Source organism: Pseudoroseomonas ludipueritiae, assembly GCF_014490445.1.
GTDB lineage: Bacteria > Pseudomonadota > Alphaproteobacteria > Acetobacterales > Acetobacteraceae > Pseudoroseomonas > Pseudoroseomonas ludipueritiae.
The window spans coordinates 1-56,914 of sequence record NZ_JACTUZ010000005.1; the positions used below are offsets into that span (position 1 = coordinate 1).

Annotated in this window: 48 protein-coding genes, 1 tRNA gene, 1 pseudogene and 1 riboswitch; of the genes and pseudogenes, 22 read left to right on the plus strand and 28 right to left on the minus strand. The window is 68.6% G+C overall.

The features are described from left to right. Positions 1–652 (minus strand): hypothetical protein (locus tag IBL25_RS02625; RefSeq protein WP_456315847.1); only part of this gene is annotated, 652 nt, incomplete at its 3' end. Between the two features lie 144 nt (positions 653–796). Then, entirely contained in the window at positions 797–1,840 is a 1,044-nt protein-coding gene (locus tag IBL25_RS02630; RefSeq protein ID WP_187777010.1) for a hypothetical protein, read from the minus strand. A 260-nt stretch (positions 1,841–2,100) separates the two neighbouring features. On the opposite strand from IBL25_RS02630, the gene IBL25_RS02635 reads away from it, so the two are divergent. Then, positions 2,101–3,348, plus strand: coding sequence for a cytochrome P450 (locus IBL25_RS02635; protein WP_187777011.1), 1,248 nt, complete (start codon positions 2,101–2,103; stop codon positions 3,346–3,348). A gap of 71 nt (positions 3,349–3,419) precedes the next feature. On the opposite strand, the gene IBL25_RS02640 is transcribed toward IBL25_RS02635, so the two are convergent. The 5 genes from IBL25_RS02640 to IBL25_RS02660 are packed head-to-tail and all read right to left on the minus strand — an operon-like array spanning position 3,420 to position 9,502. After that, positions 3,420–4,331 carry an HpcH/HpaI aldolase/citrate lyase family protein gene (locus IBL25_RS02640; protein WP_187777012.1) on the minus strand — a complete coding sequence of 304 codons (912 nt, stop codon included), beginning with the start codon at positions 4,329–4,331 and terminating at the stop codon, positions 3,420–3,422. Then, positions 4,328–5,578, minus strand: coding sequence for a CaiB/BaiF CoA transferase family protein (locus tag IBL25_RS02645; RefSeq protein ID WP_238940169.1), 1,251 nt, complete (start codon positions 5,576–5,578; stop codon positions 4,328–4,330). The genes IBL25_RS02640 and IBL25_RS02645 overlap by 4 nt, the downstream gene beginning before the upstream one ends. Next, entirely contained in the window at positions 5,565–6,665 is a 1,101-nt protein-coding gene (locus tag IBL25_RS02650; protein WP_187777013.1) for an ABC transporter ATP-binding protein, read from the minus strand. Before IBL25_RS02650 ends, IBL25_RS02645 begins: the two co-directional genes overlap by 14 nt. Continuing rightward, positions 6,658–8,382: an ABC transporter permease gene (locus IBL25_RS02655; protein ID WP_187777014.1), complete on the minus strand. Its 1,725-nt coding sequence runs from the start codon at positions 8,380–8,382 to the stop codon at positions 6,658–6,660. The genes IBL25_RS02650 and IBL25_RS02655 overlap by 8 nt, the downstream gene beginning before the upstream one ends. A gap of 4 nt (positions 8,383–8,386) precedes the next feature. Further along, on the minus strand, positions 8,387–9,502 hold the full coding sequence (locus IBL25_RS02660) for an ABC transporter substrate-binding protein (RefSeq protein ID WP_187777015.1): 1,116 nt from the start codon (positions 9,500–9,502) through the stop codon (positions 8,387–8,389). Positions 9,503–9,639: 137 nt separating this feature from the next. On the opposite strand from IBL25_RS02660, the gene IBL25_RS02665 reads away from it, so the two are divergent. Together IBL25_RS02665 and IBL25_RS02670 are read left to right on the plus strand one after the other, a co-directional pair. Beyond that, positions 9,640–10,293, plus strand: a complete 654-nt coding sequence (locus tag IBL25_RS02665) for a GntR family transcriptional regulator (RefSeq protein ID WP_187777016.1) — start codon at positions 9,640–9,642, stop codon at positions 10,291–10,293. Between the two features lie 113 nt (positions 10,294–10,406). Continuing rightward, positions 10,407–10,931, plus strand: a complete 525-nt coding sequence (locus IBL25_RS02670) for a hypothetical protein (RefSeq protein ID WP_187777017.1) — start codon at positions 10,407–10,409, stop codon at positions 10,929–10,931. Here the strand turns inward: IBL25_RS02670 and IBL25_RS02675 are convergent. The 3 genes from IBL25_RS02675 to IBL25_RS02685 form a co-directional block, all read right to left on the minus strand. Continuing rightward, complete coding sequence (locus IBL25_RS02675; RefSeq protein ID WP_238940170.1) at positions 10,879–12,408, minus strand: amidase; 1,530 nt, start codon at positions 12,406–12,408, stop codon at positions 10,879–10,881. The two genes, IBL25_RS02670 and IBL25_RS02675, sit on opposite strands and share 53 nt — an antisense overlap. Positions 12,409–12,595: 187 nt before the next feature. Further along, the gene (locus IBL25_RS02680; RefSeq protein ID WP_187777018.1) at positions 12,596–13,432 is read right to left on the minus strand and encodes an IclR family transcriptional regulator; all 837 of its coding nucleotides are present in this window, start codon (positions 13,430–13,432) and stop codon (positions 12,596–12,598) included. A 338-nt stretch (positions 13,433–13,770) separates the two neighbouring features. Continuing rightward, positions 13,771–14,820 carry a S1C family serine protease gene (locus IBL25_RS02685; RefSeq protein WP_187777019.1) on the minus strand — a complete coding sequence of 350 codons (1,050 nt, stop codon included), beginning with the start codon at positions 14,818–14,820 and terminating at the stop codon, positions 13,771–13,773. A gap of 79 nt (positions 14,821–14,899) precedes the next feature. Here IBL25_RS02685 and IBL25_RS02690 point away from each other — a divergent pair, with 79 nt between their 5' ends. From IBL25_RS02690 to IBL25_RS02710, 5 genes are all read left to right on the plus strand, one after another. Beyond that, positions 14,900–17,272 (plus strand): heavy metal translocating P-type ATPase, encoded by a 2,373-nt coding sequence (locus tag IBL25_RS02690; protein WP_367615535.1) that lies wholly within the window; start codon positions 14,900–14,902, stop codon positions 17,270–17,272. After that, on the plus strand, positions 17,269–17,658 hold the full coding sequence (gene cueR / locus IBL25_RS02695; RefSeq protein WP_187777020.1) for a Cu(I)-responsive transcriptional regulator: 390 nt from the start codon (positions 17,269–17,271) through the stop codon (positions 17,656–17,658). Before IBL25_RS02690 ends, cueR begins: the two co-directional genes overlap by 4 nt. Then, positions 17,655–17,858 carry a heavy-metal-associated domain-containing protein gene (locus IBL25_RS02700; RefSeq protein WP_239417002.1) on the plus strand — a complete coding sequence of 68 codons (204 nt, stop codon included), beginning with the start codon at positions 17,655–17,657 and terminating at the stop codon, positions 17,856–17,858. The genes cueR and IBL25_RS02700 overlap by 4 nt, the downstream gene beginning before the upstream one ends. A gap of 86 nt (positions 17,859–17,944) precedes the next feature. Further along, entirely contained in the window at positions 17,945–18,487 is a 543-nt protein-coding gene (locus tag IBL25_RS02705) for a hypothetical protein (RefSeq protein ID WP_187777021.1), read from the plus strand. 99 nt (positions 18,488–18,586) lie between these two features. Further along, positions 18,587–19,759, plus strand: coding sequence for a CaiB/BaiF CoA transferase family protein (locus tag IBL25_RS02710; RefSeq protein ID WP_187777022.1), 1,173 nt, complete (start codon positions 18,587–18,589; stop codon positions 19,757–19,759). Positions 19,760–19,791: 32 nt separating this feature from the next. Here the strand turns inward: IBL25_RS02710 and IBL25_RS02715 are convergent, their stop codons facing one another. After that, positions 19,792–20,973, minus strand: coding sequence for an ROK family protein (locus IBL25_RS02715; RefSeq protein WP_187777023.1), 1,182 nt, complete (start codon positions 20,971–20,973; stop codon positions 19,792–19,794). Between the two features lie 128 nt (positions 20,974–21,101). Here IBL25_RS02715 and IBL25_RS02720 point away from each other — a divergent pair, with 128 nt between their 5' ends. From IBL25_RS02720 to IBL25_RS02735, 4 genes are all read left to right on the plus strand, one after another. Beyond that, positions 21,102–21,845, plus strand: coding sequence for a glucosamine-6-phosphate deaminase (locus IBL25_RS02720; protein WP_187777024.1), 744 nt, complete (start codon positions 21,102–21,104; stop codon positions 21,843–21,845). Between the two features lie 5 nt (positions 21,846–21,850). After that, a complete protein-coding gene (locus IBL25_RS02725; protein ID WP_187777088.1) occupies positions 21,851–22,885 on the plus strand; it encodes an N-acetylglucosamine-6-phosphate deacetylase in 1,035 nt (344 codons plus the stop codon). 28 nt (positions 22,886–22,913) lie between these two features. Then, positions 22,914–24,107 carry an ABC transporter substrate-binding protein gene (locus tag IBL25_RS02730; RefSeq protein WP_187777025.1) on the plus strand — a complete coding sequence of 398 codons (1,194 nt, stop codon included), beginning with the start codon at positions 22,914–22,916 and terminating at the stop codon, positions 24,105–24,107. 79 nt (positions 24,108–24,186) lie between these two features. Then, a complete protein-coding gene (locus tag IBL25_RS02735) occupies positions 24,187–24,729 on the plus strand; it encodes an NUDIX domain-containing protein (RefSeq protein ID WP_187777026.1) in 543 nt (180 codons plus the stop codon). Here IBL25_RS02735 and IBL25_RS02740 read toward each other — a convergent pair. Continuing rightward, positions 24,726–25,643 carry a LysR family transcriptional regulator gene (locus tag IBL25_RS02740; RefSeq protein ID WP_187777027.1) on the minus strand — a complete coding sequence of 306 codons (918 nt, stop codon included), beginning with the start codon at positions 25,641–25,643 and terminating at the stop codon, positions 24,726–24,728. The two genes, IBL25_RS02735 and IBL25_RS02740, sit on opposite strands and share 4 nt — an antisense overlap. Positions 25,644–25,837: 194 nt before the next feature. Between IBL25_RS02740 and IBL25_RS02745 the strand changes: the two genes are divergently transcribed. Both IBL25_RS02745 and IBL25_RS02750 read left to right on the plus strand, forming a co-directional pair. Further along, positions 25,838–26,761, plus strand: a complete 924-nt coding sequence (locus IBL25_RS02745) for a ring-cleaving dioxygenase (protein WP_187777028.1) — start codon at positions 25,838–25,840, stop codon at positions 26,759–26,761. Between the two features lie 18 nt (positions 26,762–26,779). Further along, positions 26,780–27,397: an alpha/beta hydrolase gene (locus tag IBL25_RS02750; RefSeq protein ID WP_187777029.1), complete on the plus strand. Its 618-nt coding sequence runs from the start codon at positions 26,780–26,782 to the stop codon at positions 27,395–27,397. Here IBL25_RS02750 and IBL25_RS02755 read toward each other — a convergent pair. The 6 genes from IBL25_RS02755 to IBL25_RS02780 form a co-directional block, all read right to left on the minus strand. Continuing rightward, on the minus strand, positions 27,394–27,996 hold the full coding sequence (locus tag IBL25_RS02755; protein WP_187777030.1) for a PqiC family protein: 603 nt from the start codon (positions 27,994–27,996) through the stop codon (positions 27,394–27,396). The two genes, IBL25_RS02750 and IBL25_RS02755, sit on opposite strands and share 4 nt — an antisense overlap. Before the next feature lie 22 nt (positions 27,997–28,018). After that, a complete protein-coding gene (locus tag IBL25_RS02760; RefSeq protein ID WP_187777031.1) occupies positions 28,019–29,689 on the minus strand; it encodes a PqiB family protein in 1,671 nt (556 codons plus the stop codon). Further along, on the minus strand, positions 29,686–31,020 hold the full coding sequence (locus tag IBL25_RS02765; RefSeq protein WP_187777032.1) for a paraquat-inducible protein A: 1,335 nt from the start codon (positions 31,018–31,020) through the stop codon (positions 29,686–29,688). Before IBL25_RS02765 ends, IBL25_RS02760 begins: the two co-directional genes overlap by 4 nt. A 266-nt stretch (positions 31,021–31,286) precedes the next feature. Beyond that, positions 31,287–31,985: an alpha/beta hydrolase gene (locus IBL25_RS02770; RefSeq protein WP_187777033.1), complete on the minus strand. Its 699-nt coding sequence runs from the start codon at positions 31,983–31,985 to the stop codon at positions 31,287–31,289. A 39-nt stretch (positions 31,986–32,024) separates the two neighbouring features. Beyond that, positions 32,025–34,295 (minus strand): CDC48 family AAA ATPase, encoded by a 2,271-nt coding sequence (locus tag IBL25_RS02775; RefSeq protein ID WP_187777034.1) that lies wholly within the window; start codon positions 34,293–34,295, stop codon positions 32,025–32,027. 127 nt (positions 34,296–34,422) lie between these two features. Further along, entirely contained in the window at positions 34,423–36,597 is a 2,175-nt protein-coding gene (locus IBL25_RS02780; protein WP_187777035.1) for a histidine kinase dimerization/phosphoacceptor domain -containing protein, read from the minus strand. Positions 36,598–36,756: 159 nt separating this feature from the next. Here IBL25_RS02780 and IBL25_RS02785 point away from each other — a divergent pair, with 159 nt between their 5' ends. The 6 genes from IBL25_RS02785 (at position 36,757) to IBL25_RS02810 (ending at position 43,678) form a co-directional block, all read left to right on the plus strand. After that, positions 36,757–37,938 (plus strand): histidine kinase dimerization/phosphoacceptor domain -containing protein, encoded by a 1,182-nt coding sequence (locus IBL25_RS02785; protein WP_187777036.1) that lies wholly within the window; start codon positions 36,757–36,759, stop codon positions 37,936–37,938. Then, positions 37,935–38,354 carry a response regulator gene (locus IBL25_RS02790; RefSeq protein ID WP_187777037.1) on the plus strand — a complete coding sequence of 140 codons (420 nt, stop codon included), beginning with the start codon at positions 37,935–37,937 and terminating at the stop codon, positions 38,352–38,354. The genes IBL25_RS02785 and IBL25_RS02790 overlap by 4 nt, the downstream gene beginning before the upstream one ends. Positions 38,355–38,538: 184 nt before the next feature. After that, positions 38,539–38,991, plus strand: coding sequence for a (2Fe-2S)-binding protein (locus IBL25_RS02795; protein ID WP_187777089.1), 453 nt, complete (start codon positions 38,539–38,541; stop codon positions 38,989–38,991). Continuing rightward, entirely contained in the window at positions 38,988–41,315 is a 2,328-nt protein-coding gene (locus tag IBL25_RS02800; protein ID WP_238940171.1) for a xanthine dehydrogenase family protein molybdopterin-binding subunit, read from the plus strand. Before IBL25_RS02795 ends, IBL25_RS02800 begins: the two co-directional genes overlap by 4 nt. Positions 41,316–41,322: 7 nt before the next feature. After that, positions 41,323–42,639, plus strand: coding sequence for a c-type cytochrome (locus IBL25_RS02805; RefSeq protein WP_187777038.1), 1,317 nt, complete (start codon positions 41,323–41,325; stop codon positions 42,637–42,639). A gap of 67 nt (positions 42,640–42,706) precedes the next feature. Then, positions 42,707–43,678 (plus strand): pirin family protein, encoded by a 972-nt coding sequence (locus IBL25_RS02810; protein ID WP_187777039.1) that lies wholly within the window; start codon positions 42,707–42,709, stop codon positions 43,676–43,678. Here the strand turns inward: IBL25_RS02810 and IBL25_RS02815 are convergent. From IBL25_RS02815 to cyoA, 8 genes are all read right to left on the minus strand, one after another. Next, positions 43,675–45,705 (minus strand): M3 family metallopeptidase, encoded by a 2,031-nt coding sequence (locus IBL25_RS02815; RefSeq protein WP_187777040.1) that lies wholly within the window; start codon positions 45,703–45,705, stop codon positions 43,675–43,677. The two genes, IBL25_RS02810 and IBL25_RS02815, sit on opposite strands and share 4 nt — an antisense overlap. 105 nt (positions 45,706–45,810) lie before the next feature. Continuing rightward, a complete protein-coding gene (locus tag IBL25_RS02820) occupies positions 45,811–46,341 on the minus strand; it encodes a response regulator transcription factor (protein WP_187777041.1) in 531 nt (176 codons plus the stop codon). Further along, the gene (locus tag IBL25_RS02825) at positions 46,331–47,668 is read right to left on the minus strand and encodes an ATP-binding protein (protein WP_202986655.1); all 1,338 of its coding nucleotides are present in this window, start codon (positions 47,666–47,668) and stop codon (positions 46,331–46,333) included. The genes IBL25_RS02820 and IBL25_RS02825 overlap by 11 nt, the downstream gene beginning before the upstream one ends. A gap of 46 nt (positions 47,669–47,714) precedes the next feature. Then, complete coding sequence (locus IBL25_RS02830) at positions 47,715–48,473, minus strand: SURF1 family protein (protein ID WP_187777042.1); 759 nt, start codon at positions 48,471–48,473, stop codon at positions 47,715–47,717. Between the two features lie 9 nt (positions 48,474–48,482). Next, a complete protein-coding gene (gene cyoD, locus IBL25_RS02835; protein WP_187777043.1) occupies positions 48,483–48,884 on the minus strand; it encodes a cytochrome o ubiquinol oxidase subunit IV in 402 nt (133 codons plus the stop codon). Further along, positions 48,881–49,519: a cytochrome o ubiquinol oxidase subunit III gene (gene cyoC / locus IBL25_RS02840; RefSeq protein WP_187777044.1), complete on the minus strand. Its 639-nt coding sequence runs from the start codon at positions 49,517–49,519 to the stop codon at positions 48,881–48,883. The genes cyoD and cyoC overlap by 4 nt, the downstream gene beginning before the upstream one ends. A 4-nt stretch (positions 49,520–49,523) precedes the next feature. After that, on the minus strand, positions 49,524–51,494 hold the full coding sequence (gene cyoB, locus IBL25_RS02845; protein WP_456315848.1) for a cytochrome o ubiquinol oxidase subunit I: 1,971 nt from the start codon (positions 51,492–51,494) through the stop codon (positions 49,524–49,526). Positions 51,495–51,602: 108 nt separating this feature from the next. After that, the gene (gene cyoA / locus IBL25_RS02850; protein ID WP_187777046.1) at positions 51,603–52,658 is read right to left on the minus strand and encodes a ubiquinol oxidase subunit II; all 1,056 of its coding nucleotides are present in this window, start codon (positions 52,656–52,658) and stop codon (positions 51,603–51,605) included. Positions 52,659–52,831: 173 nt separating this feature from the next. Here cyoA and IBL25_RS02855 point away from each other — a divergent pair, with 173 nt between their 5' ends. Beyond that, a complete protein-coding gene (locus IBL25_RS02855) occupies positions 52,832–54,175 on the plus strand; it encodes an MFS transporter (RefSeq protein ID WP_187777047.1) in 1,344 nt (447 codons plus the stop codon). Positions 54,176–54,559: 384 nt separating this feature from the next. On the opposite strand, the pseudogene metZ reads toward IBL25_RS02855, so the two are convergent. Then, positions 54,560–55,747, minus strand: a pseudogene (gene metZ, locus IBL25_RS02860) (O-succinylhomoserine sulfhydrylase); the annotation flags it as partial. 53 nt (positions 55,748–55,800) lie between these two features. Next, a riboswitch (SAM riboswitch) is annotated at positions 55,801–55,879 on the minus strand. A 65-nt stretch (positions 55,880–55,944) separates the two neighbouring features. On the opposite strand from metZ, the gene IBL25_RS02865 reads away from it, so the two are divergent. After that, a tRNA-Gly gene (locus IBL25_RS02865) sits at positions 55,945–56,019 on the plus strand. Positions 56,020–56,035: 16 nt separating this feature from the next. On the opposite strand, the gene thiM is transcribed toward IBL25_RS02865, so the two are convergent. Then, positions 56,036–56,833, minus strand: coding sequence for a hydroxyethylthiazole kinase (gene thiM / locus IBL25_RS02870; RefSeq protein ID WP_187777049.1), 798 nt, complete (start codon positions 56,831–56,833; stop codon positions 56,036–56,038). Positions 56,834–56,914 lie beyond the last annotated feature (81 nt).

Below are 56,914 nucleotides of genomic sequence, written 5' to 3' on the forward strand. Positions count from 1 at the left end.
CCTGCTGGCGCTGCGCCGGCGGCAGGCGCGCCGCCGTGCTCTTCAGCACGCTGCGCGCGGCGAGGCCGGCGACGATGGGCAGCGCGCGCGTGTCCCGCGCCGCGAGTTCGGCCACGGCTTCGAGCGCGTCCTCGGTGCTGGCACCTTCGGCGCGGAGCTTGCCCAGCACATTGGCGACAGCCGCCGCGCCCTGTGCCGCGGGATGCGGAATGAGCTGAAGGATGGGAGCCGCACCGCGGGCGATCTTGCCGACGATGGGCGCGGCCTTCTTGATCAGCCGTGCCGCGCCGCGCACGAGGCCGCCGAGGAACTCATCCTCGCTTTCGGCACCCAGCATCGAACCGACGGTCTGGCTGACACTCTCCTCAGCCTCCTCGGCGCTCATGCTGCTGCCATCGCTGGCGAAGTCGGCGAAATCCCCGGCATCGGCCATATAGGGATCTGCGGCATCTCCGTATTCGCCAAAGTCACCGGCATCTCCGTAATCGCCGAAGTCGCCAGAGTCCCAGGAATCGCCGAAGTCTCCGGCATCGCCGAAATCGCCGTAATCGCCCTGGTCCTCGCCGGAGGGCCCGGCCTCCAACTGGTCGGCAGGTCCCTCCGATGTGGCGTAGGCGAGATCTTGCAGGGCGTCGTTTTCTGGGCTCGCCATGCTCCGCACTCCTGTCGGTGATCACCGCCCCCGGCTTTTGCCGATTGATGGCGGCTCGGATGCAGGAAGCTAGATCGCGATCGCGTTCTGTAGCAGTCAGCCCGATTCGTTAATGCATTTGCGTTAGGGGCCTGCCGCTGTCGCTTACAGACCTTGCCGTGATATGCGGCGGTAAGCACGCAGGCGCGTATGGAGCCGGTCCGGTGTGGCTGAAGCCAGAGCGGCATCGCCCAGAGCAATGAAGCCTTGGTCAAGCACCTGCATCACGCGGCGGGCCTGCTGCACGAGGGTGGAGCCCAGCGCATGCCCGCTTCCATGACGGCGATCCACATCACGGACGAAATCCAGCTCCGGAGACCCGATCAGCAACACGCAGCCGGGCCGGAGGCTTTCCAAAGCTTCGGCCAGCCACCCGTCCTCGGAGATAACCGGCCAGAGCATCAACACCGCCCGCCCCTTGCTCGCCGGCGAGGCCAAGGCGCAACGTGCGTCGCAACCGCGCAGCACCGGGCCGCAGCGCCCGATCCAGGCTCCACGGCTCTTGTCTGTCGCCAGGGCCTCGATGTCCGCGCGCCCCATGCAACGCGCCCAAAGGCCGATGCCCGCGCCAATCTCGATGATGGGTGCATGGCGCCGGATCAGGACCAGGGCCTCCGCGCCCGGCAAGGCATCCCCAAGCGCGGCAAGGCAGTTCGGCACATCCAGGACCATGCGCCACACTTCGGCCGAGGATAATGGCTCGCCGCGGTCAATAGCTTCGAGAAAACGAGAGCGGTGCGCCGCCGCCGCAGCAGGCAGCCGCAACCCGGGCAACCCCGCCACGCGCGCGGTGAAGCGCCGCGCGAGGAGCAGGCACTCGGCTTTCTCACGCAGCAACCGAACGGATGGCGATTGCCCGTGCGGGCCGAGCGAGGCGAGGAGGCGCAACAGCTCCTCGCCCGAGTGTTGCGCGAGGCCTCTGGCATCGGGCGACGCCACCTCGCAGCGCTCACCTATCCAGTAGAAGCTGGAGAAGCTCGCGAGACAGGCGCCTGTATTGGCCACGACAAAGCTGGAGGTGAGAAAAGACCGCCCCAGACGCAGCGGAGGAAGCCAGGGAACAGGCGCATGGATCAGCGCCGCATCGCCCTTCGGCTTTCCGTCATGGGCCGGCACCGTGGAAGGTATCCAGGACTCGCTTCCGTTCATCGCCCCAGCCTCCAGTTGAGAAGTCAGGGTTCGTGTTGGCCTCAGGCCCGGTAGCAGTCGATCATGGTGTCTAGAAGAACAGGGGTAATGGACGTCAAGCGAATTCAGAAGGCCACATGGCGACGGGCGAGAGCGGCCGTGTTTAACCGGATCTCAGGTGAACGCGGCATCCTGCGGCATGAAGCGCTGCGGTGCTGCGGCGGGTGGCAACCATCGCCGCAGTCATCGGGTTGGAACTGCCAACCTGAAGGAGGGAGCCCATGCCCGCTATCCTGCGCGCCGCTGGCGTGGACAATACCATCCCTTTTCTGCGGGAGGCTTATACCTTCATCTCGCGGCGCTGTGACGGGTTGGGTTCGGACCTCTTCAGCACGCGAATCATGCTAACTCCCGTGGTCTGCATGCGCGGCGCGGATGCCGCGCAATTCTTCTATGACGGTGGCCGCTTCACCCGCCAGGGCGCCATGCCGCAGACCGTGCTGCGCCTGTTGCAGGACAAGGGCAGCATACAGGGGTTGGATGGCGCCGCGCACCGCGCGCGCAAGGCCATGTTCATGTCACTGATGTCGCCTGACCGTATCTCTCATGTTGCCGAACTGCTGGAACGGCACTGGCATGTCGCCGTGGCACAATGGGCTTCCCGGCCAGAGGTCACGCTCCTGCCAGAGATCGGCCATATCCTGAGCCGCACCGCCTGCGATTGGGTCGGGGTGCCGCTGACGGAGCGGCAGGCGCCCGCCATGTCACGCGAGTTGCAGGCCATGATCCGGGGCGCAGGCCAGATCGGCCCCGGAACGCTGCACGCCCTGACGCTCCGCCGCCGCACCGAGCGGCGCATGCGGCGGCTGGTGCGGGATGTGCGGGCCGGCCGCGTGCAGGCAGAGGGGGATAGCCCCCTGGCCACCATCGCCCGTCACAGGGATATCGATGGCGCCGCCCTGACCGATGCCACGGCGGCGGTGGAGATCATCAACCTGCTGCGGCCCATGGTGGCGGTGAACCGCTTCATCACCTTCGCCGCTCTGGCACTGCACCAGCATCCCGCCTGGCGGCGGCGCCTGGCGGGGGATGAAGGTTGGCTGGAACCCTTCGTGCAGGAGGTGCGGCGCTTCTACCCGTTCTTCCCCGTTATCGGCGGCCGGGCGCTCATGGGCTGCGACTGGGGCGGACATCATTTCGCTGCCGGGGACTGGGTCATTCTCGACCTCTATGGCACCAACCATGACCGCCGCCTCTGGGAAGAGCCGGAGCAATTCCAGCCGGAACGCTTCAAGGACTGGCCGGGTCACCCCTATACCTTCATCCCCCAGGGGGCCGGTGACTTCATGACAGGCCACCGCTGCCCTGGCGAATGGATCACCATCGCCCTGATCAAGCGGGCCGTGCGGCTGCTGTGCGGCATGCGTTACGAGGTGCCGCCGCAGGACCTCAGCATCAGCCTCTCGGAGATGCCAGCGGCGCCGCGTAGTGGCCTGGTGATCAGCCAGGTTTGTGCGGCGGAGGCGTGACGGCCGGGCCGCGCTTCCCCATCGCGAAGCAATGGTGCCGGAGGCATGCTCCGAGCCGCGCGGCGCGCCCGCTATGCCGGCTGTTTCTCCGCGGCGACGCGGGCTGCGATCGCGCGGGCGCGCGCCACCAGGGCTTCGGCACGTTGCACGATGGGGATGTCGATCATCTTGCCATCCAGGGCAAAGGAGCCGCGCCCCTGTGCCGCTGCTTCGCGGTCCATGGCAATGATCCGCTCCGCCTTGGCCACCGCCTCGGCGGAAGGGCTGAAGCCCGCGTTCAGTGCCGGCACCTGCGCCGGATGGATGGCGGAGGCGCCGACAAAGCCGAAGCTGGCGGCACGCCGTACCACCTGCGTATAGGCCTCGATGTCGGAATAGTCGGCCACGGTGCCGATGGTGCCGAGCGCCATCAGCCCCGCTGCCTTGGCGGCCTGGAGGATCTGCAGCTTGGGCAGCATCAGCACCTCGGCCGTGGGTTCGCCGCCGATGGCGGTGGCATAGTCCTCCGCACCCAGGGAGAGCGCCACCAGGCGGGGCGTGGAGCGGGCGATGGCATGGGCCTGCGCCAGGGGACCGGGTGCCTCGACCAGTGCCACGAAGCGGATGCCGCCTTCCGGCAGCCCGCGCCGGATCTCCAGGCGGGAGACCAGCTCATCCAGCAGGCGCAGGTGGTCGGGGCCCTCCACCTTGGTGACCATGATGGCATCGACGCCGGGGATCACCGCCGCCTCCAGGTCCCGCACCGCGTCCTCCAGCGGCTGATTGATGCGCACCAGGATGTCGGATTTGCCATGCTGCCGCAGCCGCGTCACGGCCGCCTCCACCTTGCGGCGTGCCTCCGGCTTGTCGGCGGGGGCGATGCTGTCCTCCAGGTCGAGCTGGATGGCGTCGGCGCCACGCTCATGTGCGCGGGCGAGGAAGCGCTCCACATTCACCGGCACGAAAAGGCCGGAGCGCCAGACGGGGTGCGGGCGCGCGCTCATGCCGCCACCACCAGGCCGGAAGCCTGCGCCGCTTCGATCTCCTCGGCTTCGAGCCCCTGCGCTGCCAGAATCTCGCGGCTGTGCTGGCCAAGGCGCGGCGCTGGCGCGCGGATGGCCCCGGGGGTGCCGGAAAGCCGCGCCGGGATCGCGTGCATGGGGAATCGTCCCATATCCTCGTCAGGATATTCCGCCAGCAGGCCGCGCGCGCGGACATGGCGGTCCGCCATGAAGCGGACGATGTCGTTCACCGGGCCGATGGTCACCTCGGCGGCTTCAAAGAAGGCCACGTTTTCCTCCAATGTCTTCTGGGCGACAAAGGCGCCGATGATGGCGTCCAGTTCCTCGCCGTGCTGCACGCGCTGTTCGTTTGTGCGGAAGCGCGGGTCCTCCACCAGTTCGCCACGGCCGATGGAGCGCAGGACCCGTTCCGCCATGCCCTGGGTGGAGGCGGAAAGGCAGACCCAGCCGCCATCCTTGGTGCGGTACACGTTGCGCGGCGCGGCGCCGGTGGAGCGGCTGCCGGTGCGCGGCTTGGTCTTGCCGGTGAGGCGGTAATTCGCCGCCTGCGGTCCCAGCGCGGTAAACAGCGGGTCCAGCAGCGGCAGGTCGATCACCTGTCCCTTTCCGCCGCGCATCTCCACCTCGCGCAGCGCCGCCATGGTGGCGAAGGCGCCCGTCAGTCCGGCGATGGTATCGGCCAGATACATGGGCGGCAGCACCGGCTCGCGGTCGGCGAAGCCGTTCATTTCCGCGAAGCCCGCGAAACCTTCCACCAGCGTGCCGAAGCCAGGGCGGCGGGAATAGGGCCCGTCCTGCCCCCAGCCGGAGATGCGGACAATGATCAGCCGTGGCTCCAGCTTCAGCAACTCCTCCGGCGCCAGACCCATCGCCTCCAGTGTACCGGGGCGGAAGCTTTCCACCAGGACGGCGGCTCCTGGCACGAGGCGGCGGATCAGCGGGATCGCGTCCTTGTGGCGGAAGTCGAGGCAAAGGCTGCGCTTGCCGCGGCCATGCACCTTCCAGGCGGTTTCCACCCCGCGCACACGCCAGCCGCGCAGCGTGTCGCCATCGCGCGGCTCCACCTTGTCCACCGTGGCGCCGAAATCGGCCAGGTGCTGCGTCAGCGTGTTCCCGGCGACGAGGCGGGAAAGGTCCAGCACCCGCACGCCCTGCAATGGCCCGGGCGCGCCAGGGGCATAGTCGGCGCGGGGCAGGCCGCTGGCCCGCGTATCGTCAAGCGGCGACATCGGCGCCTCCCCGGAACAGGATGCCGCCGCTATGGGGCAGCCATAGATGAAGTTGGTCCTCCGCCGGAGGCTGGCGTGCTTCCAGCCGCAGGACGGCGCCGGCCAGTTCCAGCCCCACCTGCCACTGGCCGCCGACATAGGAGCGGCTGGTGACGCGTGTGGCCAGCACCGAGCCGCCCTCCATGCTGGCGCCGCGCGGCGCCACCTGCATCTGCTCCGGCCGGAAGGCGATGGTCACCTTGCTGCCGGCGGCGGCGGGACGCTCGGTGATGGCCTCCAGCCGTTGGCCATCGGAGAGTTCCAGCAGGGTGCGGCCGCCGGCGCCTGCCTCGCCCAGAACGCGGGCGGGCAGGAAGTTGGTGGTACCGATGAAATCCGCCACAAAGGGATCGGCCGGGTGTTCGTAGATTTCCTGCGGCGTGCCGATCTGCGCGATGCGCCCGCCATTCATCACCACGATGCGGTCGGAAAGCGACAGCGCTTCGATCTGGTCATGCGTGACGTAGATGGTGGTGAGGCCCAGGCGCGTGCGCAGCTCGGCCAGCCAGGCGCGGGCGCGGTCCCGCAGCTTGGCATCGAGGTTGGAGAGCGGTTCGTCCAGCAGCAGGATGGCCGGGCGGTAGACCAGCGTCCGTGCCAGCGCCACGCGCTGCTGCTGCCCGCCCGAAAGTTCGTGCGGGTAGCGGCCGGCGAAGCGCTCCATCTCCACCAGCGCCAGCACTTCCTCGATGCGCCGCTTCTGTTCCGCCCCTGGCACTTTGCGGAGCGTGAGGGGAAAGGCCACGTTGTCGGCCACCGTCATATGCGGCCAGAGCGCGTAGCTCTGGAAAACAAGGCCGCAGTTGCGCGCCTCGGGCGGCAGGTAGATGCCCTTCGCAGCGTCGAAATAGACGGTCTTGCCCACCTGGATGCGGCCGCCATCGGCGCGGTCCAGCCCCGCCACGGCGGCGAGGGTGGTGGACTTGCCGCAGCCCGAGGGGCCGAGCAGGGTGACGAATTCACCATCCGCCACATGCAGGTCCACCCCTTCGACGGCGGTGACGCCGCCGAAGCGCTTGGTCAGCCCCTGGATGGTCAGGTCAGCCATGCAGCTTCACTCCGAAGATGCCGCGCACGGCGGCGACGCAGATGGCGATCACCGCCACCTGGATGGTCGCCAGCGCGGCGACGAGACCGACCTCCCCCTGCACCCACAATTGCAGCAGCGCGGTGCCGATCACCTCGCTGCCCGGCGCGAAGAGGAAGATCGCGGTGGTGTATTCCTTGAAGAAGGAGATGAAGAGGATGGTGAAGCATCCCACCAGCGCCGGGCGCATCAGCGGCAGCAGGATGCGGCGGCTGGTGGTCCACCAGTCGGCGCCCTGCACGCGGGCGGCGCGGTCGAGGTCGTGGCTCACCTGCAGCAGCATGGGCGCCACGGCGCCGATGCCGGCCGGGATGAAGCGCATGGTGAAGGCGATCACCAAAATCCAGATGGAATTGCGCAGAAAGCCCAGGCCCGGCAGCAGCGCGAAGGCATAGAAGAAGCCGATGCCCGCCACCACGCCCGGCACCGCGCGCGGAAACAGCGCGAGGTATTGCAGGGCGCCCCGGAAACGGAATTCCGAGCGGTGCACGATGATGGCGATGAGCCCGATCAGCGCCGTGGCGATGGCGCCGCCCACCAGGCTGACCACGAAGGAATTCCACACTGCGCGGGAATAGACCGGGTAATCGAAGATCTGTGCGAAGTTGCCGGTGGTCAGCACTTCGCTCAGTGGGATCATCGGCGACAGGAAGGCCGTGAAGGCCCGCAGCACCAGCACGCCGATCGGCGCGATGACGGTGGCCATGATGTAGAGCGCGGCCAGGATGAACAGCGGCCAGCGCAGCCCGCCGAGGCGGAAGGGGCGTGGCCTTGTCGCCTTGCCACCGAGCGTGATGAAGCGTCGCGTATTGCCCAGCATCCGCCCTTGCAGCCAGACCAGGAAGCACACCACCGCCAGCATCAGCGCCGCCGCCGTCGCCACCAGACCATGGTCCGGCTTGGGCGAGGAAATACCATTGTTGAACAGGAAGGTTGTAAGGACCGTGATGCCCGCAGGGTCGCCGAAGATCAGCGGAATGGAGAGCAGTTCCAGCCCCACTGTGAAGTTCAGCACGGCGCTATAGGCGATGGCCGGCTTCATCAGCGGCAGCGTGATGCGCCACAGCGTGCGGAAGGTGCCGGCGCCGGAAACGCGCGCCGCTTCCTCCAGCGAGGGATCGGTGATGCTGGCGGAGGAGAGGCAGTAGATATAGGCCAGCGGTGCCTGCGACACCCCGGCGATGACCGCCATGCCGGTGAGGGAATAGAGCGTCCATGGCGCCTCCCCCAGCACGGATTGCCAGAGCAGCGTGAGGTAGCCGGAGGGGCCATAGACGGCATACCAGCCGAAGGACAGCACCAGCGCCGAGAGATAGAGCGGCCAGAGAAAGAACTCGCTCATCAGCCGCGCCAGCGGCAGGTCCGTGCGGCCGAACAGGATGGCGGCCAGCGTGCCCACCACCTGGGCCACCAGCGTGGTCAGCGCCGCCAGGATGGCCGTGTTCAGCAGCACCAGGCCGAAGCCTTCGGTGCGGGCCAGACGGGCGAAGTTCGCCAGGGTCAGGTTGTACTCGGCGTCGTAGAGCGCGCCGTCGAGCACCGATTGCAGCAGCACCGGCAGCAGCGGCCCCGCCACCAGCACGAGCACCAGCAGCGCGGTGCCGTACTGTATCGGCACAGCGCGCGGGATGGCCGGGGGCGCGGGTGGCGCCTCCGGCCGGGACATGGCCAGGCTCATGGGCTCAGCTCACGCCATAGGCCTGCTTCCAGCGGTCGATGAACGGCTGGTACTGCTCCAGGATCGCGGGGTTGTAGTCGATGAAAGCGATGTTCTTCTCGCCGCCCACTGCCTCGCTGATCGAGCTGAAGGTGTGGCGGATGCCCTCGCCGGGCCGGATATCGGGCCGTGCCGGGGTCAGCCCGCCACGGCCGAAAGCCGTCTGACCCTCAGGCGAGGCGATATAATCCAGCATCAGCTTCGCCGCATTGACGTTGCGCGCGCCCTTCGGGATGGCCATGCCGCGCAGGATGACGAGCTGCCCGTCCTCGATGAAGTTCCAGCCCAGCACGCGGGCGCGCGCCGGGTCATTGAGCCGGGGCCAGAAGGTGATGGCCGAGACGAACCAGCCGGCGGCATATTCACCCGAGGTCACCTTCTCCGTCATCGGGCCGCCGGAACGCTCCCACCGCGGCTGGGTGGGAGCGATCTGCTTGAACCATTCCCAGGCCTGGTCGCCATGCTTCTGCGCGAAGCCGAAATTGGCCGAGTAGCCGAAGCCGCCGAAATGCGCGCCATAGCTCGTCAGCTTGTTGCGCCAGCGGCTGCGATTCTCCTGCGCCAGCGCCGCGAATTGCGCGAAGCTCTTGGGCTGCTGTGCCTCCGGCACCAGCATCTTGTTGAAGATGAAGACCAGCGGATCGGCCGAAACGGTATAGACCCCCGGCCAGGGTTTCGACCACGCCGGCCAGGATGCCGCCTCGGGCGACTCATAGGGCATCACCTCGCCGCGCTGCTGGAATTCGATCCAGCCCGAAGGGTCGGCGGTGGCCAGCAGGTCGGCGGTGCGGCTGTTGGTGCCGCGCTCGGCCAGGTAGCGCTCGAAGACCTCGCGCGAATTCGGCAGGTCCAGCGTCTCCACCTTCACCTTGGGATAGCGGCGGTTGAAGCCTTCCAGCACAGGCCGCCAGTTCTCGGCCGACATGATGGAATAGATGAGCAGGCTTCCTTCCCGCTCCGCACCCGTGACCACATCGCTGTAGCCCTGCGGGTAGCTCGCGGGGGCGCCCTGCGCTCGCGCGTGGTTCGCCAGGATCAGGGCAGGCAGAGCCAAGGCGGTGCGGCGACCGATCCGGATCATTCCGTGTTTCCTTCCCTCATGGGCCGTCCCTGCATCGTGGCTCGACCCGTTCTATTTTTGGCGCAATAATTGGCGCCAATAGGCTAAGCGGGCCTGCGAGCCCGCCGCAATCTTTTTCGCCAGGACACCACCAGGAAATGCCACGCTCAACTCAGCCCAAGCGCCATCTCGCCGCCGAGATCGCGGCGGCCATCCGCTCCGGCGCCTATCGTTCCGGCGAATGGTTGCGGCAGGTGGACCTGGAGGAGAGCCTGGGTGCCACGCGCTTCGACATCCGTGCCGCCCTGGCGGAACTCGCGCTCCGGCAGACGGTGGAGCATGTGCCGAACCGGGGCTTCCGGGTCGCGAAGCCGGACCGGCAGCGCCTGAGGGACATGCTGGCCGTGCGGGCGCTGCTGGAATGCGAGGCGGCCCTCTGCGCCCTGCCGCACCTGGACGAAGCCGCGCTACGTCTGCTGGGGGAGAAGGCCGATGCCTTCGACAACGCGGTGGCGGAGGGCACCACCACCAGCCAGAGTGCCACGAACCTCGACTTCCACGACACGCTCTACAGCTTCGCGCCGAACCGCGCGCTGGTGGAGGTGGCTGCCGAAACCCGGGACCGCGCCCGTCTTTGGCCCGTGGTGCTCTGGCCCTCCGTGCGTGCCCTACGCCGAAGCGCGGAGGGTCACCGGGAGATTCTGGCCGCGCTGCGGGCCGGAAATGCCGTGCGAGTGGCGGAGAGCGTGCGGGCGCATATCCTTGGCTCCGCGGCCAATGACCCTGATCTCGACGGCGCGGCGCCGGAATAAGCCCATGCTGCGTCTCTTCCCATCGCGCTGGCCAGGGCGAGCGCCCTAGTCCTCCGAGCGATGGAGGCCGGCGAGAATGGCCTGCCGCCAGGCCCTGGCCAGACGCTGACGGATTGCAGATTCTCCAGCATCCAGCGGGCGAGTGTCGTTCTCCGTGCATCCATGTGCTGCCGTACCGTCTTCCGTTGCAGGAGGCGAAGGCGGTATTGCTCCAGCAGGCGGCGCATCGCACTCAGGTTCTCGAAGGCGCAGATCTGGTTCGTGATGGCCTTAGCGTCGGCGGCGCTTTCCTCGAAAGCCTCGACCAGCGGGTGGTCACCGCGCCGCAGGATCTCCACCCCGGCATCCCGCAACTGCCGCAGGATAGCTTCAAAGGCGCAGGCGTCATTGAGCATGGCGTGGCCTTCGGATTCCATGACGATGGGCTGCGCCGGCTGCACCGCCGCCGGTGGGGCCGAGGGGCCCGAGAGGCCCGACATGCCGGGATCACCGCCCACGCGCTGGACGATCTCGATGGCGGCCTGCCACATATCCTGCAGCGCATTGGCGTGGACGCCCGGCGTGGCCTGGGAAAGGCCCTGCCGCTCACCCCGGTTGATGGCGCCCTGGGTCGGCTTCAGCGCGACGTTGTTGAGTGACCGGAAGGGGGCAGGGGTGCGCCATCGACCTGCTCGCCTCCTCCAGCAGGTCAAGATCCGGCACAGGCCTGCCGAAGCCGGGCAAGTCCTGGAACAGCCGTTCCAGCGCCATGGCGCAATCGAGCGTGAAGGCATCGGCCCCGCGCGGCCCGACCACCTGCAGCCCGAAGGGCATGCCATAGTCATCCAGCCCGCAAGGGATGCAGATAGCCGGGTGGCCGGTGATGGAGATGGCAAAGGTGATGCCAGAGGTGTCGAAGTACCCGGACAGCGGCATCCCTTCCATCTCGGTCGGATAAAGCTGGGTCTTCGGGAATGGCGTCAGCGCCTGGCAGGGCAGAAACAGCAGATCGTGGCGGGTGAAGAAATCCTGGAAGGCCCGGTAGATCCGTGTCTGCTCCATATGCGCCTCGGCAAGGTCAGACAGGGTATAGGTCAGGCCCTCCTCATAGTTCCCGCGTGTATTGGCACCAAGAAGCTGCGGATCCCTTTCGTAGTGGCTGCGGAATGCTGAAAGGAAGTTGACGCAGCGAATGACGCGATAGGCGCGGTTCGCGCCGGCCATGTCAGGGTTCTCCTCGCGCAGGCCAGAGAAGAGGCCGGACAGCGCCGCCATGCGCGCGGTGAAGACGCGGGCTATGCTGGGTGCCACAGGCGCGAAGCCGAGATCGGTGGAGAAAGCCACCCGCAGGGATGACAGGTCCTGCGGCCGCCGCAGTGCCACATCTTCGCCCCCGGCCTGCGGCGAAGCCATGGGGTCGATGCTGCTGCCCCGCGCCATGGTGCCGAGCAACAGGGCGGTATCGGCGACGTTGCGGCCCATCGGCCCCTGAACCGACAGCACCGACCAACCCAGCCGCCGCTTCTCCGAGGGCACCAGGCCGGGCGTCGGCCGGAAGCCGACGACCCCGGACCAGGCCGCGGGCTTGCGGAGCGAGCCGCCGGTGTCGGAGCCGGTGCAGAGCGGCAGCATGGAGGCCGCCAGGGCCACGGCCGAACCGCCGCTCGACCCCGCGCAGGAGAGCGCGGGATTGAAGGCATTGCCGGTGGGCCCATAGACCTCGTTGGTGGTGTTGCCGCCGGTGCCGAACTCCGGCGTGTTGGTCTTGGCCAGAATGATGGCGCCCGCGCGCCGCAGCGCCGCAACCATCTGCTCATCCCGCGCTGGCACATGGTCCTGGAAGATGGGCGAGCCATAGGTGGTGCGCAGCCCGGCCGTGTCGTTGAGATCCTTCACGCCGACAGGGAGGCCGTGCAGCGCGCCGAGCTTGTCGCCGCGCATCACCTGCGCCTCGGCCGCGCGTGCTGCCTCCAGCCCCGCCTCGAAATCCGTGGCCACCACGGCATTGAGGACGGGATTGACCGCCTCGATGCGCCGGATGCAGTCGCGCACCAGCTCCACCGGGGATATCTGGCGAGTTCCGATCAGCCGCCGCAGCTCAACCGCAGTCAGGTCGCAGAGAAGGGTCATAGGCATCCGGTCCCGATTCTGATGGAGGCGCGGCGCCTTCCGCATCCACCGTGCACAGCGCCCGCTGAATCGCAGCATCCACTGCCGGTTTGGAGTAGCGGCGGTGGTTGGTGACACCCGACCACAGCGACGCTAGATCCCGTGGTCCGCCCCACTCAATGCAGAATCGGATGCAAATTCCGGCTTGCGGAATTCACTCCCGGCCGCCATGCGCGGGAGAGGGGATATGCCCGTTCAGGCGGGAAAGTGCCGCCGCGCGCCGCATGAGAAGTCCAGCGAGGCGGCTTTCGTCGGCGTCGCTGAAGCGCGCCCTGGGCAAGGTGATGCAGAGGTCGCCGACGATCCTCCGGTTGGCGCCGAAGACCGGTGCGGCGATACCTACGGCTTCCCGCGTCTGTTCGCCGCACGTCAGCGCATAGCCCTGGGCCCGGATCTGGGCGAGCCGCTCCGCCAGCTCCCTGCTGCCCGGCGGCGTGCGGCCGTCGAGGGGTGAGAGGTCGCCGCGCCGCAGCACCCGCTCCATCGCCTCCTGCCCCAGCCAGGCCAGCAGGCACAGCCCGGTCGCGCCCCAGAGCAGGGAACGGGAATGGTGCATCCGGATCTGGTAGGGCACTGGCGCTGAGGCGGGAGCCTTCTCCACGAACATCATGGTCAGGGTCTGGGGCAGGAGCATGCCCAGCATGCAGGTCTCGGTCGTCTCCCGTGCCACGTCCTGGACCACGGGACGTGCAAGGCGCAGCACACCGGCCCTGCGGGCCACGAGGGCGCCGATCCGGCTGAACTCGTTGCTGATACGATAGCGCCGTCCTGCCGAGCGCTCGATCAGCCCGGCCGTGACGAGTTGGTCCAGCAGCCGGTGCAGCGTGCTTGGCGCCAGCGCCAACTGGTGCGAAAGGTCCTTGATGGAGGCGCTTTCTCCACCTTCCGCGAAGGCCCGGAGGATATCGGCCACACGTGACACGACGCTGGCGCCGGCGGCGCTGCTCTCCGGATGATCCGCCTTCGAATCCCTGTTGCCCTTCCCGGCCATATTTCAATCCGCCAGTTGTTCAGATCCAGCATCTCCCAGTGCGGAAGCTTTCAAGATCCTGGCGGAAAAGGGAAGTTGATAGAGGGATCTCCCCTCGAAATTCGCGCGGTAATTTTGAGTCGTGCTGAATGGACGCAGGTGGGATCTGCAAAACATCCACGGCGTTGCGGTAATTGAGATCCTGTCCAGGAAAACAGGATAACGCGCCGGGCGATGCGTTGAGCGCTGCATGCGCCCAACGCTGCCGGGGCCTTTCGCAGCCTACCGGCCTCAGCCGGCGGCTGGTTCATCCTCGCGGTGCCTGCCAGCGGCCCGGCACCCCGAAGGGCTGAATGCCCTCAGCGTTCGCAGCGGATGAAGACGGTGCTGCGGTTGGCGGCCTCGCCCACATCGGCGGCGCTCCGTTCGGTGCCGGTGCTGTCCTCCGTTCTGGGCGTCAGGCCGGCACGGCGCAGGAACTCGGCGGCGGCGGTGCCCTTCACGGCGAAGTTGATGTTTTGCGCGATGTCGCCGGTGCGGCGCGACACGGCGCCGGCATTCAGCTTGCTGACCACCACGCCCACCACATTGCCATGCAGGTCCAGCAGCGGCCCGCCGGAATTGCCTGGCTGCACCGGGGCGCTGATCTGGTACTGGGCGGGGTTGTCGCCCAACCCGTTCAGGCCGTTCACCTCGCCCCGCGTCAGCTTTGGGTCGGAGGAGAGCAGGCCGGGCAGGGGGAAGCCATAGGCCACCACGCCTTCCCCCCGCCGCACCGCCGGGCCGGAGCGGAAGGCCAGCGCCGGGCCCGGGTTGCCCGGCACCGCCAGCAGCGAGAGGTCGAGGTTGGCGTCCACCTTCGCGGGCGGCACGGCCGGCAGCATCCGCCCGTCGGCGGTGCGGATGAAGACATGGTCGCAGCCATCCACCACGTGGCGGTTGGTCAGCACCCGGTCCGCGGCCACCACGAAGCCGGTGCCGGAGGATACCCGCGCCTTGGGGTTAGGCTGCCCCGGTGCTGGGCTGGTCGGCGTGCCGGAGGCCACCGCGCGCACATCCCCGCTCTCCAGCACCACGCGGGGCGTGGCGCAGATATCCTGGTTGCGCTTCACGGCCTCCCGTCCATCGCCCAGCACCAGCCGCACGTCGAAGCGGCAGCCGGCATCGGCACCCGGGCGCAGGGTCAGGGCCTTGTCGCTGGGCATGGGGCCGGGCGCCAGATTGCCGCCCCAGTCGGCGCGGCCGCTCCGCACGGCATGCACGGCGCTGGCCTCCTGCCCCGTGCGATTGATGATCTGGAAGCGGTTCTGGGCCTGGCTCTGCGCTGGGGCGGGTTGCGCCAGCGTAGCCGCCGGCGCTGCCAACAGGAGCGCGGCGACCAAAAGGGGGCGGGACGGAAAGGGCTGCATGATCAGGATGTTCCCTGCCGCGCGGCCGGCGTCAATTGGCAATGGCGCCTCTTGACCTTCCCATTGTGGGAAGCCCCACATGGACAGCATGTCCGAAACCGCGGCCCTTTCCCCCAGCCTCTCCCTGCCCATCGCCAGAATGACCTGCGCCAGCTGCGCTGGCCGGGTCGAACGGGCCCTGCGCAAGGTGCCGGGGGTGGAGGAGGTTTCCGTCAATCTGGCCACCGAGCAGGCCCGGCTGCGCGGCAGCGCCCCTTTGCCGGCACTGGCCGAGGCGGTGCGCGCCGCCGGCTATGAATTGCAGGAGGGCAGCCGTGACATCGGCATCTCCGGCATGACCTGCGCGAGCTGCGCCAGCCGGGTGAAGCGCGCCCTGGAGAAGGTGCCGGGCGTGCTGGAAGCCAGCGTGAACCTGGCCACGGAGCAGGCGCATCTGCGGCTGCTGCCGACGGTGGATGATGCCGCCCTGGCCGCCGCCCTGCAGAAGGCTGGCTATGCCCTGGCCGCGGCGCCGGAGGAGCAGGCCGCCGACCCTGCGCCGGACCGCCGCGCCCTGTGGGAAGTGGTGATCGCCTTCGCGCTGGCCGCGCCCTTTCTGCTCGGCATGCTGGGCATGGCATTGGGGCGTGACTGGATGCCGCCGGGCTGGATGCAACTGATCCTGGCCGCGCCACTGCAATTCTGGCTCGGGGCGCGCTTCTACCGGGCCGGCTGGCGGGCGCTGCGGGCCGGCACCGGCAACATGGACCTGCTGGTGGCGATGGGCACCAGCGCCGCCTTCGGCCTTTCCACGGTGCAATGGCTGCGTGGCGAGCATCACCTGTATTTCGAGGCCGCGGCCGTCGTGATCGCCTTCGTGCTGCTCGGCCGCTTCTTCGAACACCGGGCCAAGCGGGCCACCGGCGCCGCCATCGCCGCGCTGCTGGCGCTGCGCCCCCGTACCGCCCGCCGCCTGGGCCGGGCAGGGCGCGAGGAGGAAGTGCCCCTGGCCGCCCTGCGCGTCGGCGACAGCATCGTGGTGCGCCCGGGCGAGCGGGTGCCCGCCGATGGTGTGGTGGAGGACGGCGCCGCCGGGGTGGATGAAAGCGCCCTGACCGGCGAGAGCCGTGCTGTCGAGAAAAGGGCGGGCGATGCCGTCTCCACCGGCACCGTCTCCCTGGACGGGCGGCTGGTGGTGCGGGCGCGGGCGGTGGGCGGCGATACCCGGCTGGCCCAGGTGGCGGCGCTGGTGCAGGCGGCCCAGGCCAGCCGTGCCCCGGTGCAGAAGATGGTGGACCGGGTCAGCGCCGTGTTTGTGCCGGTGGTGGTGGGCATCGCCGTCGTGACGCTGGTGGGCTGGCTGCTGGCTGGCGCCGGGCTGGCCGCCGCGCTGCTGCATGCGGTGGCCGTGCTGGTGATCGCCTGCCCCTGCGCCCTGGGGCTGGCGACGCCCGCCGCCATCATGGCCGGCACCGGTGCCGCTGCCCGCGCCGGCATCCTGATCCGGGACGCGGCGGCGCTGGAGCAGGCGGGGCGGATCGGGCTGGTGGTCTTCGACAAGACCGGCACGCTGACGGAAGGGAAGCCCAGCCTCGCCGCGCTGCATCCGGCCGAGGGCGTGGCGCTGGAAGATGCCCTGCACCTGGCCGCCCGCCTGCAGGCTGGCAGCGAGCATCCGCTGGCCCGCGCCGTCCTGGCCATGGTCAGCGACGATGCGCGGCCCGCCGAGAACTTCCGCGCGCTGCCCGGCCGGGGCGTCGAAGGCGTGGTGGAGGGCCGCCGGCTGGCGCTGGGCAGCACCCGGCTGCTGGAGGAAAGCGGCCTGACCGCCGGCCCGCTGGCCGAGGCGGCGGCGTACCAGGCGGCGCAGGGCCATACCCTGTCCTGGCTGATCGACCTCGCCGAGCCTGCCATCCTGGCGCTTCTGGCCTTCGCCGATGCGCCCCGCCCCACCGCCGGCAGCGCGGTGCGGGCCTTGAAGGAACGGAGCGTCGGGGTAGCCATGCTGACCGGTGACAGCCCCGAGGCCGCCAGTTCCGTGGCCGGGGAGCTGGGGATCGACACCGTCGCTGCCGGCGTGCTGCCGGCGCAGAAGGCGGAGCGCGTCGCCGCCTGGCGGGCGGAAGGGCAGCGCGTGGCCATGGTGGGGGATGGCGTCAACGACGCCGCCGCCCTGGCCAGCGCCGATCTCGGCATCGCCATGGGCAGCGGCACCGATGCCGCCATCGCCGCCGCGCATGTCACGCTGCTGCGGCCGGACCCGGCGCTGGTGCCGGCGACGCTGGCCATCACCCGGCGCACGCTGGCCAAGATCCGGCAGAACCTGCTCTGGGCCTTCGCGTTCAATGCTCTGGGAATCCCGCTCGCGGCGCTGGGTGGGCTTTCCCCGGCGCTGGCGGGGGCGGCCATGGCCTTCTCCTCGGTGGCGGTGCTGGGCAATGCGCTGTTGCTGGCTCGCTGGAGGGCAGCATGAATATCGGTACCGCCGCGCGGCTTTCGGGCGTGACGGCGAAGATGATCCGTCATTACGAGCAGCTCGGGCTGGTGCAGGGCCGGCGGCTGGCCAATGGCTACCGCGACTATGGACAGGCCGAGGTCGCCACCCTGCGCTTCATCCGCCATGCCCGCGCCCTGGCCTTTCCGCTGGAGGATATCCGGAAGCTGCTGGCCCTCTGGGCCGACCGCAACCGCGCCAGCGCCGACGTGCGCCGCATCGCGCTGGACCATGTGGAGGCGCTGGAAGCCAAGGCGCAGGCCATGCAGGCCATGGCCAGCAGCCTGCGCCACCTGGCCGAGCATTGCTGCGGCGATTCGCGGCCCGATTGCCCCATCCTGGACGAGTTGGAGAAAACGCTGTGAACAACACCATTGAGCTGAAGGTCACCGGCATGAGCTGCGAGCACTGCGCCCGCGCCATCACCCAGGCTATCCGCGCCGCGGACCCCGGCGCCGAGGTGCGGGTGGACCTGACGGGCGGCACCGTGCGCGCCGTGACCACCCTGCCGCGCGACAAGGTCCAGGCGGCGATCGAGGAGGAAGGCTACGGCGTGGCCGGCTGACCAGCGGCCTGCACGCTTTCTTCATCCTTGTGGTGGCAGGAATCGCGGCAGGCCGGGCCTTTCCCGGCGCCACGGGGCATGCCGCCATGAGCAACGACCGCACTCCACCCTCGGACCCCTCCGCCGGCTATCACCAGAGCCGCTTCACCGGCTATGGCGGCTCGAACGACGCCGCCCGCCGGCAGATGGAGCTGGAGGCGCAGATGTCGGAGGCGCAGCAATCCCTCTCGCCGGCGCTGAACCCCATCATCGCCCGGCTGCGGGAGGACCTGGACCGCCTGCTGGACGAGGTGCCCGAAGGCCCCGCCGCCACGCGGCGGGCCGGGGCGCAGGACGAGGCCTCCGCCGCCAGCATGGCGCAGAGCCTGGAGCAGTGGTCCCTGGCCTGGCGCCAGCGCGCCCTGGCCGACCTGGATGAACGTGTGACCGAGATGCGGCAGGTCTACGTGATCCACCGCGGGGACAGCCACCGCCACCTGTTGTTCCTGGACCGGCAGGGGCGCCACATCCTGGCCGTGCAGCCGCAGGAGCCCACCTCGGCGCTGCGATACAGCAAGCTGGCCCAGGGCACCGAGCTGAACGACCTCTACGGCCCCTTCGCCCGGCTGTCAGATACGCCGCGCGGCTGAGCACCGCTGGGCTTCCCACCCGGGCGATGCGCGCTACTCTGGTGCGCCAGCCCGCGCCGGCCCCAGGAGGGGCACCGGCGGAGGGGAAAGGGAGGAACCATGCTGCCGCTGTCCCGCTTCACCGTGCTCGACCTCACCCGCGTCCGCTCCGGCCCCACGGCCGTACGGCAACTGGCAGACTGGGGCGCCAATGTCATCAAGATCGAGGCGCCGGAGGCAGTGGATACCGGCAAGGGCCTGGGCGGCGATACGCTGGGGCCGGATTATCAGAACGTCCACCGCAACAAGCGGGGCATCACGCTGAACCTCAAGACGCCGGAAGGCATCGCCGCCTTCCGCCGCATGGTGGAGAAGGCCGATGTGGTGGTGGAGAACTACCGCCCCGACGTGAAGGCGCGACTGGGCATCGACTACGAATCCCTTGCCGCCATCAACCCGCGCATCGTGCTGGGCAGCATCTCCGGCTTCGGGCAGGATGGCCCCTATGCCCGCCGCCCGGGCTTCGACCAGATCGCCCAGGGCATGGGCGGGCTGATGAGCGTGACCGGCCTGCCGGGCCAGGGCCCGGTGCGCGCCGGCATCCCGGTGGCGGACCTGACGGCGGGGCTCTACTGCGCCATCGGCATCCTGGTGGCGCTGCTGGAGCGGGAGCAGACTGGCAAGGGCCGCTGGGTTCATACCAGCCTGCTGGAAGCCATGGTGGCCATGATGGACTTCCAGGCCACGCGCTGGACCATGAAGGGGGAGGTGCCGCAGCAGGCCGGCAACGACCACCCCACCACGATCCCGACCGGCCTGTTCCGCACCAGCGACGGCGTCATCAACATCGCCGGCGGTGGCGGGGAGATGTGGCGCCGCATCGTGGCCGTGCTGGGCATCGAGGAGGAAGCCAAGGACCCGGACCTCGCCACCGATGCCCTGCGCTCCAAGAACCGCGCCAAGACCAACGCGGTGCTGCAGGCGAAGCTGGAGACGGATACTTCCGCCCACTGGGTCGGCAAGTTCAACGAGGCCGGCGTGCCCTGCGGTCCGGTCTATTCCATGGACCAGGTCTTCGCGGATGAGCAGGTGAAGCATCTTGGCCTCGCCTGGCCGGTGCGGCACCCGAAGCTGGGTGAGATCGCGCTGGTGCGGCCGCCCATGCAACTCGATGGCGTCGCCCCGCCGCGCGTGCCGACGCCCGACCGTGGCCAGCATACCGATGCCGTGCTGAGCGAATTTGGCTTCTCGGCCGAGGAAATCGCGGCGCTGCGGGCGGCGCAGGTGGTCTGAGGCCCAGGCGCAGTTTGGGGGGGGGCGCGACCTCACCCGCCGCGCAGCAACCCCTCCACCGCCTGGGTCAGCAGCGGTTCGGCGGCGCCCTGGATGCCCAGGGCCTCGCTGGCCGGCTCGTGCAGCAGCGGCGGCAGGGCGAGCCCGCCCAGCAAGCCCTCCTGCCGGAACAGCGCATCGAAATGCGCCCAGTAGGCGGCGTTGGTGGCCAGCGGCCCGGATACCATGACCCGCTGCGGGAAGAGCAGGCGGCACAGATTGGCCAGGGTTCGGGCCACCAGCTCCGCGGCCACTGTCATGGCAGGCAGGGCCAGCAGGTCCCGGTCCCGCAACTGCGCGGCCAGGCCGGCCTCGTCTTCCATGAGGTCTGGCCATTGTCTGCGCAGCTCCGGCAGCAGCGACCACAATGCGGCGCCGGTTTCCAGGCAGCCGGTATTGCCACAGCCGCAGCGACGGCCCGCCAGGGCATTGAAGCGCCAATGGCCGATCTCGCCGAAAGGTCCGCCGGCCGCGTTGAAGGTCTGGCCATCCAGGGCATAGGCGAGCCCGATGCCCCAGCCCCAGTGCAGCAGCAGGGAGCCACCAGGCTGCCGCTCGGGCTCCGCCAGCAGGCGCGCCCGCAACTCAGCTTCCAGGTGGCGCACCACCAGCACCGGCGGCGCCACGGGCTCCAGCGCCGCGGTGATGTCCAGCCCGGCCACCGCAGGCCAGCGGGAGGAGACCAGCCAGCGCCCGCCGCGCAGATCCGCGATGCCGGAAACAGCGACGCTGGTGCCCGCATGCGCCATGCCACGCGGCACCGCGCCCCGCAGGCGCCCGGCGAGGTCCGCCAGCACGGCGGCCATGGCGGCATTGTCCGCCTCCGGCCCCACCGGCATGACATGGCGCTCCAGTACCCGCCCGGCCGTATCCACCAGAACACCCACCACGCTGCGGCTGGCTACATGCAGCACGGAAACGCCCAGGCCGCGTGCATTGGGGAGCAGCGTGGCGGCGGGACGCCCGCGCCCCAGCTTCTCGCCCGAGGCTTCCAGCAGCAGGCGCCGCGACACCAATTCCCCCACCAGATGGGAGACGGTGGTGGAGCGCAGCCCCAGTTGCTCCACCAGTTGCGGGCGGGAGGCGGCAGCGCCATCCAGCACCGCCGCCAGCACCCGTGCCCGGTCACGCTCCACAGGGTCGGGGAAGCGCGATTCCTCCAGCCGGATCAGCATGGCGGCGAGGCTCCGTCTTTTTCTGAACCAACTCTTTCAAAATAAAGTTGCCAGGGCAAGGCGGTTCAGGTCTCCTGTGGGCGGGGCCGCTTCCGGCCGCCCATAAACGAACAGGATGCATGGCGCGAATGCTCGATCCCCGGATCTGTCCCGACAAGGCCGCACTGGGGCGTGCCGCCGCCGAAGCCGGGGCCGCCGCCATCCGCGCCGCCATCGCCAAGCATGGCGAGGCGACCATCATCGTGGCCACCGGCGCCAGCCAGTTCGAGATGCTGGGAGCCCTGACCAGCGCTGCGGACATCGAGTGGGAGCGTGTCACCGCCTTCCATCTGGACGAATATGTCGGCCTGCCCGTCAGCCATCCCGCCAGCTTCCGTGGCTATCTCCGCCAGCGCTTCCTGGCGCCGCTGCGGAACCGCCCCACGCTGATCGAGGTTGATGGCGAGGCGCCGGACCCGGAGATCGAGGCCACGCGGCTCGGCGCGCTGATCGCGGGGCGGCGGGTGGATGTCTGCTTCGCGGGCTTCGGGGAGAACTGCCACCTGGCTTTCAACGACCCCCCCGCCGATTTCCAAACCGAGCAGTCCTATTTGGTCGTGATGCTGGACGAAGCTTGCCGTCGCCAGCAGATGGGTGAGGGGTGGTTTCCCACGCTGGAGGCCGTGCCGCAGCGCGCCATCACCATGACGGTGCCGCAGATCATGCGTAGCGAGCTGATCATCCTCTCCGTGCCGGATGCCCGCAAGGCGCAGGCGGTGAAGGATGCGGTGGAAGGCCCGGTCACGCCGATGCATCCCGGCTCCATCCTGCAGCGGCATCCGAATACGCTGCTCTTCATCGACCCTCCGGCCGCCTCGCTGCTGTCGCGGTGACAGGCATGATCTCCGGCGGGCTGGTCGACCTGCAAGTGAACGGCTTCGGCGGCGTGGACTTCAACGCCGCCGCCGATGCCGAGCCCTTGTCGGCGGCGGCGCTGGATGTGGCGCTGGAGGCGATGCTGGCCACCGGCGTCACCTGCTGCCTGCCCACGGTGATCACCGCCACGCCGGAGATACTGCGAGCCCGCCTGCGGGCGCTGGATGCCGCCGTGGCTGGCAGCCGGCTAGGGCCACTGATGTGTCCCGGCTACCATCTGGAAGGCCCTTTCCTGAACGCCGCGGACGGCTTCGCCGGCTGCCACCCGCCGGAAGCCATGGTCCCGCCGGATTACGCGCTGCTGGAGAGCCTGGAGGCGGAGCTGAGCCGCCCCATCCTGCTGCTGACGCTTGCCGCTGAACTGCCGGGCGCGGAAGGCTGCATCCGCGCGGCGCATGCGGCCGGCAAGCTGGTGGCGATCGGCCATAGCAACGCGACGTTCGAGCATGTCGCGCGGGCTGCGGTGGCAGGGGCCAGCCTGTCGACCCATCTGGGCAATGGCCTGCCGCAGGTACTGCCGAAACTCGCCAACCCGATCTTCGCGCAACTGGCGGAGGACCGGCTGAGTGCCGGCTTCATCGCGGACGGCATCCACCTGCCGCCACCCGCGCTGAAGGCGATGATCCGCGCCAAGGGGCCGGGCCGCGCCTTTCTGGTCACCGATGCCACGGCTGCCGCCGCCGTGCCGGCCGGCATCTACCCTTTCGCGGGCATGCGCGTGGAGCGGAGTGCCGATGGCACCGTCCGCATGCCGGGCGGCCACTATCTGGCCGGTTCCTCGCTTTGCCTGGACGCGGCGGTGCGGAACCTGGTGGAATGGGGCATCGCCACGCCGGAGGAAGCCGTGGCCATGGCTGCCTCCGTGCCGGCGGGCCTTCTGGCGCCCGCCCTGGCCGCGCATGGCATCGCATTGCCGGACAGCGAGGCCGAATGGTCGCCCGCGCTGCGCCTGACGCGTATCCGCATCGGCCCCGCCGAGCGGCGATTTTCCGACTGACCCAACGAACAACGGGAGACTTGCCAAGATGCGTGACCTTCCCCTGCCGCGCCGGGCCATTGTCGGCGGTTTCGCTGCCACGGCCCTGGCGGGCGCCTTGCCGGCGCGCGCGGCCCTGCCGCAGATGCCGAAATCCCCTGTTGCCATCAGCATCATGGATGTCGCCGGTGCGCTGGCGCTGCACCAGCGCGCCTTCGAGGACTACCGCGCCGCGAACCGCAATCTTGTCTCGCGCATCACCTTCGTGAAGGCGCCGGCCCCGGAGCTGGCGGGCAAGATCAAGGCGCAGCAGGATGCCGGGCGCTCGGACCTCGACCTGATCCTGACGGCCAGCGACGGGCTTTCCGCCGGCATGGCGATGAACCTGTGGCAGAAGATCCTGCCCGATTACAACGAGAAGTTCCCCGGGCTGGAGGAGAACTACGAGCCTGCCGCGCTGAACCTGCACCGCGCCCAGGGCGCCGGCTATGGCGTGGTGTGTTCCTATTATCCCTCCGGCCCGCTGCTGGAATATATGCCGGACCGCGTGAAGCAGGTGCCCACCACCGCCGAGGAACTGCTGGCCTGGGCCAAGGCCAATCCTGGCCGCTTCATGTATGCCCGCCCGACGAATTCCGGCCCCGGCCGCACCTTCATGATGGGCCTGCCCTATCTGCTGGGAGACAAGGACCCGAAGGACCCGATCAATGGCTGGGACAAGACCTGGGCCTATTTGCAGGAACTCGGCCAGTACATCGATGCCTATCCTTCCGGCACCGGCATCACGATGAAGGAGTTGGGCGATGGCTCGCGCGACATCATCGTCTCGACCACCGGCTGGGACATCAATCCGCGCGCCCTCGGCATCGTCCCGAAGGAAGCCAAGATCGCCACGCTGAAGGGCTTCCACTGGGTTTCCGACGCCAATTACATGGTGGTGCCCAAGGGACTGCCGGAGGACCGGCTGGCCGTGGTGCTGGACATGATGGCCTTCGTGCTGCAGCCGAAGATGCAAGCCTATGCCTATGACGAGGGGTACCTCTATCCCGGCCCTGCGGTGAAGAATGTTGGGCTCGACCTGGCGCCGCCGGAAAGCCGCAAGGTGATCGAGGAATTCGGCCGGCCCGAATATGCCTCCCTGATCGCCGACAATCCCATCGAGCTGCCCTTGAAGCCGGAACAGATGGTGCTGGCCTTCCGGCGCTGGGATGAACTGGTGGGCTCCCGCCAGGGTCGCCGCTGAGCGGGCAACCCCGGCCCTGTTCGACAGTTGGGGCGATGCCTGATCAAATAGGGCATCGCCACCAGAACAGGAGCCGGGGTTGAGCGAGGATATCGTTACCCTCACGAGCCGTGTTGTTTACGAGAACCCCTGGACGCGGGTGCGGGAGGATATCATCCGCCGCCGCGATGGCTCGCAGGGTCTTTATGGCGTGGTCGAGCGGTCGGATTTCGTGGTGGTGCTGCCGCTGCAGGACGGCCGCGTGACGCTGGTGGAGCAGTATCGCTACCCTGTCCGCACCCGCCTCTGGGAACTGCCGATGGGCATGTGGGAACATACCCCCGGCACCGACCCCGCCGTGCTGGCCGCGGCGGAGTTGCGGGAGGAAACCGGGCTGGTCGCCGGCAAGATGATTTATGCCGGCGAGATGTTCCAGGGCGCTGGCTATTGCAACCAGCGCGGCCATGTCTTCCTGGCCACGGAATTGACCCAGGGCGCCACGGCGCGCGAGGCCAGCGAGCAGGACCTGATCTGCCGCAGCTTCAACCTGGCGGAGGTGGAGGAGATGGTGCGTGACGGCACTGTCAGGGACGCCATGTCCATCGCCGCCCTGGGGATGCTGCGGCTGAAGGGGCTGGTCTAGCTTTCAGGCACAAGCGGCCGCTGGCCTTCGATCAGCGGCTGCATCCGGGTGATCTCGGCGGCCAGGGCATCCATCAGCGTGCGGATGCGCGGCGTGTGGCGCAGGTCCGGATGAGTCAGCAGCCAGAGATCGGCGGCGAAATCCGGCTCTGGCGGTGCCAGCCGCCGCAGGCCGAGGCGCGTATCGCCCAGGAAGCATGGCAGGTGCGCCAGCCCCAGCCCGGCTTCCGCCGCCTGGCCAAGCGCGCAAACCGAATCGAACTTGCAGACGATCCGCTCCGGCGGCACCTGCCTGCGCAGGAAGCGCACAGCCTTCAACTGGCCCAGGCTGTCTGACAGCGACAGCCAATTGCCTTCCGCCAGCAGATCCGCCTGCACTGGCACGGCCTCGGCGGCGCCATACAGTGCCCAGGCGATGCGGGCCAGCCGCCGCCCCACCAGTGTCTCCGGTGGCGTATCCGTGGCGCGGATGGCGATGTCGGCGTCGCGCCGCGACAGGTTCAACGCCGCATTGCCGATGACGACATCCAGCCGGATGTCCGGGCAAGCCAGCCGGAAGCGCGCCAGCATCGGCATCAGCAGGTCCGCCAGCAGGCTGTCGCTGGTGGCGATGCGCACTTCGCCGGCCGGGGCAGGGGCCTGCCCGGCCAGGCGGCGGGTGACGGCTGTGATATCCTCATCCACCCTGGCGGCCAGCGCCGCCACTTCCTCCCCAGCCTGGGTCAGCGCATAGCCGCTGCGGTGCTTCTCGAAGAGCGGGAAGCCCAGCATGGACTCGATCTGCCGCAGCCGGCGGAAGACGGTGGAATGGTTGACGCCCAGGCTGGCAGCGGCGGCGGGCAGGCTGCGGGCTTCGGCAACGGCCTTGATCAGCCGGAAGTCATCCCAGGCCAGTGTCTTGGCAGCGTCTTTCACGGTCTTCACCCCAGGCGGAAAGCCATAGCTTGGCGCTGCCGACACGCCTTGCACAAGACCGATGCTGCAATCTCTCCGCGATTTTGCAGGATTGGCATTGCGCTGACGCAATCGGTTTCCGCTGGTCTGGCGAGGGCCGCAGCCTATTTTCTGTCTCCAACAGGGCGCCCGATGCGTCCCTCAGGAGAGATCTCATGATCCAGAACGGCATCCACCACGTCACCGCCATTGCCGGCCATGCGCGCCGCAACCTGGACTTCTACACCCGCATCCTCGGCCTGCGGCTGGTGAAGAAGACGGTGAATTTCGACGATCCCGGTGCCTACCACTTCTACTACGGCGATGCCGCCGGCAGCCCCGGCACCATCCTGACCTTCTTCCCCTGGGAGCATGCTGCCCCTGGCCGGGCAGGTGTTGGTGAACTGCAGGAAACCGTCTTCCGCATCCCGCAGGCCGCGCTGGGCTTCTGGACGCAGCGGCTGATCGCCCAGGCGCCGGAACGCTCCACCCGCTTCGGCGAGACGGTGCTGAGCTTCCGCGACCCTGACGGCATGCGGCTGGCGCTGGTGGGCCTGCCAGGCATCGAGGCCGAGCCGGCCTGGGAGAGCGAAGGTGTCCCGGCGGAATTCGCCATCCGCGGCTTCCACTCCGTCAGCCTGATGCTGGAGGACGGTGCCGCCACCGGCGCGATCCTGTCCGATGTCTTCGGCTTCACCGAGGCCGCGAAGGAGAATGGCGTGACGCGCTTTCAGGTGCCGGGCACCAGCCTGGGCGGCATCGTGGACCTGCGTTCGGTGGGCGGCTTCCTGCCGGCGCGGCTGGGGCGTGGCTCGGTGCACCATCTGGCCTTCCGCGCGGCGGATGACGCGGGGCAGGCGGAGATGGTGCGCAAGCTGGCGGAGAACCACCGCATCCAGACCACGGAGCAGAAGAACCGCGACTACTTCCGTTCGGTCTACTTCCGCGAGCCGGGTCATGTCCTGTTCGAGATCGCCACCGATACCCCCGGCTTCGCGGTGGATGAGCCGGCGGAGAACCTGGGGCAGGCGCTGAAGCTGCCGCGCTTCCTGGAGGGGCACCGCGGCACCATCGAAGCTGCGCTGCCCGCACTGGGCTGAAAGCTGGAGGAGCAGATCATGACCACGGAGACCCTGGGCTTCCGGCACCGCTTCGAACCGGGGAGCAACGCCGCCCTGCCGCCCCTGCTGCTGCTGCATGGCACGGGCGGCGACGAGAACGACCTGCTGCCCCTGGGGCAGGCCGTGGCGCCTGGGGCGGCGCTGCTCTCGCCACGCGGGCAGGTGCTGGAGCATGGCATGCCGCGCTTCTTCCGCCGCCTGGCCGAGGGCGTCTTCGATGAGGAGGACCTGCGCCGCCAAACCGATGCCCTGGCCGATTTCGTGCTGGCGGCGCGCGAGGCTTACCAACTGCCGGCCCCGGTGGCGCTCGGCTTCTCCAATGGCGCCAATATCGCGGCGGCGGTGCTGCTGCAGCGCCCGGGCGTGCTGCGCGGCGCCGCGCTGCTGCGCCCCATGGTGCCCTTCCAGTCTCCGCCGCCCGCGAAGCTGGAAGGCACGCCGGTGCTGGTGCTCTCCGGCGCCGCCGACCCCATCGTGCCGGCGGAGAATAGCGCGCGGCTGTCCAGGCTGCTGGAACAGGCAGGGGCGGATGTCACGCACCGGGTTCTGCCCGGTGGTCATGGCCTGACGCAGATGGACCTGGGGCTGGTGAAGTCCTGGCTGGCGGCGCTCTAGGCTGAGCGCCGCAGGGCGCCGAGTTCCGCCATCGCCTCCGCCATCCGGTCGGAGAACAGGCCCAGCGCCGCACTCATGGCGCGGGCCAGGGCCTCGGTGCCGGACCCGTCGAGCGGCACTGTCTCGGTGACCTGCCGGTTGCGCCCGGCGGCGCGGCCGCCCAGGCGGCGGATCTGGAAGCGGCCTTCCAGCACCACTTGCTCGGCGCCATTGGTCTCGAAGCGGGAGATATCGGCCTCCGCCAGCGTATCCGGGTCGCCGCCCATGGCGCTGCGCTCCGGCACCACCAGGGCCTGGGGCAGGCGCTGGCTGAGATTCTCCGCCAGGACGCGGGTGACCATGTCCCCGATCGGCTCCGCCCAGCGTTCCTCGCTCCGGATATCGAGGTGCAGCGAGGAGCCACCCCGCACGATCTCGGAACGGTCGAGGTAACGCGCCAGCGCCACCTGCCGCAGCTCCACCCGCAGCCGTGGCGCCGGGCGCACCGTGCCGGGCACCGCCGCCAGCCGGTAGAAATCCGGCTCCGGTGAGGAACAGGCGGCCAGGGCCGGCAGCAGGGCGAGCCACCCGGTCAGGTGGCGGCGGGTCGGTGCGGTCATGCGGTCTCCATCCATCACGCGGTCATTCCCTCCGGCCACGGATCAGCGCCTCCGGATGCCGGTCGAGGAAATCGGCGAGCAGGCGGATGGAACGTGCCGCATCATTCACCTGTTGCAGCGTGCGGTCGAGCTGGCGGTTGAAGGAGGAATCGCCGCCATAGCCACGCTCGATGGAACCCACGGCGGTATTGGCGCGCCGCACGGCCTGGTCGAGGTTATTGGCGATCTCCGGCAGGCGGCGCAGCAGCGGGGTGGCGCCGTCATCGGCCTTGCGCACCAGCTCCTGCACCTGGCCCAGGGCACCGGAGAGGCTGCCCAGCGCATCCTTCATCTCCGGCCCGCCGACCACGCCGCTGACCGAGGCCAGGGCCGCATTCAGGTTGCTGCCGATTTCATCCAGCGGGAAGCGCTCCAGCTTGCCAGCCACGGCGCCCACGGCGGCCATGATGTCGTCGCCGTCACCGCCGGTGCTGGGCAGCACGATGGTGCCATCCTCCATCGTCACCTCCGCCGGTGGCGCGTCCTGCAGCTGGTCGAAGGAGAGCACCTTCTGCCCTGTCAGCAGGTTGCCGCTGCGCAGCTGCAGGCGGAAGCCCTGCTCCACCATCCGCTTCGCGGCGGTCATCACCTCCTCCTGCGGCCGGCCATTGGGGAAGGCGATGTTGCGTGGCTCGATGGCGATGCGCACCGGCACGGTGAAGCGGCCCGCCTTCTGGTCATAGGCCAGCTCCACCTTCAGCACGCTGCCGATGCGGATGCCGCGCATCTCCACCTGCGAGCCGGCCGCGAGGCCGCTGACCGAGCCGTCCAGATAGGTCAGGAATTCCAGCCGCTCGGCCGAGGTGGCGGAGATGGCCGCTTCCAGGTTGTCATAGAGGTTGTAGATGGTGTCGTCCGGCGCCGGGTCCGCGTCCCGCAGCTCCGGCGGCGTGTCGAAGGCGATGCCGCCGGCCAGCGCGGCGCGCAGGCTGGCCACTTCCACCTTCAGGCCATGGGGCCCGAAGCCGACGGCGATGCCGGAGGTGTTCCAGAAACGGGAGCCCCGGCGCAGGTAGCCCTCATAGGGGGAGCGGATGAAGACCCGCAGCGACACCCTGCCGTCCAGCGCGGGCGGGTCGTAGCTCAGCACCTCGCCCACCGCCACATCGCGGAAGAAGACCACCGAGCCGCGGTCCAGCGCCCCCAGGCGGCGGGTATGGATGGTGAAGACGCGACCCGGCTCGCCCGAGCGGACGCCCGGCGGATCATCCAGGCCGTGGAACTCGCTCCTTCCCTCGGCGCCCGGGGCGCCGGGGTCGAATTCGATATAGGCGCCGGAGACGATGGTCTCCAGGCCAGAGACGTTGCCGGCCGTCAGCCGTGGCCGCACCACCCAGAAGCGGGCATTGGCGGTCAGCCGTTCCGCCATGTCTCGCTGCATCCGCACCCGCGCCGCGACGCGGGAGAGGTCTTCATTGAGCTGGATGGATTCCACCGTGCCGATATGCACCGATTTGTAGCGCACCTGCGTCTGCCCGGCCGAAAGCCCGTCGGCGGTGGCGAAGTCGATGGTGATCAGCGGCCCGCGCGTCCGGAAGGTGGAATAGCCCAGATAGGCGGCCACGATGGCGGCCCCGATCGGGATGAGCCAGATCCAGGAGAAGCGCCGGCGATGCGGCTTGGCCTCGACGATTTCGGGTTCGGTCTGGCTCATTCGGTTCGGTCGCTTCCTGGCACGGCGCGGGCGGGCTGCGGCGCGGCGGCATCCCACATCAGGCGGGGATCGAAGGCCTCGGCGGCCAGCATGGTGAGGACGACAACGCTGCCGAAGCAGGCGGCGCCGACCTCGGCGGTGATGGAGGCAAGGATGCCGAAGCGCACCAGCGCGATCAGCACCGCCACCACGAAGACATCAATCATGGACCAGCGGCCCAGGACCTCGATCAACCGGTAAAGCCGCGTGCGCTGCCGCAGCCAGCGTGTGGAGCCCTGGCGGATGCAGATCAGCATCGTGGCCAGCCCCACCAGCTTGAGCACAGGCACCGCGATGCTCGCGGTGAAGACGATCAGGGCCAATGGCCAGAAGCCGGACTCGATGAACTCCACCACGCCGCCCATGATGGTATGCGGCCCACCCTGGCCGAGCGTGACGATGTCCATCACGGGGTACAGGTTGGACGGCACATAGAGAATGGCGGCCGCGATGATCAGTGCCCAGCTGCGCCCGACGCTGTTGGGCTTGCGGTGATGCAGCGGCGTGCCGCAGCGCCGGCAGGCCTCGCCTTCCCTGGCCTGGGCCACGCGGCGGCAGCAATGGCAGCCAATGAGGCGCAGCGGCCCCGCGGCGGCGTGCGGCTTCGCTTCCAATGGGGAAGGGGGGGCCATGACGCCACGGCTTTCCAGAGCGTCCCAGACCGCCTGCGGCTCGAAGGTCGCATCCGCCGCGACCATGGCGACCACCACCGCCGCCAGCCCATAGACTGCGGGGCCGAGCTGCACATCGGCGAGGTCCACCAGCCGGGTATAGGACACCAGCGCGCCGAACAGGAAGACTTCCAGCATGCTCCAGGCGCCGAGATGCTCGTGCCAGCGCAGCGGCGCGGCGAGCCAGGGCGGCGGATGCCGTAGCAGGAGCCCGCCCAACACCGTCAGGCGCAGGGAAAGGCGCAGCACCGGCACCAGCGCGACAGTCGCCATCAGCATCAGCGACAGAATCCACAGCCCGTCATCGGCGAAGGCCCAGGCGCCGGATTCCACATGGCTCTCCCGCGCCAGCCCCAGCAGCCGCACGGTGAGGAAAGGCGTGGTGAGGGTGACGATGCACAGCACCAGGCTGGTGAGCGCCAGGGCCAGCGGCGTATGCAGAGGGCTTTCGCGGTGCCGGCGGAGCACGGCGTCGCAGCGCGGGCAGCGTGAATCCACGCCGGCGCTGACATGCGGCATCCGCACCACCAATCCGCAATCGTCACAGCAGCGGAGCCGCCCTTCGTGCTGCGCCGCCCCCGCCGCATGCCCGGCCGCGGCCTGCGCGGCAAATCCGCTCACCGCGCCCATCCGTGCGGCGTGGGTGCGCGGCGGGCATGCCATGAAGAGCAGCCCGGCCTCTGGTATTCTGCAAACCCGCGTGGTGGCGCGAAGCCGGAAGCGGAAGACATCATGTCAGGAGGTCACGCTGGCAGGATTTCCGACACACTGTGCCGCCAGTTCGCGAAACCTGCAATTTCCGTGATGATCCGTTCCACATTTCTGCACAGGAAGCGCCTGGAAGCCATGGCCACTCGCGAAAGGGCTTCCTGTTCTACCGCTGGTTGTCAATGCTCTGCTCTGCCACCGGACGCGAGCGGCGCGAGGGCCGTGGCGATGCAATGATCGGGCACGAAATGCCCGCCCTCAAATTCCTCGTAGCGCAGGTCATAGCCGGCGTCGCGCAGGCGCGGCACCAAACGGCGGCTGCAGCGGTCGATAGGCAGGACATCATCTGCCTTGCCATGCGAGATATAGATCGATGGGGCGCCGGCCTTGCCAGGCGGCATGGCGAAGCCGGGCGAGAAGGCCAGGATGTAGCGAAATAGATCCCCATTCCCCATCCCGAGCGACAGCGCATAGGAGGCGCCATCGGAAAAGCCGCCAATGGCGACTCTGCCCGGGTCCACCGCGCATGCCGTGAAGGTCCGGCGCAGCGCGGCGTCCAGGAAAGCCACGTCCGGCCCAAAGCCGCCCAGGATGACATCCCAGGTGGAGCCGCGAGATTCCGGCACCAGCAGCGCCACACCTGCCCTTCGGGCCTGCGTCCCGAACATGCGCAACATGCCCTCCGCATGGCCACCGGCGCCATGCAGCAGCACCAGCAGCGGCGGGAGGTCAGCCGCCGCTTCTGGCAGCATCAGCAGCCCATCCCGGCCGGCGCCGAGGCCCAGGGGGCTGACGCCCGGCGCCCAGCTTCCCGCTTCCCGCCCTGGCCGTGCCAGGAGGCGGCCCTGCTTGGCCATGGCCCCGACCGGTTCGCTCATGCCCATCGCCGTGCCGGAAGGCAGGCAGAGCCCGGCTTCTCACGTGCCATCGATATCGAAGCCGATCCGGCGGCGTTGCATCGGCGCCTGCCGCTTCAGGGTGGTGCGCAGCTCCTCGTATTGCTGTTCCATCTCCGGCGTCACGGAGGCGCGCGATTCGGAGAGGGCCTTCTCGAACTCCGCCTGCCGGATGGCCGGCGTGCCGAGATCCTGCCGCAGGGCGGAAAGGCCGGCGCGGCGCACCACGTCTCCTAGGTCGGCGCCGGTATAGCCCTGGGTGCGGCGGGCGATCTCCGCCAGGTCCACATCTCCCGCCAGCGGCATCCCCTGGGTCTGGATGCGCAGGATCTGCTCCCGCCCGGCTTCATCCGGCACCGGCACATAGACCAGCTCGTCGAAGCGGCCGGGCCGCAGCAGCGCGGGGTCCAGCAGGTTGGGACGGTTGGTGGCACCGATCACCACCACGCCCTGCAACTCCTCCAGCCCGTCCATCTCGGCCAGGATGGTATTCACCACCCGCTCCGTCACCTGCGGCTCGCCAAGGCCGCCGCCGCGCGCCGGCACAAGGCTATCGATCTCATCGATGAAGATGACGGTGGGCGCCACCTGCCGGGCGCGGGCGAAGAGCCGGCTGACCTGCTGCTCGGATTCGCCGAACCACTTGGACAGCAGGTCAGAGGACTTGGTCGCCACGAAATTGGCATTCGCCTCCCGTGCCACCGCCTTGGCCATCAGGGTCTTGCCCGTGCCTGGTGGGCCGAAGAGCAGAAAGCCCTTGGCCGGGCGGATGCCGAGCCTGCGGAAGGCCTCCGGGTGCCGCAGGGGCAGTTCCACGCCTTCGCGCAACTGCTCCCGCGCGGCCGCGACGCCGCCAATATCCTCCCAGCGGACATTCGGCACCTGGATCATGATCTCGCGCAGCGCGGAAGGCTGGATGCGCTTCAGCGCATTCTCGAAATCCGCGCGGCAGACGCGCATCCCGGCCAGAACCTCCGGTGGGATACCCTCGCGCAGGTTGATCTGCGGCAGCACGCGGCGCACCGCGTCCATCGCGGCCTCCCGCGCCAGGGCGGAGAGGTCGGCGCCGACGAAGCCGTAGCTCATCCGCGCCAGGGCATCGAGGTCCACATCCTCGCCCAGCGGCATGCCGCGCGTGTGGATGGCCAGCACCTGCCGCCGGCCATCCTGGTCCGGCACGCCGATGATGATCTCGCGGTCGAAGCGGCCAGGGCGGCGCAGGGCCTCGTCCAGCGCATCGACACGGTTGGTCGCGGCGATGACGACGACGTTCTGGCGCGGCTCCAGCCCATCCATCAGCGTCAGTAGCTGCGCGACGATGCGGCGCTCCACCTCGCCGCGCGCTTCCTCGCGCTTGGGCGCGATGCTGTCGATCTCGTCAATGAAGATGATGGAAGGCGCGCGCTTGCCGGCATCCTGGAAGATATCGCGCAGCCGCTGCTCGGACTCGCCGTAGTGGCTGCCCATGATCTCGGGGCCGGCGATGCTGAAGAAGGAGGCTTCGGATTCATTGGCCACCGCCTTCGCCAGCAGTGTCTTGCCGGTGCCTGGCGGGCCATGCAGAATCACGCCCTTCGGCGGATCAATGCCAAGGCGCTGGAAGAGTTCCGGATGCCGCAGCGGCAGCTCCACCATCTCCCGCACCTGGTCCACCGCATCGCCCAGGCCGCCGATGTCGTCGTAGGTGACATCGGCGCGGCGCGTCTCCTTTGGCTCCACATATTGCGGCAGCAACTCGATTTCGGTCTCGGGCTCGATGCGCACGATGCCCTTGGGTGAGGTGCCGACGATGTTCAGGCGGATTTCCTGCAGCGCATAGGGCTGGCGCTCGTAGAACTGCCGGAAGAATTCGTCCGGCTGCCCACCAGGCCCGCGCTGATAGACCGAGGTGGAGACCACATCCCCGGCCACCACCGGCCGGCCGACGAAGGTGCGCCGCAGCGCGTCGCCGGAGCCGGAAAGCCGCAGGTTCTTCTGCGCCGGCGCCACCGTCACCCGCGCGGCCGGCCGCGCCTGCACCCGCCGCACCTCGATCCGTTCCCCGGCCGTGACGCCCGCATTGGCGCGCTGCAGGCCATCCAGGCGGATGATCTCCAGGTCCTCGTCCTCAGCGTAGGGCACGACGGCGATGGCGGCGGTATGGCGCTGGCCGACGATCTCCAGCACGTCGCCCTGCTGCATCCCCAGGTTCTGCATCGCCTTCCGGCTGATGCGGGCAATGCCTTTGCCGACGTCCTCCGGCCGGGCATTCGCGACCTGAACCTGCGCGCCCCTGGGCTCCGTATCCGCCATAGCGTCGTCACCTCTTCACGGCCTGCGTCTGGCCGTGTGATGCGAGGCTCCACGACCCGGGTCCGCGGGGTTAACGACGGGCCGGGCATATGGTTACGGCGGCTCCGGGACAGGGCTCCGGGCGCCCTCAGGCCAGGGCGTCGATCGGGATCATCACGATGGCGCGGAGGCCGGGGTGGTTGGAGGCGAATTCCAGCTCGCCATCCAGCCCCGAGGTCAGCATCTCGATCATGCTGCTGCCGAAGCCCTTGCCCGGCTTCACCGCGCCGGTGCCCTTATCCGCCACCACCAGCCGGATGCGGCTGCCATGCTGCTCCACGGCGATGGAGATCGGGCCTTCGGTGCCGTCATAGGCATATTTGCTGGCATTGATCACCAGCTCCGTCAGAATCAGTCCGACATGGATGCTGCGGTCGGCTGACATCAGCACCGGCGCCAGGTCCACCTGCATCTGGCGCGCCCAGCCGTCGCCCATGGACTGCGCCAGGTCGTGGCACAGTTCCTCCAGGTAGCGGCCCAGGTCCACGGTCTCCATCTGCTCGTCACGGTACAGGCGTCGATGCACCAGGGAGACGGCCGCGAGCCGCCGCCGTGCCTCGGAGAGATAGGCCGTCAGGCGCGCATCGTCATTCTCATTCGCCTGCAGCGCCATATAGGAGGAGACGAGCTGCAGGCTGTTCTGGACGCGGTGGTTCACCTCCCGCATCAGGTAATCCTTCTGCAGGAGCAGGTGGTCGCGCTCCCGCAGGGCGGCATCCAGCTCCTGGTTCAGGCGCACCAGCTCGCGCTGGCGATAGGCATCGGCGATCCCGTCGCGCAGCCGGGCGGCGGCGGCGACATCCTCCAGGCTCCAGGGCTCGGAGCGGCCGCGCACCGTCTCGTGCCAGTCCTCGAAGGAGGCGCGGGGGGTCAGCACGGCGCCAGGCACCAGGCCGACGCCCTTGTGCGGGTTGCCCGCCCAGTTCACCAGTTCCACCTTCTCCGCCCGGAACCACAGCAGCATGCCATCCGGGGCGCCGGTGCCGGGCAGCGGCGTGGCCAGCAGCCCGCTGCCGATGGCCGTGAAGTGCTGTGCCGGGCCATGCTGCCGGGCAAGTTCATGGCTACGGAAGGGGGCCTGGGCCCCATGCTGCCGCACCCGTTCCGCCAGCCCCGGCCAATATTGCCGGTCCGGCACATGGCCGGCGGTGGCATGGCCATCCGCCATCAGGGCCAGGAAGCCGCTGGCGCCGAGCATCTGCATCAGGTCGCCGGAAAGGTCCTGCATCACCTCGGCCGTGACGCCCTGGCGGCCAAGCCGGGCCAGCACCGCATCCTCCGCGGAGCGCAGGCGCAGCCGCTCACGGTAGGTCTCGGCCTCCTCACGGGCCCGGATCTGCCGCGCCAGCCCGCCGGCCAGGGCACGGCAGGCGGCACGCGCCTCGTAGCTCATGCCGCGCGGCGTGCGGTTATGGCAGGCGATCAGCCCCCAGAGCACGCCATCCTGCACAATGGAGATGGAGGCGCTGGCATCCAGCCCCATGTTCCTCATGTATTGCAGGTGAATGGGCGAGACGCTGCGCAGCGTCAGGTCGCTCATGTCCAGCTCGGCCATGGCGGGCGAGGCCGAGCGCAGCGGCGCCGGCGTGTAATGGACATCCGGAATGACCCGCACCCGATTGCGGATATAGAGGCGCCGCGCCTGCTGCGGCACGTCCGAGGCCGGGAAGCGGTGGTTCAGGAAGCTCGGCAGCGCGGGGTCCCGCGCCTCGGCGATCACCGCGCCAGTGCCGTCGTCGAGGAAGCGGTAGATCATCACCCGGTCGAAGCCGGTGACCTGGCGGAAGGTCACGGCGGCATGGTCGCAGAGCGTGGTGAGGCCGCTGGCACGCTCGAAGGCCGTGGCGGCACGGTCCAGCGCCAGCAGCGTTTCGGTGGCCGACATGGTCTCGGCCGAGGCTGGTTCCAGTTCGACCAGGATAAAGGGGCCGCTGCGATGCAGTGCCGCGTCGAATGTTTCCGTGGTGCCATGCAGGCCGGCCAGGCGCAGCACGCCGCCAGGGCCGGGCTGCACCTCGTCCAGCACCATGGCCAGGTCATGGCCGAGCACCTCGCTGAGCGGGTGGCCCAGCCATTCCTGCCGCAGGCGGGCCTCCAGTTCGCCGGCTCCGGCCACGACCATCAGGGATGCGGCGTCGGCGACCAGGAGCAGGCCATGGGGCTGGATGGCTCCTGGAACATGAATGGGCTCTCGGTCACAGGATGCCAGATCGGCTGCGGTGATAACCGATGGACCAGGGGTGAGCCGTGCTTTGGAAGCCATGGCTTACCTTAGCACGGATGCCGCCCACGGCCAGGAAAACCGCTTTCCAGATGGTAAAAGCGATGTTCTTTTCGTTTTAGAAACAGAAACTTAAGGAACAATACCAAGGTAGACCCAAAGCTTATTTCTTGCGATAAGCGCCGGATGAATCGGCTCGAGATGACCATGGAAGCCCCCCCGGCGGCCGCAGCCAGCCTGGACCCCGTGGCCAGCCAGGCCGCTGTCGTGGCGCAGGGCCGGCCGCTGCGCTTCCTGGCCCTGATCGCCGAGGCCGCTGCCCAGCTTCTCGCGGCGGATGATCCTTCGGGCATGGTGGACGACCTTTTCCGCCTGATCCAGACCGAGTTGCGGCTGGATGTCTTCGTCAACTACCGCCTCACCGAAGCTGGCCTGCTGAAGCTGGAGGCCCATGGCGGCCTGACCCCCGCCGAGGTAGAGGCCGTGGCCACACTGGAGCTGGGGCAGGCCATCTGCGGCCGGGTGGCGCAGAACCTGAAGCCCTGCCACGCCGTGGCGGTGCAAAGCTCGAACGATCCCACCGCGACCTTCGTGCGGCAGGTCGGACTGAATGCCTATGCCTGCGCGCCGCTGGTGCAGGGCGACCAGCTGCTGGGGACGCTGAGCTTCGGCCGCCGCTGGGCGGAACGCTTCGAAGAAGATGAACTCAACTTCCTGCACACCATCTGCCACTACGTGGCCCTGGCCAAGCACCGGCTGCGGACGGAGCAGGAGCTTCGCCATGCCCTGGCGGTTCAGGAAGGGCTGTTGCAGGAACTCAACCACCGCGTCCGCAACTCGCTGCAGCTCGTGATCGGCGTGCTGGCGATGGAGGAGAGCGATGTGCCGCCCGAATGCCGCGCGGCCATCGCGGGGACGCGGCAGAGGATCCTGGTCATCGCCTCGGTGCATCAGCGCCTTTATGGAAAGTCACGGCTGAACGGCATCGAGATCGGCGGCCTGTTGCGGGACCTTGCATCCAGCGCCGGCAATGGCCCGGTTCCGGTGGAATGCGAGATCGAGGGCACCTGCGTGCTGCCGGTGGAACGCGCCGTGGCGCTGGCCCTGATCTTCGATGACCTGCTGCGCGCCCGGCTGGCCGCCCAGCCCGAGGGCGACCTGTCGCCGGTCCGCTGCGCGCTGGAGCAAGTGCCGAGCAACCGTCTGCGCCTCTGGCTGGAAGGCAGTGCGCCGGCCGGCACCGCCGGGCCCCCCGCCCAGGCCGCGGGGCGGGTGCTGCGGGCGCTGATCCACCAGCTGCGGGCGAGGCTGACGGGGCATCCGGCCCGGGACGCCCGCTGCCTCCTGGAGCTTTCCGTCGGCGAGCGGCTGGATACTGCGTGACCACGGGCTCGGAACGGGCCCTGCGCATCCTCGTGGTGGAGGATGAGGCGATCGTGGCCATGCTGATCGGTGACATCATCGAAGGCATGGGGCATGCCGTGGCCGGCGTCGCGGACACGGCGCCGGAGGCCATCTGGCTGGCCGGCAGCGAGCATCCGGACCTCGCGCTCTGCGACATCAAGCTGCTGGGGGGCGACAGCGGCCTGGACGTCGCGGCGGCCTTGCGCCCGCTGGGTATCCCCTGTGTCTTCGTCAGCGGCAATTGCCCTGGTCCGGAAGCTGGGCAAGGCATCGCCATCGGCTGCGTCCTGAAGCCCTTCCGCCCTGGCACGGTGGAGGAGGCTATTCGCCTTGCGACCCGCGTGAAGGCTGGGGAGGCGCCCGGCCGTGTCCCTGTGGGCATGACCCTCTACTAAGGCACCGCTGCTCAGCGGCGGCAGAAGCGGCGGTTGCGCTCCTACACTCAGTTGTGCGCCGCACCGCGGCAGCCGAAGCTCTCTTTCTTTCATTGAACTAAAACAAGGTCCGCCTGCGGCAGGGCCCGTGTCGGCTGCCGCCTGGCAGCCGCTCCGCGCCGCGCTGGCTGAATATGAGGTGGTCATGATCTCTCTCGCGGTGAACGGCTCCAACCACGAGGTCGATGTCCCACCGGACATGCCGCTGCTGTGGGTCCTGCGCGATGTCATTGGCCTGATGGGCACGAAGTTCGGCTGCGGCATCGCTCAATGCGGCGCCTGCACCGTGCATCTGGATGGCAAGCCAGTCCGCTCCTGCATCCTGCCGGTGAGCTCCGTGGGCAGCCGCCAGGTGACGACGGTGGAAGCCGTGGGGCAGAACCCGGCCGGCAAGAAGATCCAGGAAGCCTGGATCGACCTCGATGTGCCGCAATGCGGCTATTGCCAGTCCGGGCAGATCATGTCCGCGGCGGCCCTGCTGGAGCGTGTGCCGGAGCCCAGCGACGCCGATATCGATTCCGCCATGTCAGGCAATATCTGCCGCTGCGGCACCTATCCGCGCATCCGCGCCGCCATCAAGCAGGCATCGCAGGCATGACCGCCGCCGGCAAGGAGATGGCGCCGGTGCTGACGGGCCCGTCCTATGGCCGGGTGGAAGCCGGCACGATGCCACGGCGTGGCCTGCTGGGCACCGGCCTCGTGCTGGCCTTCGCGGCGCTCGGCCGCAGGAAGGCGCATGCGGCGGGCGAGCAGCCCGGGCTGCGATCCCTGCAGAACGAGGCGGGCGGCGGCAAGACCGGCGATGCCTTCCAGGGCTTCGCGCCCGGTGGCTTCATCCGCATCGCGCCCGATGGCGGCGTGACGCTGATCATGCCGAATGCCGAGATGGGGCAGGGCATCTACACCGCCGAGGCCACGCTGCTGGCGGAGGAGCTGGAGGTTGGGCTGGACCAGGTGAAGCTGGAGGCCGCGCCGCCCAACGAGGACCTTTACAAGCAGCCGCTGCTGCAATCGCAATCCACCGGCGGTTCCACCTCGGTGCGCGGCGCCTGGGTGCCGCTGCGGCAGGCCGGCGCCGCCGCCCGCACCATGCTGGTCGGCGCCGCCGCCGCCCGCTGGGGTGTGCCGGCCGCCGAATGCACGGCCCAGCGTGGCGCGGTCACGCATGGCCCCAGCGGCCGCAGCCTGAGCTATGGCGAATTGGTGGAAGACGCCGGGCGCCAGCCGGTGCCGCAGGACGTGCCGCTGAAGGACCCGGCGCAGTGGCAGATCATCGGCAAGCCGGTCAAGCGCCTGGACACGCCCGGCAAGACGGATGGCAGCGCCGTATTCGGCATCGATATCCGCCTGCCCGACATGAAGGTGGCGGCGGTCTCCGCCTGCCCGGTCTTCGGCGGCAAGCTGCGCGGGCTCGACGAGGCCGCGGCCCGCGCCACGCCGGGCGTGCGCGACATCATCCGCATCGAGGATGCCGTGGCGGTGGTGGGTGACCATTACTGGGCCGCGGCACAGGGCCTGCGCGCCCTGCGGATCGATTGGGACAATGGCCCGAATGCCAAGGTTTCCAGCAGCGAGGTGATCGGCAGGCTGCGGGAGGCCTATGGCAAGCGGCCCGCCGTGCAAGCGCGGCACGATGGCGATGTCGATGGTGCCATGGCCCGCGCCGCCAAGCGCGTGGAAGCGGCCTACGAACTGCCCTTCCTGGCGCATGCCACGATGGAGCCGATCAACACCACCATCCATGTCCGCCCCGATGGCTGCGACATCTGGGTGGGCACGCAGGTCCCCACCGTGGCGCAGAGCATCGCGGCGAAGGTGCTGGGCCTGCCGCCGGAGAAGGTGGCGATCCATAACCAGCTGATCGGCGGTGGCTTCGGGCGGCGGCTGGTGGCGGATTCCATCGGGCAGGCCGCCGCCATCGCCAAGCAGGTCAGCTACCCGCTGAAGATCGTCTGGAGCCGCGAGGAGGACATCCAGCACGACTTCTACCGGCCTGCCTATTACGACCGCATCTCCGCCGGCCTGGGGCCGGACGGGCTGCCGGTCGCCTGGGTGGACCATGTCACCGGCGGCTCGGTGATGGGGCATTACTTCCCGGGTGGATTGCCGGAAGGCAAGCTGGACGCGGATGCCGTGGAAGGTGCCCAGCAGCCGCCCTACGACCTTCCCGCCGTGCATGTGGACTGGACGCGGGAGGACCCGCCGGTGCCCATCACCTGGTGGCGCGGCGTCGGGCCGACCCACAATGTCTATGTGGTCGAGTCCTTCATGGACGAGCTGGCCCATGCCGCCGGCCGCGACCCCGTCGATTACCGCCGCGCGCTGCTGGGGAAGCTGCCGCGCGCCCGCGCGGTGCTGGACCTCGCCGCCGAGAAATCCGGCTGGGGCACGCCGCTTCCGGCCGGATGCGGGCGTGGGGTGTCGCTGCATGACAGCTTCGGCAGCTACCTGGCGGTGGTGGTGGAAGTCGCTGTCTCCGACCTGGGCGAGGTCAAGCTGAGGCGCGTGGTGGCGGCGGTGGACTGCGGCCAGACCATCAACCCCGATACCGTCGCGGCGCAGATCGAGGGCGGGCTCGTCTTCGGCCTCTCCGCCGCGCTCTACAGCGACATCACCTTCGAGGGCGGCCGTGTGCAGCAAAGCAACTTCAACGACTACCGCATGATGCGCATGAACGAGACGCCGCCTCTCGAGGTCCACCAGATCCGCAACAGCGAGAACCCTGGTGGCATCGGCGAGAACGGCACCGTCTCGGCCGCGCCGGCCCTGGCCAACGCGGTCTTCGCGGCCACCGGCAAGCGCCTGCGCCGTTACCCGATCGACCGGCGGGAACTGATCCGCACCGAAACCAGCACGCGTACCTCGTCCCTCTCGCCGGGGCAGGGCCGCGACGTCGCCGCGCTCGCGCCGGCCGGGCGGTAGAGCGCCGATGCGCCGCTTAGGTTTGGCCATCCTGGCTGTGGTCGTTGTCGTGGCTGTCGGTGCCGCGGCTTTCTTCTTCTGGCCGGCGCGGCTGGAGGATGTCAGTGAGGCACGGTCCCGCATGCCGCCGGGTGAGGCCACGATCCGCCGGGGCGAATACATTGCCCGCGCGGCGGATTGCGAGGCCTGCCACACGCTGGGCAATGGCACGCGCTACGCGGGTGGCCTGCCGTTCCACCTGCCCTTCGGCACCATCTATGCCACCAACATCACGCCGGACAAGGAGACCGGCATCGGCGAGTGGAGCGACGCGGAATTCGTGCGCGCCCTGCACCACGGCGTCAGCCGCGATGGACGGAATCTTTATCCGGCCTTCCCCTATACCGCTTATGCCATGATGAGCACCGAGGATGCCTTGGCGCTGAAGGATTATCTCTTCAGCCTGCCGCCAGCGAAGTCGGTGACGCCCGCCGCGGACCTCAGCTTCCCCTTCAACCAGCGTTACGCGATGCGCGCCTGGAACCTGCTGTTCAAGCCGACCCCTGGCTTCAGGACGGACCCGCAACAATCGGAGGAATGGAACCGCGGCGCCTATCTGGTTGAAGGGCTGGGCCATTGCGGTGAATGCCACACGCCGCGCAACCCGCTCTACGCGTTGGATGGCGGCAAGAAGTTCGCTGGCGCCGTCACGGCCGGCTGGAAGGCCTATAACCTGACCTCGAACAAGGAATTCGGCATCGGCGGCTGGTCGGACCAGCAGATTGCCGACTACCTGTCCAAGGGCCATGCCGAGGGACGTGGCGCCGCTTCCGGCAGCATGGCGGAGGCCGTGGAATACAGCCTGCGCTACCTGACGCCGGAAGACATCCGCGCCATGGTCACCTACCTGCGCGGCATTCCGCCTCAGCGCAGCGAAGGTGACGCTTCGGTGAACCTGGACCCGCCGGCGGTGCGCGCGCCCAATGCCTTCACCCCCTTGCCGGAGCAGGTGAAGGAAGCGTCGCTGGGCCTGACACTCTTTCAGGGCGCCTGCGCGAGCTGCCATGCCTGGAATGGCGAGGGTTTGCAGCATCCGCATGCGGCATTGGTCGGCAGCCAGTCCGTCAATGACCCGAAGGGCACGAATGTGTTGCAGGTCATCCTGCATGGCAGCCACATGAAGACCAACGAAGGCGATGTCTTCATGCCCTCCTTCAGCCACGCCTATCTGGATACCGAGATCGCCGCCCTGGCCAACTACGTCATCGGTCATTTCGGCGGCAAGCAATCCGCCATCACCGCCGCCGATGTGGCGGCGGCGCGCAAGGCCAGCGCCACGCCGTAACATCGGCCTCGTCTTCGTCACGGGTTTGGGGGCATGATGCCCGCCACCTGTGGCGAGGAGTGGCGGCATGAGCGTGGAACAGGACCCTGGCGATGCCTTGTCCGGCATGCCGGAATGCCTGGGGCAGGTGATCATCCCCCGGGCGCATGACATCGGTGGCTTCGAGGTGCGGCGTGCCCTGCCGGCCAAGGAGCGGCAGATGGTCGGGCCCTTTATCTTCTTTGACCAGATGGGGCCGGGCGAGTTCCTTTCCGGCAAGGGCCTTGACGTGCGGCCGCATCCGCATATCGGCCTTTCCACCGTCACCTATCTCTTTGATGGCGCCATCCAGCACCGGGACAGCCTGGGCTCCGACCAGCCCATCGTGCCGGGGGACGTGAACTGGATGACCGCCGGGCGCGGCATCACCCATTCCGAGCGCACGGGTGCGGCGCTGCGCGCCAGCGGCAGCAAGCTCTTCGGCATACAATCCTGGGTGGCGCTGCCGAAGCATGCGGAGGACACCGCGCCGGGCTTCGCCCACCACGCCGCCGCCGCCTTGCCGGTGCTGGAGGATGGCGGCGTCAGGCTGCGGCTGATCGCGGGCGAGGGGTGGGGCATTCATTCGCCTGTCGCGACATCATCGGTGCTGTTCTATGCGGATGCCGCCCTGGCGCCCGGTGCGCAGCTGCCATTGCCGGACCACCACGAGGAACGTGCCGTCTATGTGCTGGATGGCACCGTGGAGATCGCGGGGCAGCCTTTCGAGCCCGGCCGGATGCTGGTCTTCCGGGCCGGGGACCGGCTCGCCATCAAGGCCGGCGTCAAAGGGGCGCGGGTCCTGCTGCTGGGCGGCGCGGCCATGGATGGGCCGCGCTACCTCTTCTGGAACTTCGTCTCCTCTTCCCGCGAGCGGATCGAGCAGGCGAAGGCCGACTGGAAGGCCGGCCGTTTCGCCACTGTGCCGGGGGACGACAAGGAGTTCATCCCGCTGCCGGAGGAACGCATCCGCGTTCGTGCCGGCGTGCAATCCCCCGCGGCAGGCTCGCCGACCAGCTAGGCTGCCGCTTGCAGGCCGCGGTTGCGGAGAAGGGCCTTGGTGCTCGGCTCCCGGCCGCGGAACTCGACGTAAAGCTGCATCGGGTCCCTGGTGTCGCCGGCGCTGAGCAGCCGCCGCAGCCGCGCGGCCGTGGCGGGATCGAAGGCATTGCCGGTTTCCTCGAAGGCCTCGAAGCCATCGGCATCCAGCACTTCCGACCAGAGGTAGGAGTAGTAGCCCGCCGCATAGCCGCCGCCGGCGAAAAGATGCTGGAAATGCGCGGGACGGTGGCGGATGCCGATTTCGGCCGGCATGCCGATGCTGGCCAGGAACTCGCGCTCGAAGGTGTCGATCTCGATGCTTTCCGGCGCCGGATGGCTATGCAGCGCCATGTCGATCAGCGCTGAGGACACGTATTCCACCGTGGCGAAGCCCTGGTTGAAGGTCTGTGCCGCCCGTAGCCGCTCGATCAGCGCATCCGGCAGTGGGGCGCCCGTCTCGTGGTGCAGGGCGTATTGGCGCAGGGTCTCTGGCAATGCCACCCAATGCTCGTAGATTTGCGAAGGCAGTTCCACGAAGTCCCGCCGCACCGAGGTGCCGGATTGCGCGGGGTAGCGGACCTGGCTCAGCAGCCCGTGCAGGGCGTGGCCGAATTCATGGAACAGCGTCTCGGCATCGTCGAAGCTCAGCAGCGTCGGCTTTGCCTTGGCGAAGTTGTTGTTGTTGACGATGATCGGCGTGACCGGAGCGTCCAGGTTCTCCTGGTCGCGGTAGCTGCTCATCCAGGCGCCGGAACGCTTGTCGGCGCGCGCATAGGGGTCCGCCAGGAAGACGCCGACGGTGCCCTTCTCGTCCCGCACCTCATAAGCCTGCACATCGGGATGATAGGTCGGGATATCCTCCCGCCGCAGGAATTCGAGGCCGAAGAGCCGGCCGGCAGTGTCGAAGGCCGCGCGCTGGATGTTCTCGAACTCGAAGAAGGATTTCAGTTCTGCTTCGTCCAGCGCGTAATCGGCGAGGCGCACTTTCTCGCTGTAGTAGCGCCAATCCCACGGGGCCAGGGCATCGTTGAAGCCCTCGGTGCGCGCCAGCTCCAGCCGCCGCCCGCGCTCGGCGGCGGCGCGGCGCTTGGCAGGCTCCCAGACTTCCGCCAGCAGGCCCTGGGCGGCTTCCACCGAGCCGGCCATGCTGTCGGCCAGCCGGAAGGTGGCGAAGTCGGGGTAGCCCAGCAGCCGCGCGCGCTCGTCACGCAATGCCAGGATCTCCGGGATCAGCGGGCGGTTGTCATGGGCGCCGGGATGGGTACCGCGCGCGACCCAGGCCTCATAGGCGACCCGGCGAAGGTCCCGGCGGGCCGAGAAGGTCAGGAAGGGCTCGATCAGGGAGCGGGAGAGGGTGATGGCGTAGCCGGTGATGCCACGTTCCACCGCCGCCTGGGCCGCGCCGGCGCGCAGGAAATCCGGCAGCCCGTCGAGGTCGGCCTCGGTCAGCGGCAGGTGCCAGGCCTTTTCGTCATGCAGCACATTCTGGCCGAAGGCGGTGTGCAGCACGGCCAGGCGCTCCGAGATCTCGCTCATCCGCGCCTTCTCGGCCGGCGCCAGGGCCGCGCCGCTGCGGATGAAGCCGAGATGCGTGCGGTCCAGCAGCCGCAACTGGTCCTCCTCCAGCCCCAGCCTATCCCGCTGCGCGTGCAGCGCGGCGACACGGGCGAAGAGCGACGGGTCCAGCGCCACCTTCATGCCGTGCTGGGCGAGCTGCGGCGAAAGCTCCCGGTCCAGTTCCTCCAGCGCCTCGCCACCCAGGCTGGCGGTGAGGTTGCCGAAGACATTGCCGATCCGCTCCAGCGCCCGGCCGCTGCGTTGCAGGGCCTCAATCGTATTGGCGAAGGTGGGGGCCGCCGGGTCGGTGCCGATGGCGGCGATCTCGGCCAGATGCTCCTCCATGGCCGCCGCGAAGGCCGGCGGGAAGTGCTCTGGCCGGATGCTGTCGAAGGGCGGCATCCCGAAGGGGCCGGTCCAGGGGGCGAGGAGGGGGTTGCTCGTGGTCATCCCCTGATCCGGGCAGAAGCTCCAGGCTCGGTCAAGAGCCAGCGGCGCCATGGAGGGCTGCCCGCCACCGATGTCACTGCTGCGTGAAGCGCGCCGCCCGCGGCGTCAGGTCACCTGCCGCTTGCTCAGCTTTCGCGCCAGCGTGCGGCGGTGCATGCCCAGGCGGCGTGCGGCCTCGGAGATATTGAAGCCGGTATCCGCCAGGGTCTGGTGGATATGCTCCCATTCCAGGGTCTTGATGGAGGTCGGGCGCTCCGTCACCGGCACTTCGGCATCGGCCTCGGCATGGAAGGCGGCCTCGATGTCGTCGGTATTGGAAGGCTTGGCCAGGTAGTGGCAGGCGCCCAGCTTGATGGCCTCCACCGCCGTGGCGATGCTGGCGAAGCCGGTGAGCACCACGATCAGCATGGCCGGGTCATGCGCATGCAGCGCCTGCACGCAGGCGAGGCCCGAAGCCCCCGCCAGCTTCAGGTCCACCACGGCATATTGCGGCGTGTCGTGCTTCAGCAGCTCCAGCATTTCCTCCAGCCCTGGCGCGGCCAGGACGCGGTAACCCCGCCGCTCGAAGGAGCGCTTGAGGGTGCGGGAGAAGCTGGCATCGTCCTCGACGATCAGCAGCAGGCGCTCAGGCGGCATGGTCGGCGCTTCCTTCGATCGCCAGGGCAGCGAGGGGCAGGGTCAGCGTCACCGTCGCCCCGCCCCCCGCCCGGTTGGAGGCGGTGACGGTGCCGCCCAGTTTCCGCACCACGTTCACGACCAGGAACAGCCCCAGCCCGCCGCCCGTGCGGCCCTTGCTGGAGCGGTAGGGCTTGCCGAACTCATCCAGCATGTCCGGCGCGAAGCCGGGGCCGTTGTCGCTGACCTCCAGAACCATATTGGCCTCCTGCCTGTAGGCCGAGAGGCGGATGGGGAGCCCGCTGCTTTCATAGGCATTGTCCAGCACGTTGAAGAGCACCTGCTTCAGCGCCCGGTCCGCGATGATCTCCAGGTTCCGATCCAGGCTGCTGTCCCAGGTCAAGGTGGCGGCGGGGCGGGTGATGCGCCAGTCCTCCACCAGCTCCCGCAGGAAGGTATTGGCCAGGGTGAGCGTCGGCGCTTCCCCGCGTGCCTCGCCGGCCGAGAGCAGGATGCCGCTCACGATCGCCTTGCAGCGTTCCACCGCCACCTGCATCTCGTCGATCTCCTGCAGCAGGTCGGGCATGGAGCGGAGTGCTTCCATACGGCGCCAGTCGCCCAGGATCACGGAGACGGTGGAGAGCGGCGTACCCAGCTCATGCGCGGCGCCGGAGGCTAGCAGGCCCATCCGGACGATATGGTCGGCCTCCGCCGCCTGCTGGCGCATATGGGCGAGATTGGCGTCCCGCGCCCGCAGATTGCCGTTGATCCGCGTGACAAAGACCACCAGCAGCGCGGCATCCAGGATGAAGCAGACCAGCAGGCCTTGCAGGTGCAGCCGGAACAGGTCGTCCGCGAGGTGGGAGGGCAGTTCCAGCGGCCGGTAATGCAGGGTCAGGCCCAGCACGCAGGCGCTGGTGATGCCCACCAGCGCCCAGGCGCGGCGCACATCCAGCAGCACCGCCGCCAGCGTCACCTGCAACAGGTAGAGCGAGATGAAGGGATTGGTGGGCCCGCCGCTGAGGTAGAGCTGCACCGTCAGCGCCGCCACATCGAAGGTCAACGCCAGGAAGAGCGCGGAGCTGCTGACCTCCGCCCGCCCCCGCAGCCACAGGTGGCTGACGAGGTTCAGCAGCACCAGCACAACCAGCACCAGCGCCATGGTGCCGAGCGGCAGGGTGATGCCGAAGCCGAGATGCACGATGCTGATGGTCAGCAACTGCCCGAAGACGGCCAGCCAGCGGAGCTGGATCAGTTGCAGCATGTTCTTGCGGCCGGCCGCGTCGCCCGCCCCGGCGGCTGGACCCTCCAGGGAGGAGGCCGTCGGGCGAAGGGTGACAGAACTCATCGTGCTTTCTCCGTGGGCGGACCGGACCGGCACGGATGCCGGGGGCTCAGCCTGGGTGCCGCCTCGCCCGCCATTCCTCCCGCGCCACATAGGCGGCAGCGCCAGCGAGCATCAGGGCCAGAGCATACCATGTCAGCGCATAGACCAAATGGCTGTTGGGGAAGGAGACCACGGTCAGGCCCCCCACCGGCAGCCCGCCGGGATTGGGCGTGGCATCGGCGTCGACAAAGAAGGGCGCGACGTCCGTCAGCTCCCGGGCGACGGCGATGGCCTCGACATCCCGCGAATGCCACCGGTCAGCCGCTGGGTCATTGCTGCGCAGGAAGCCGCCCTTTGGCTCCGTCACGCGCAGCAGGCCGGTGACGGTGACCTCGCCCGGCCGCTCGGCCGCCGCGCGGCTGGCACGATCCCGCCGGCCCGCCGGCACGAAGCCACGGTTGACCAGCAGGGTACCGTCCCGCATCCGCAGCGGCGTCATCACCCAGAAGCCGGCACCGAGGGCGGTCGCCGCCTGAGTCAGCGTTTCCTGGTCGTAGAGGAAGGTGCCTGTGGCCTGGACGCGGCGGTATTCATCGGCCGCGGCGGTGACCCGGGGCCAGTCGGCGCGCGGGGGAAGGGGGGCCGGTGGGGCGTGGATGCGGGCATCCACGCGCGCGATCAGGTCGAGCTTCCAGGCGCGGCGCTCGACCTGCCAGGTGCCCAGCGCCACCAGGCCGATGATGCCCAGCAGCGCCAGGAGCCCCAGCAGCGCGAGCGCCACCGGGGAGCGGCGCCGTGCCGCGCCGCTGGTATCAGAGGCTGGCACGGCGGGGGGTCACGGCATGCTCCGCATGTCGTGCGGCATGGGCATCATGTTGGTGTTCATGTGGTACATGACCCAGAGAGAGCCAGCCAGGGTGATCACCACGATCACCAGGGTGAAGATCAGCGCCAGCATGGTCCATCCGCCTTCCGAGCGGCTGTTCATGTGCAGGAAGTACACCATGTGCACCACGATCTGCACCACGGCGAAGCCCATGACAACGAAGGCCGTCACGCGCGTATCCGCGATGACATCGCCCATCACCAGCCAGAAGGGAATGGCGGTGAGAATGACGGAGAGCAGGAAGCCCGCGACATAGCCCTTGAAGGAGCCGTGGCCGGCTTCCTCGCCATGGCCGTGGACAGCGCCGTGGCCATGCACGTCGCCGCTGTGCGGTGCCGGTTGCGCGCTCATTGAAGCACCCCGATCAGATAGACGAAGGAGAAGACGCCGATCCAGATGACGTCCAGGAAGTGCCAGAAGAGGCTGAGGCACATCAGGCGCCGCTTGTTCTCCGCCACCAGGCCTCGCTGCGCCACCTGCACCATCAGCACCACCAGCCAGATGATGCCAAAGGTGACGTGCAGCCCGTGCGTGCCCACCAGCGTGAAGAAGGAGGACAGGAAGGCGCTGCGCTGCGGCACCGCGCCCTCGTGGATCAGGTGGGAGAATTCGTAGAGCTCGATACCCAGGAAGGCGAGGCCGAAGAGGCCCGTGACGCCCAGCCAGAAGAGCGTGGCGGCCTTGCGGTTCCGCTCCATCAGCAACATGGCGAAGCCATAGGTGATGGAGGAGAAGAGCAGCATCGAGGTGTTCAGCGCCACCAGCGACAGGTCGAACAGATGCGCCGGACCGGGCCCGGCCGCGTAGTTGCGGCCGAGCACGCCGTAGGTCGCGAAGAGCACGGCGAAGATGAGGCAATCGCTCATCAGGTAGATCCAGAAGCCGAGCATGGTGCCGGCCCCCGAATGCACGTGCTCGTGTTCCTCCGTGTTGTAGAAGGTCACCGCCCCGGCCGGGGCGGGGCTATGGGCATGCGCGTTCGCCATGTCCTTACTCCCCCGCCAGCATCCGGGTGCGGGCACCCTCCGCGCGCGCCACATCCTCGGCCGGGATGTAGAACTCGCGGTCGTAGTTGAAGGTATGCACGATGGACACAACCAGGATCGCCAGGAAGGCCAAGGCGGCGAGCCACCACATGTACCAGATCATGCCGACGGCGAAGGCCACCGAGAGCGCCGAAAGGATGACACCCGTGCCGGTGTTCTTCGGCATGTGGATCGGCCGGAAGCCGCTCACCGGGCGCTCGGAACCGCGCTTCTTCATGTCCCACCAGGCGTCGAGGTCATGCACCACCGGCGTGAAGGCGAAGTTGTAGTCCGGCGGTGGGGAGGAGGTGGCCCATTCCAGGGTACGGCCGCCCCAGGGGTCGCCGGTCCAGTCCCGCAGCTGGTCACGCTTGAAGTAGCTGACCACCAGCTGGATCAGGAAGGAAGCAATGCCGATGGCGATCAGCACCGCGCCAATAGCGGCGATGATGAACCAGATCTGCAGCGATGGGTCGTCGAAGTGGTTGACGCGGCGCGTCACGCCCATCAGCCCTAGCACGTAGAGCGGCATGAAGGCGACCCAGAAGCCGATCAGCCAGAACCAGAAGGACATCTTGCCCCAGAAGGGATCGAGCTTGTAGCCGAAGGCCTTCGGGTACCAGTAGGTGATGCCGGCCAGCAGGCCGAAGACCACGCCGCCGATGATCACGTTGTGGAAGTGCGCGATCAGGAACAGCGAGTTGTGCAGCTGGAAGTCCGCCGGCGGCACCGCCAGCAGCACGCCCGTCATGCCACCGATCACGAAGGTGACCATGAAGCCAACGGTCCACATCATCGGCAGCTCGAAGCGGATGCGGCCGCGATACATGGTGAAGAGCCAGTTGAAGATCTTCGCGCCGGTCGGGATCGAGATCACCATGGTGGTGATGCCGAAGAAGGAATTGACGCTGGCGCCGGAGCCCATGGTGAAGAAGTGGTGCAGCCAGACCAGGTAGGACAGGATGGTGATCACGACGGTCGCATAGACCATCGAGGTATAGCCGAAGAGGCGCTTGGAGCAGTAGGTGGACACGACCTCGGAGAAGATGCCGAAGGCGGGCAGGATCAGGATGTAGACTTCCGGGTGGCCCCAGATCCAGATGAGGTTGACATACATCATCGGGTTGCCGCCGAAGTCGCTGGTGAAGAAGTTCGTCCCCACGTAGCGGTCCAGCGAGAGCAGCACGAGCACGGCCGTCAGCACCGGGAAGGCAGCCACGATCAGCACGTTGGTGCAGAGCGAGGTCCAGGTGAAGACCGGCATCTTCATCATGCTCATGCCCGGCGCGCGCATCTTCACGATGGTCGCGATCAGGTTGATGCCTGATAGCAACGTGCCCACGCCCGCGACCTGCAAGGCCCAGATGTAGTAGTCCACGCCCACGCCCGGACTGGCCTCTATGCCGGAGAGCGGCGGATAGGCCAGCCAGCCGGTCTGCGCGAACTCACCCACGAACAACGACATCATGACGATGACGGCGCCCGCGGTCGTCATCCAGAAGGAGAAGTTGTTCAGGAAGGGGAAGGCCACGTCGCGCGCGCCGATCTGCAGCGGCACCACGAAGTTCATCAGCCCTGTCACCAGCGGCATGGCGAAGAAGAAGATCATGATCACGCCATGGGCGGTGAAGATCTGATCGTAATGGTGCGGGGGCAGGTAGCCCTCCGACCCGCCAAAGGCGATGGCCTGCTGGGCGCGCATCATGATGGCGTCGGAGAAGCCGCGCAGCAGCATCACCAGCGACAGGATGACATACATGATGCCGATGCGCTTGTGGTCCACGGTGGTGAACCATTCACGCCAGAGATAGGCCCAGAGCCGGTATTTCGTGATCGCCGCAACCAGCGCGAGGCCGCCCAGGGCGACCACGGCGAAGGTGACGACCAGGATCGGCTCGTGCAGCGGCAGGGAGTTCAGCGACAGGCGGCCGAACAAGAACGACGTTGAGTCCGGGGAAGGTGGCATGGGTCTAATCAGTCATTCCGTTGGTCATGGCCACGGGCAGCACAGGCGCCCCTGCCGTGGCAGGCAGGGGCGACAGGTTCAGTTGATGGCGCTGGACTGCGCCGGCTGGCCGGTGCCACGGGCATCGGCGAAGGTACAGAAGGCGGCGACGTAGCGCTGCGGCCTGCCGGAAGGCGTGGGCTCGGGGCTGGTCAGCACGTTCACGGTGCCGGCCATGCCGAGGCCGCCGCGCATGTCGATGCCCATCATCTGGTCCATGCACATGCGGGAGGCGTCGACGCAGCGGTTGACGACGGCGTTGAACAGGTCCGGCGCGAAGCTGGCGAAGTGGCGCACCGGCTCCTTATGGCTGGGCTTCTCCAGCTCAAGGTACTCGGCGCGGCCGAGCTGCGCGGTGTTGTTCGCCTTGGCATCGGCCACCCAGCGGTTGAAGTCATCCGTGCTCAGGCCATGCACCTTGAAGTGCATGTCGGAGAAGCCGCCGCCGCTGTAGTTGGCGGAAAGCCCATGATAGACGCCGGGCTTGTTGATGACGGCGTGCAGCTGGGTCTGCATGCCCGGCATGGCGTAGATCATGCCCGCCATGGCCGGCACCGAGAAGGCATTCATGACGGTGGAGGCGGTGATGTTGAACTTCACCGGCACATCCACAGGCAGCGCCAGCTCGTTGATCGAGGCGACGCCCTGCTCGGGATAGAGGAAGAGCCACTTCCAATCCAGCGCCACGACATCGACCTGCAGCGGCTTCACGTCCGCGGGCAGCGGGCGCTCGGCATCCAGGCGCGCGATGGGGCGATAAGGGTCCAGCAGGTGGGTGCCCACCCAGGTCAGCCCGCCCAGCGCCACGATGATGCAGAGCGGCGCGGACCAGATGATGACCTCCAGCCGGGTGGAATGATTCCATTCGGGGTCGTAGGTCGCGCTGGTATTGGACTGGCGGTAGCGCCAGGCGAAGAACAAGGTCAGCAGGATCACCGGAACGATAATGATCAGCATCAACACCGTGGACCAGACAATCAGGTCACGCTGCTGCGCCGCCACATCACCGGACGGATTCATGATGACCAGGTTGCACCCCGACAGCAGGAGTGCCAGCGGCCCCAGGGCCAGGAGACGCAGGATCTTGGAAGCCATACCCATCACTCAGGAAACCATGATGCTCGCGGGCCACTTAGGCTCCTGGCAGCCTGGCCGGGAGTGGACGTTTTGTCCTATCGGCATGCGCGCTGCCGCAGGGCACATGCGTGGCAATCATGGCCGGGTGACGGCCGGCGGAACCCCGCCGGACCGAGATGAGGATCGAGTGGATGAGCGCAAGTTCCGCGCGTGGCAAGCCGAGTTCGACAGGGCTGGAAAACGACGCCCGGCGCGCCAACGAGAGTGCCGATAGCCATCACGTCTCGCCGGGCGATATCGCCCTGGGCGTCATCATCGGGCGCATGTCGGAATTCTTCGACTTCTTTGTTTATGCGCTGGCCTCGGTGCTGGTCTTCCCGAAGCTGTTCTTCCCGGATTTCAGCCCGCTGCAGGCGACGGTTCTGTCCTTCGCCATCTTCCCGCTGGCCTTCATCGGCCGGCCGCTGGGCACGCTGATCTTCACTGCCATCGACCGTGAGCACGGCCGCGGCACCAAGATGACCATGGCGCTGTTCCTGCTGGGCGGCGCCACGGCGGCCATCAGCTTCCTGCCGGGCACCGAGAGGATCGGCTATTGGGCGGTGCTGCTGCTCGCCACCTTCCGCTTCCTGCAGGGCGTGGCCCTGGGCGGCGCTTCCGAGGGTCTCGCCTCGCTGCTGGCGCTGAACGCTCCGCACAACCGCCGTGGCTGGTATGCGATGATGCCGCAGCTCGGCGCGCCTTTGGGCTTCCTGCTGGCGGCCGGCCTGTTCCTCTTCCTGCTCACCACGCTGCCGCAGCAGGACTTCCATGAGTGGGGCTGGCGCTATCCCTTCTTCGTGGCCTTCGCGGTGAACGTGGTCGCGCTCTTCGCCCGCCTCCGCCTGGTGGCCACCAGCGAATTCGCGACGCTGCTGGAACGGCTGGAGCTGCGCCCCGCCTATATCACGGACCTGGTGCGGTCCGAGGGTCAGAACGTGGTGGTCGGCGCCTTCGTGCCGCTGGCCAGCTTCGCGCTGTTCCACCTTGTCACTGTCTTCCCACTGGCCTGGGTGGTGCTGAATTCCGAGCGCATTGGCGCCGGCATGCTGCGGACCCAGATGGTGGGCGCCGTGGTGCTCTTCGTCATGGTGATCCTCTCCGGCCGCATCGCCGATGCCATCGGCCGTGCCCGGGTGCTGCGGATCGGCGCGGTGCTGATCGGCCTCTTCTCCTTCGGCGCGCCCTTCATCCTCGGCGCGGGGTCCGTGGGGGAGACGGTCTATATCATCCTGGGCTTCGGCCTGCTGGGCCTGTCCTTTGGCCAGACAAGCGGCGCGCTGGCCTCCAGCTTCTCCCGGCAGTTCCGCTACACGGGCTCGGCCCTGACGGCGGATATCGCCTGGCTGATCGGCGCCGGCTTTGCGCCGCTGGTGGCGCTTGGCCTCTCCAGCTACATCGGCCTCTTCTCGGTGGGCGGCTATCTGCTCTCCGGCGCCATCTGCACCGTGGTGGCACTGCGGCGCGGCCGCACGCTCGAGATGCGGGACCACTGACAGCAAAGGCCCGCCCTGGAAGGGGCGGGCCTTTTCGCTTCAGCCGCCGGAGCAGCGGCTTCACCTTTGCTTGAAAAAAGGGGAGGGGCAGTTCCCCTCCCGCCCTGGTCAGGCCTTGCGGCGGCGCTTGGTGGCGGGCGCGGCCTCGGTAGCCGGCTCCGCGGCGCGAGGCTCGTGGAACAGCCCTTCGACAGCCTCGGCGAAAAGATCGGGCTCTTCCGGCTTGGCGACGCGGGCGGCAGGCTCCGGCGTTGTGGCGGCGGCCTTACGCTTGCCGCGCGGCTTGGTTTCGCCGGCAGGCTCGGGCTGCGACGGCGGCGCGCTGGCCTGCTCCACCACCATCTTTGCGGCCGACTGCGGGCGCGGCGCCGCATGGCCGAAAGCGGCATCCAGCGCCGTCGAGATATCCTCGATCAGGTCCGCCACATCCTCCAGGCCCACGGAAAGCCGGACCGAGCCCTCGGTGATGCCGAGTCGCGCCCGTTCTTCCGGCGCCACCTTGCTATGGGTGGTGGTGGCGGGGTGGGTGATCAGGCTCTTGGCATCGCCCAGGTTGTTGGAGATGTCGATGATCCGCAGCGCATCCAGGAAGCGGAAGGCCGCTTCCTTGCCGCCCTCGATATCGAAGGTCACCAGCGTGCCGCCGGCCGCCATCTGCTGCTTCGCCAGGTCGTATTGCGGGTGGCTGGCCAGGAAGGGGTAGCAGACGCGGGAAACCTCGGCCCGCTCCTCCAGCATCTGGGCGATGGCGGCGGCGGAGCGGCACATGGCCGGCACGCGCAGGTGCAGCGTCTCCATGCCCTTCAGGATGGTCCAGGCATTGAAGGCCGACATCGCCGGGCCGGTATTGCGGGTAAAGGGCTGCAACACCTCCTCGATCCACTTCTTGTTCCCCAGTACGGCGCCGCCCAGCACGCGGCCCTGGCCGTCGAAATGCTTGGTGAGGGAGTAGACCACCACATCGGCGCCGAACTTCAGCGGGCGCTGCAGCAGCGGCGTGGCGAAGACATTGTCCACCACCACAATGGCGCCGGCCTCATGCGCCATGTCGCTGACGGCGCGCAGATCCACCATCTCCAGCATCGGGTTGGAGGGGGTCTCCAGCAGCACCAGCTGGCAGGGGCGCTTGAAGGCGGTGCGCCATTGCGCCAGGTCCGCGCCATCCACGAACTCGGTCTGGATGCCGTAGCGCGGCAGCAGGGTCGAAACGATCCAGTGGCAGGAGCCGAAGAGCGCGCGGGAGGCCACCACCCGGTCCCCCGCCTTCAAATGCGCCAGCATGGCGGCGGAGACGGCGGCCATGCCCGTGGCCGTGACGCGGCAGGCCTCAGCCCCTTCGAGGGCGGCAAGGCGCTGCTCCAGCATCGCGATGGTGGGATTGCCGAAGCGGGAATACTGCCAGTGCTCGACCTCTCCGGTGAAGGTCTGCTCGGCCTGCTTCGCGCTGTCATAGACGAAGCCGGAGGTGAGGTAGAGCGCCTCCGAGGTCTCGTCCTGGTTGCTGCGCATGAGCCCGCCGCGGACAAGCAGGGTGGCGGGGCGAAGCGGACGGTCTGGAGTGGGCTTGGCCATCTGGCGGCAACTCTCGGGCTATGCAACCCGGCCCGGTCGGGCAGGAACGCGCAGGTGTCCCCGCCACGGCCGTTTAGCGCGGTTCTTTTAGCTCGCCGCAAGCTGGCCGGACAAATCGCGAGCACCCCTTCTCAGGGGCGAGGCGACCTTACGCCCGGCTTGCCCCCCGCACAAGGGCAGGCTAAGAGTGTTCCAACGCGGGCGTAGTTCAGAGGTAGAACGTCAGCTTCCCAAGCTGAATGTCGTGGGTTCAATTCCCATCGCCCGCTCCAAGATTTCGCGCGGCCTTCAGGCGGCCGAGACGCGGGCCTGCCGGGCCAGAGCGGCATCCCCCAGGGTATAGAGACTATCCAGCAGCGCCACCTGGAAGCTGCCGGGGGCGGTCGCCCGTTGGGCCGCTTCCTCCGCCGCCACCCCCAGCACCGCCAGCCCGGCCGTGGCCGCCGCCATGCCATCCAGCCCCGCACCCAGAAAGGCGCCGATCAAAGCCGTGGCGGTGCAGCCAGTGCCGGTGATGCGCGTCAGCAGCGGATGGCCGTTGGCGATGGCCAGCATGCCCGTCCCATCCGTCACGTAATCGGTGGCGCCCGTCACCGCGACCACGCTGCCGGACCGGCGGGCGAGGCGCCGCGCCGCTTCCCTGGCCGCTTCGGCACGGTGCGCGCTGTCCACGCCCTTGCCGCCCGCCACCTCTCCGGCCAATGCCAGGATCTCCGAGGCATTGCCCCGTATCACGCTCGGGCCCCGCTCCAGAAGACTATGCGCGGTGCCCAGCCGGAAGGCCGTGGCGCCTACCGCCACGGGATCGAGAATCCAGGGGATGCCAGCCTCGATGGCAGCTTCCGTGGCCACATGCATGGAGGCGCGCTGCGGAGCCGTCAGCGTGCCCAGGTTCACCACCAGCGCTGCGGCCTTTGGGGTGAACTCCCCCACCTCTTCCTCCGCCAGAACCATGGCAGGGGAGGCGCCGATGGCTAGCAGCGCGTTTGCGGTGATATTCGCCACCACCTGATTGGTGATGTTATGCACCAGCGGCGCCGCTGCCCGCAGGCGCGACAGTGCGGAGGAAAGATCGGGTGAGGTCATCCTGGCCGTCTCGCTGCTCGTCGGCTGAGGCATAGCCGCTCGCCTGCATCATCGGAAGGTGACGAGCTGCGCTCTGGCGTC

Bases quoted from the DNA above. Each gene is read 5' to 3' on its own strand.
- IBL25_RS02630 (WP_187777010.1), bottom strand. From the start codon at position 1,840: ATGAACGGAAGCGAGTCCTGGATACCTTCCACGGTGCCGGCCCATGAC.
- IBL25_RS02635 (WP_187777011.1), top strand. From the start codon at position 2,101: ATGCCCGCTATCCTGCGCGCCGCTGGCGTGGACAATACCATCCCTTTT.
- IBL25_RS02640 (WP_187777012.1), bottom strand. From the start codon at position 4,331: ATGAGCGCGCGCCCGCACCCCGTCTGGCGCTCCGGCCTTTTCGTGCCG.
- IBL25_RS02645 (WP_238940169.1), bottom strand. From the start codon at position 5,578: ATGTCGCCGCTTGACGATACGCGGGCCAGCGGCCTGCCCCGCGCCGAC.
- IBL25_RS02650 (WP_187777013.1), bottom strand. From the start codon at position 6,665: ATGGCTGACCTGACCATCCAGGGGCTGACCAAGCGCTTCGGCGGCGTC.
- IBL25_RS02655 (WP_187777014.1), bottom strand. From the start codon at position 8,382: ATGAGCCTGGCCATGTCCCGGCCGGAGGCGCCACCCGCGCCCCCGGCC.
- IBL25_RS02660 (WP_187777015.1), bottom strand. From the start codon at position 9,502: ATGATCCGGATCGGTCGCCGCACCGCCTTGGCTCTGCCTGCCCTGATC.
- IBL25_RS02665 (WP_187777016.1), top strand. From the start codon at position 9,640: ATGCCACGCTCAACTCAGCCCAAGCGCCATCTCGCCGCCGAGATCGCG.
- IBL25_RS02675 (WP_238940170.1), bottom strand. From the start codon at position 12,408: ATGCCTATGACCCTTCTCTGCGACCTGACTGCGGTTGAGCTGCGGCGG.
- IBL25_RS02680 (WP_187777018.1), bottom strand. From the start codon at position 13,432: ATGGCCGGGAAGGGCAACAGGGATTCGAAGGCGGATCATCCGGAGAGC.
- IBL25_RS02685 (WP_187777019.1), bottom strand. From the start codon at position 14,820: ATGCAGCCCTTTCCGTCCCGCCCCCTTTTGGTCGCCGCGCTCCTGTTG.
- IBL25_RS02690 (WP_367615535.1), top strand. From the start codon at position 14,900: ATGGACAGCATGTCCGAAACCGCGGCCCTTTCCCCCAGCCTCTCCCTG.
- cueR (WP_187777020.1), top strand. From the start codon at position 17,269: ATGAATATCGGTACCGCCGCGCGGCTTTCGGGCGTGACGGCGAAGATG.
- IBL25_RS02705 (WP_187777021.1), top strand. From the start codon at position 17,945: ATGAGCAACGACCGCACTCCACCCTCGGACCCCTCCGCCGGCTATCAC.
- IBL25_RS02710 (WP_187777022.1), top strand. From the start codon at position 18,587: ATGCTGCCGCTGTCCCGCTTCACCGTGCTCGACCTCACCCGCGTCCGC.
- IBL25_RS02715 (WP_187777023.1), bottom strand. From the start codon at position 20,973: ATGCTGATCCGGCTGGAGGAATCGCGCTTCCCCGACCCTGTGGAGCGT.
- IBL25_RS02720 (WP_187777024.1), top strand. From the start codon at position 21,102: ATGCTCGATCCCCGGATCTGTCCCGACAAGGCCGCACTGGGGCGTGCC.
- IBL25_RS02725 (WP_187777088.1), top strand. From the start codon at position 21,851: ATGATCTCCGGCGGGCTGGTCGACCTGCAAGTGAACGGCTTCGGCGGC.
- IBL25_RS02730 (WP_187777025.1), top strand. From the start codon at position 22,914: ATGCGTGACCTTCCCCTGCCGCGCCGGGCCATTGTCGGCGGTTTCGCT.
- IBL25_RS02745 (WP_187777028.1), top strand. From the start codon at position 25,838: ATGATCCAGAACGGCATCCACCACGTCACCGCCATTGCCGGCCATGCG.
- IBL25_RS02750 (WP_187777029.1), top strand. From the start codon at position 26,780: ATGACCACGGAGACCCTGGGCTTCCGGCACCGCTTCGAACCGGGGAGC.
- IBL25_RS02755 (WP_187777030.1), bottom strand. From the start codon at position 27,996: ATGACCGCACCGACCCGCCGCCACCTGACCGGGTGGCTCGCCCTGCTG.
- IBL25_RS02760 (WP_187777031.1), bottom strand. From the start codon at position 29,689: ATGAGCCAGACCGAACCCGAAATCGTCGAGGCCAAGCCGCATCGCCGG.
- IBL25_RS02770 (WP_187777033.1), bottom strand. From the start codon at position 31,985: ATGAGCGAACCGGTCGGGGCCATGGCCAAGCAGGGCCGCCTCCTGGCA.
- IBL25_RS02775 (WP_187777034.1), bottom strand. From the start codon at position 34,295: ATGGCGGATACGGAGCCCAGGGGCGCGCAGGTTCAGGTCGCGAATGCC.
- IBL25_RS02780 (WP_187777035.1), bottom strand. From the start codon at position 36,597: ATGGCTTCCAAAGCACGGCTCACCCCTGGTCCATCGGTTATCACCGCA.
- IBL25_RS02785 (WP_187777036.1), top strand. From the start codon at position 36,757: ATGACCATGGAAGCCCCCCCGGCGGCCGCAGCCAGCCTGGACCCCGTG.
- IBL25_RS02795 (WP_187777089.1), top strand. From the start codon at position 38,539: ATGATCTCTCTCGCGGTGAACGGCTCCAACCACGAGGTCGATGTCCCA.
- IBL25_RS02800 (WP_238940171.1), top strand. From the start codon at position 38,988: ATGACCGCCGCCGGCAAGGAGATGGCGCCGGTGCTGACGGGCCCGTCC.
- IBL25_RS02805 (WP_187777038.1), top strand. From the start codon at position 41,323: ATGCGCCGCTTAGGTTTGGCCATCCTGGCTGTGGTCGTTGTCGTGGCT.
- IBL25_RS02810 (WP_187777039.1), top strand. From the start codon at position 42,707: ATGAGCGTGGAACAGGACCCTGGCGATGCCTTGTCCGGCATGCCGGAA.
- IBL25_RS02815 (WP_187777040.1), bottom strand. From the start codon at position 45,705: ATGACCACGAGCAACCCCCTCCTCGCCCCCTGGACCGGCCCCTTCGGG.
- IBL25_RS02820 (WP_187777041.1), bottom strand. From the start codon at position 46,341: ATGCCGCCTGAGCGCCTGCTGCTGATCGTCGAGGACGATGCCAGCTTC.
- IBL25_RS02825 (WP_202986655.1), bottom strand. From the start codon at position 47,668: ATGAGTTCTGTCACCCTTCGCCCGACGGCCTCCTCCCTGGAGGGTCCA.
- cyoD (WP_187777043.1), bottom strand. From the start codon at position 48,884: ATGAGCGCGCAACCGGCACCGCACAGCGGCGACGTGCATGGCCACGGC.
- cyoC (WP_187777044.1), bottom strand. From the start codon at position 49,519: ATGGCGAACGCGCATGCCCATAGCCCCGCCCCGGCCGGGGCGGTGACC.
- cyoA (WP_187777046.1), bottom strand. From the start codon at position 52,658: ATGGCTTCCAAGATCCTGCGTCTCCTGGCCCTGGGGCCGCTGGCACTC.
- IBL25_RS02855 (WP_187777047.1), top strand. From the start codon at position 52,832: ATGAGCGCAAGTTCCGCGCGTGGCAAGCCGAGTTCGACAGGGCTGGAA.
- thiM (WP_187777049.1), bottom strand. From the start codon at position 56,833: ATGACCTCACCCGATCTTTCCTCCGCACTGTCGCGCCTGCGGGCAGCG.